We start from the raw sequence: 57,671 nt of genomic DNA, 5'->3' as shown, positions 1-57,671 counted from the left end.
CAGTTGCACTACCACGTCGTAAAAACGCGGCATCAATAACATCATCGTGAACAAGAGAAGCCATATGAATAAGTTCTAACGCAACAGCTACATGCTTAATTGCGTCTAACTTATAATCTCCAAATTTCCCTGCAAGCAACACAAATACAGGACGAATTCGCTTCCCACCAGCTTCAATAAGTTGTAATGCCGCCTCTTCTACTAATGGCTGTTCAGAAGCAACTGTCTTTTTTAATTCTTTTTCTATCACATTAATATCCGATCGTAAAAAAGAGTACATAAGTTGTAACTTCATATTGTTCACCTTAACCTAAAACTTCTTTTTTCTATTTTGATTCTGGTTTCATACCTAAATGCATCGCTGCTACCCCAAAAGTAAATGGCTTCACTTGCACACGTTCAAGTCCAGCTTTTTCGAACATATTAGCCAATTCTTTCATACCTGGGAATGTACTAGCAGATTCTTGCAGCCATGAATATTCTTTATAACTTTTCGCAAATAACTTTCCAAATAACGGCATGATATATTTAAAGTATAAAATATAACCTTGTCGAAAACCAATCATTGTTGGTTGAGATGTTTCTAAACAAATTACTTTTCCACCCGGTTTTACTACACGCGTCATTTCTTTTAATACGTGCATATAATCCGGTACGTTACGTAAACCAAATCCAATCGTTACATAATCAAATGTGTTATCTTCAAATGGAAGTTCCATTGCATTTCCGTGTAGAAGTTCTACTTGTTTTAATTGTAAAGCCTCTACCTTTTGCTTACCAACAGATAACATATTTTCACTGAAGTCTAAACCAACAACCTTGCCCTGTTCACCCACTGCTTCAGCTAGCGCAATTGTCCAGTCCGCTGTCCCGCAGCAAACATCAAGCGCTTTACTACCTGGTTTTACATCCATAATGCGCATCGTCTCTTTACGCCACGCTTTATGCCTTTGAAAACTAATTACAGAATTCATTACATCGTATTTATCAGAGATTTTCTCAAATACATCATGTACTCTTTCTTCTTTTGATTGTTGCATGCTCGTACCTTCTTCCAATGTAAAATTGCTTATGTCTTCGATTTATCTCTTAACACAGAGTTTATTTCGCTTATATCTGTGTGATTTTCTAAAAATTGATTTTCTTTCTTTCCGAGTTCCATCATCCATCCATTCATAACTGTTTCTGCATCCGCTTTATCGTTCAAAATCTCTTGAACCGCTTGAAAAACAGGTGAATGCTGTTTTTCAACATGTAATTCACATTCTTTTTGGAGACGATTTTTCCCTAATACATATGTTATAAACGATTTCCAATGCGATAAATGAAAATGATCACATGTTTTTTGCAAAAGTGCAGACTCAATCGTTACTACACTTTCCAGTATGTCATCCATCGTTTTATGCGCTTTTTGATATAACATTATTTTGTGTTCATTAATTTCTTTAATTCCTTCAGCAAGCGCACGAATTAAAACAATATCACGATTCATAGATAATAAGTAATAATATAACCCGCTATAATAATCACCAGCAAGCACTGTTAACTGGCGGCGCTTATGCGATTCATTCGCTTCTTCCCCTACTTTATTCGATACTCTTTCATGTGTATCAAGCGCAATTTGCACAAGCATAATCGTCACTACATAATGCTCAATTTGTTTTATATGTAAATTTGCACCTTTTAAAGCACCATATAACAATGCTATTTTCTCTTCATCAATAAATGGTTCTTCAATATAGTTTATAAAATAAGGATGGCGTAATTTCACCATCAATTTCTCTCTTATACCCGCATACCCTCCGTAGATGTCACACACAAAAATCACCCTTGTTTTCTAATTCATAAAACTTATTATAACACATACACTCTATTTTCTATAACCAAAACTTGGCTACTCTTTCCAAACTTCTATCGAACTACATAACATCTTCTATTCTTTTAAGTAGCCTTTCTATTCTCACTCTGCCTTGCTAAAACTATATCATTTATTAAAAAAAAAAAAAAAAAGAAAAGCAGTTTCCCACTTTTCTTTACTTCGTTTTAATAAAAGATAAAATTTCACTACGTGCTGCAGCATCATTTTCTAGTACACCACGTACTGCTGTTGTTACTGTTTTTGCACCTGGCTTTTTCACACCACGCATCGTCATACACATATGTTCCGCTTCTACTACTACCATTACACCATGCGGCTCTAGTACTTCCATAATAGAGTTCGCTACTGTTGATGTAATACGTTCTTGCAGTTGTGGACGACGTGCAATTGTATCTACAGTACGAGCTAATTTACTTAACCCTGTCACTTTTCCGCCTTGCGGAATATATGCAACGTGAGCAACTCCATAGAATGGAACTAAATGATGCTCACACATCGAATAAAACGGTATATCTTTTACTAGTACAAGCTCCTCGTGATCTTCTCCGAACACTTTGTGCAAATGTTCTTTCGGATCTTCATGCATACCTGAGAACACTTCTGCGTACATTTTTGCAACACGCTTTGGTGTATCAAGTACTCCCTCACGATTTGGGTCATCTCCGATTGCCTCTAAAATAAGACGTACTGCATGTTCAATTTGTTCTAAATTAACTTTTGCCATCCGCTAGCCCTCCCGAAAACCTAAAAGTGATACGAACACATTCTAGCATATTTATGTTTTTAAAAGCAAAAAGAAGAGTTTCCTAAAAGGAAACTCTTCTTCCCTGTTAATATGTAAGGATTATTTAACCGCATCTTTTAACGCTTTACCAGGTTTGAATGCAGGTACTTTACTTGCAGCGATTTCAATCTCCTCACCTGTTTGTGGGTTACGACCTTTACGAGCCGCACGCTCACGAACTTCGAAGTTACCGAATCCGATCAGTTGTACTTTATCACCTTGTTTTAAAGCTTCTAAGATAGAATCAAAAACAGCGTCTACTGCTTTTGTTGCGTCCTTTTTAGAAAGGGAACTTGCTTCTGCAACAGCATTGATTAAATCTGTCTTGTTCATGCCATTCACCTCCTCCCAAAGATAAGACTGTATAATGATCATAAAATGAGTCTTACTTTCATTTGTAGGCAATTTTTACAAATTCTATACTACAAAGATGTAGATAAATCATTATCAACGCCTATATTATACGATTCTCCTTTATAATTCAATATTTTTAAGGAAATTGTTACTCTTAAAATGTGAAAATCTGATGAAACTTGACAATTTACAACAATATATTAGATAATGGCTGTTTATTTTCCTATTTTGTATGCGAAAATTTAAAAAATCCCTCTACGATGAGAGGGATTTTTTCTTATAATATAATCGCGATTAATCCGCCAGATCCTTCATTAATAATTCTTTCTAGCGTTTCTTTTAATTTATATCTCGCATTTTCTGGCATTAAAGATAGTTTCGCTTGAATACCTTCCCGAACAATCGAGCTCAGCGAACGTCCAAATATATCAGAATTCCAAATTGATAATGGATCATCTTCAAAATCTTGCATTAAGTAACGAACTAGTTCTTCACTTTGTTTTTCAGTACCAATAATTGGCTCAAACGTGGACTCCACATCAACTTTAATCATGTGAATAGATGGTGCTACCGCTTTTAATTTCACACCAAACCTTGAACCGTGACGAATAATTTCTGGCTCATCTAAGCTCATATCAGCTAACGCAGGCGCCGCTACACCATATCCTGTTTGTTTTACCATACGCAGGGCATCCGCCACTTGATCATATTCTATTTTCGCATGAGATAAATCGAGCATAAGCTTCAATAAATGATCTTTCCCTCGAATTTCTACCCCTACTACTTCTTTTAAAATTTGATCATATAATTCATCTGGTGCATATAGATCAATCTCTGCTACGCCTTGCCCCATATCAATGCCAGCTAGGCTCGCTCGATCAATAAATTCATACTGACTAAACTGCCATACGACACGGTCTACATCACGAAGACGTTTTATATCCTTCACAGTCTCTTGAACGGCTTCTTGATAACTTTGGCGTAACCAATGCCCTTCATTTAGCACCATTACCCAGCTCGGAAGGTTCACATTCACTTCTAAAACAGGGAACTCAAATAACGCCTCTCGAAGTACATTGTATACATCTGTTTCTCTTAAACTTTCAACACTCATCGCAATGACTGGGATATCATATTCTTCAGATAAGCTTTGGCGCAATTGCTCTGTATCTGGATGATACGGCTGTACAGTGTTAATGATCATAATGAAAGGTTTTCCGACTTCTTTTAGCTCATTTACGACGCGTTCTTCTGCCTCTATATAATCTCTTCTTGGAATTTCACCAATCGTTCCATCTGTTGTAATTACAACACCAATTGTTGAATGTTCTTGAATTACTTTCCGTGTTCCGATTTCTGCAGCTTCATGGAATGGAATAGGTTCTTCATACCAAGGAGTATTAATCATGCGCGGGCCATTCTCATCTTCATAGCCTTTTGCTCCTGGAACTGTATATCCGACGCAATCTACTAATCGAATATTCACTTCAAGACCTTCATCTACTTCGATAGAAACCGCTTGGTTTGGAACAAACTTCGGTTCCGTCGTCATGATTGTACGGCCAGCAGCACTTTGAGGTAGTTCATCCTGCGCTCTTTGACGGTCAGACTCATTTTCAATATTAGGAATAACTACAAGTTCCATAAATTTTTTGATGAATGTTGATTTTCCTGTTCGAACAGCTCCTACAACTCCAAAATAAATATCACCGCCTGTGCGTTCCGCAATATCTTTAAAAATATCTACCTTTTCCAAGTGATTCCCTCCCTCAATATTTTTGGGAATAATTCCACGTTTATAGTCAACTAATACCTTCTCTAACGTTGCCTATAATATCTGATATAATATAATGGTATTCTAGAAGTTCGGACAATATATCATATAATTTTGTCCAATTTCATATGACTATTAAAAAAATACCTTTTGTTTGCATCGCAAGTTGTGTAACATAAAAAACCTTTCTTCTAGAACTTATTCACTAAAAGAAAGGTTCATGACTTATGATTTTAAAAAAATTGGTTCTCCATTCTTTACCGTATACGGTAAAGAATACGCAGGTACAAATGGAGAATCTTTCGAAAGTATATTCCGAATATCTTCCCCCTCCTTAAATTGTCCTTCGTTTTTTTTCAGCGCTTCATATAAGTCGATTCTATAATCAACATAAATTTCTCCCTTTTCGTTAATTACAAACGGAAGTCCTTTACCAGAATACGGACTTGTCACTTGCGGTACATCTTTATATCCAAGTTTTTTGAAATCTAATTCATACACACCATCTGAAATTACCTTTTTAAAAGGTGGATATTGATGTTCATCTCGATACATCCTAAGCTTTAATGATAATTGCTGAATTTGTTCAGCCATCCTCACATCAATTAACTTTACTGTCGGGTTTGTTTCAACGTCTATTAATACGTATTGATATACTCCCCCGCTTTCATAGGCATTCCCTGGCGCTTCTTGTATGTAACGCGGAGAAATCTTTTGAAAATCGATTGGATATTTTTGATAAATAGGCGTATTCATATCCCGCGTCTTAATTGGCAATATCCCGTCATTTTGCTCCTTAAATGTCGCAACAGCTTTTTGAACGACCTGCAGCTGATCTTCATAAGGCACAGCATTTTGTTTCATATTTTCTTTTGGATACAGACATCCTGTTAAAATGCTCATACAACAAAATATTAAAATAATATGGACTTTTTTCACTAGCAATCACCTTTTCATACTAATATAACTCGCTCCGTACCATTCCCTTTACTGCTGTACAGGTCCACTAAATACAACAAGAAAAATAACAATTCCTGATACAATCATAAGGGTGTACGCTACCAACGCTGTAATCCCTTTCAAAAATTTATTCTTTATTTTATATCTGCTTAGCAAAATAAAACTTACTGCAAAAAACATAAATCCAATTGCCCCTAAAGCAAACCACATTTTTATTAGCCCTTCCGACATATACACACCCCTTTTTATCAATCTATTTTTATACTATTTTAACAAATTAAAATCTTTAAACAAATACAAAAAAGAACATTTTACTACAAATCGAGAATATGTAGTTTTAATCAATAGGTTTTTCAGCATTTTCCACCAGTCTAGATAAAAATAAAACCGAAGCGAGTGTATCACTCGCTTCGGTTGACCAAATATGCCCAAAACAGCTCTATTCCCATACTTTCATGGCTATCATATGCAATCTACAAACTCTTTGTTTCTCATATTTTATTTTTTAAACATTTTGCTTAACGAGCCAAAATCTGTCGGCATATTATTGTTAATAATCGCTTTTACAATTTGATCCTCTTGTTCTTTCGGCACTTCACGTCCTGCCATAAGAGCCACTTGATGAATCAATTGACGAAGTACAGTCTCATCACGTAAATTCGCATTTTGTACAGATGATGCTAATTTAAAAATATCTTCTTTATTCACTTTCGCTTCTTTTTCAATGTTATTAAAAATGTTGTTATCCATTCTTTTCACCCTCTCCTCAAGTTACTCTTCATCCTATGCAAAAATAAAAAAATGGTGAAAAGACCCAAAAAAATAAAAAGCGACAGAAGTACAATTGTACTTCTGTCGCTTTTCTTTAAAGTAAGTCAGGTATAGCTTCCACTTCATGTTTTCGAACACGCCCCATTAATGAGCCTACTGCATCTTTTACATTATTCCCATTGAATAAGACGTCATATAAAGCAGCTGTAATCGGCATTTCCACTTCCATTTTCTCTGCCAATTCATGCGCAGCTTTCGTTGTTCTTACACCTTCCACAACCATACCCATGCTTTCTAACACTTCTTCTAAAGAGTGTCCTTTTCCAAGCAAATTCCCAGCACGCCAATTTCGGCTATGGACACTTGTACAAGTTACAATTAAGTCCCCCATACCAGTTAGACCAGCAAACGTTAACGGATTTCCACCCATTTTTCTTCCTAAACGAGCAATCTCCGTTAAACCACGCGTCATTAATGCCGCTTTCGCATTATCACCTAATCCAAGACCATCAGTTATCCCAGCAGCTAATGCGATAATATTTTTTAACGCACCACCAAGTTCAACTCCAACGATATCTGGATTTGTGTATACACGGAAATAACTATTCATAAACAAATCTTGTACTTCCTCAGCCGCTTCCATACGCTTTGCTGCAGACGTAACAGTTGTCGCCTGACGTAACCCAACTTCTTCAGCATGACTCGGTCCAGATAGTACAACAACATCTTTAATTAAGTCCTCTGGAATTTCTTCCTCAATCACTTCCGAAATACGTTTTGACGTACCAGGTTCAATTCCTTTACTTGCATGAATCCAAGTAGTCGGACCCGCTACATATTTCTTCATATCTTGTAGTACTTCTCTATACGCTTTCGTTGGTACTACAAGCAGTACTACATTTACATCTACTAATGCTTCTTCTAAAGAAGAGTAGGCTACGATTGTGCTTGGCAATGTAATTCCCGGAAGATATCGACTATTCTCATGTTTTGTATTAATCTCATCCATAAGTTCAGAACGATTTCCCCAAATACGTACATCATGCCCATTGTCAGCTAATACCATCGCTAACGCTGTTCCCCAGCTACCTGCTCCAACTACTGTGATTTTTGTCATAAAATCACATCCTCTCCATTAGTCTCTTGCTCTAGCGATAATGTGAATCGGCGTTCCCACAAAGCCAAATGATTCACGTAAACGATTCTTTAAGAAACGCTCATATGAGAAATGCAATAGTTCTGGATCGTTTACAAACACAACAAATGTTGGTGGTTTTACCGCAACTTGTGTTGCATAGAAAATCTTCAGACGACTACCGTTATGCGTTGGCGTTGGATTCATCGCTACCGCATCCATAATTACATCATTTAATACATTCGTTTGAATACGGATACTATGACTTTCATTTACCTCATCGATAACCGGTATTAGCGTTTGTGTACGTTTTCTCGTTTTCGCAGATAAGAACACAATCGGTGCGTAATCTAAAAATTGGAAATGAGCACGGATGTTTTCTTCAAATGCTTTCATTGTTTTCTCGTCTTTTTTCACTGCGTCCCATTTGTTTACAACGATAACGACAGCTCGCCCTGAATCATGAGCGTATCCAGCGATTTTTTTATCTTGTTCAATAATTCCTTCTTCACCGTCTAAAACGACTAAAACAACGTCAGAACGTTCAATCGCTCTTAGTGCACGAAGTACACTATACTTTTCTGTACTTTCATACACTTTCCCTTTTTTACGCATACCAGCTGTATCGATAATTACATAATCTTTCCCATCTTTACTATATGGTGTATCGACCGCATCACGAGTTGTTCCTGCTACATTACTAACAATTACACGCTCTTGACCAAGAAGAGCATTTACAAGTGATGATTTCCCTACGTTTGGACGGCCAATTAAAGAGAAACGAATTGTATCTTCATCATATCCGTCTTCTTCAATCTTTGGAAAATGCTGTGCAGCTTCGTCTAATAAGTCACCTAATCCTAATCCATGTGTACCTGAAATTGGGAATGGTTCACCAAATCCTAATGCATAGAAATCATAAATATCACTGCGCATTTCCGGATTGTCCACTTTATTTACTGCAAGTACAACCGGTTTATTTGAACGATATAATATTTTCGCAACTTCTTCATCAGCTGCTGTTACACCGTCACGACCATTTGTCATAAAAATGATAACATCCGCTTCATCAATTGCTACTTCAGCTTGTTGACGAATTTGTGTCAAAAATGGCTCGTCTCCAATATCAATTCCACCTGTATCAATAATGTTAAATTCATGATTTAACCATTCTCCAGCGCTATAAATACGATCGCGCGTTACACCTGGAATATCTTCTACGATTGAAACTCTCTCTCCAACAATTCTATTGAAAATAGTAGATTTCCCTACGTTCGGGCGGCCTACTATTGCTATTACTGGTTTCGGCATATACTTTCATCCTTTCAACTTGCTTCTGTTTATTATGTAAAAAACCCTTCTTTGTGCAAGAAGGGATTTGCATTCCAGAATATTTCTCAACGTATCAAAACACCTCACATTATAACACACGTTGCTAATGTTTCACAATAATATATACATTCTCTTGTAAGCGATGCGCAATGCCATCTAGAATTGCCTCTAAATTATTTGCAACAAATTCTAATTCCTCTTTAGATTCACAAGTAAACAGAGGAGCACCACCAGCAAATTTCTCCGGGGTCGTTGTAATAACTGCAAGAATTACACTTTCTAACATCATCTCTTATCTCCCCTTCCTTTCGGAGCTTCCGATGACATATGAACAGCACTTTCTAACGTCGGCACGTTCCCTATAACACCTATTGCTTTCTCCGCATCTTGATCTTGTGGCAAGACAAAGATTCCAACCCTGCCATCCTCTAAATCACGCTTTGCTAACGGTACAAGTGCCGGCGTACCAGAATCTCTATAAATTCCTAAAGCAACAGAAACATCATGTAAAATAGCTTGTCGTTGTCCTAAGTTAGAGATTGTCACCATCGCATCAATTGATTTCGGTCTTAAAATAAAACCCATTCCATACTTCATAATTTCCTCTTGTCTTGCTGGCAATCCAATATTCATAATGTAAATATTATCAATATACAGCCCCGCTCCTTCAAAACGAAGTGGAACATGCTCGATATCAACAAGATCATGCAGCCTCTTACCAGACATTAATTTTTTCGCGATAAAAAATGCGATGATAGCCATAACTACTCCAGCAATCCATGAACGGAACCCTATATAAGCAAACGTCGTTACAAACGACGTTAACATCGCCAAATAGTTGCGACTTTCAAAAACTAATGCAATTCCTTCAATATATGTATTCCCACGCGGTACAAGCTCATAACCATCTAATTGTTGCAATGTATTTCTTTCCATATTACGCACATCACGAAACTGTGTTGCTGCTAACGTAAGAAACGTAATGGCAGAAAAATCTTTTTTCAATATAGACGGAATCGCAATCGCTCCTAAAGCTGCCGCAATTAACCCCATCGCAATATGAATAATTTTCCCGTGGAGCCTCGTCGGATATTGCCGCGTATCTGTCCGGAGCATAAGCACTCTCGTTACTGTCCCTGCTATTACGCCGCATAAAATGGCCGGTGTATATTCAATCATGTATTACCCTCGCCTTTCTTTTACGTGTTTTCCTCTTAAACTGTTCCATGTGTACGGAGACCTTCGCAATCCAAAATAAAATTGCTATGAATAATGTAGAAACAGCAACGATATCAAAAAACGCTAAACTACCGTAATCGTAAGGAAAATGCAGTTTCCGAAAAATAATTGTCACAAACAATTCTCCCTGCAACATTCCTATATAAAGAGAACATAGTCGTAATATGCGATCCTCATGTAATAAAACGGATGCATATACAAGAGCACTACTTAACAAAAACAACCTGTCCACCACAATCCAAATTGGATCATATACTTCTAACAAATGAAAACTTGTATATAACATTGCAATAATAAGTGCCGAAAGTAAGCTATATAATTTTTTCCAAATAGAATAGAGCGTGAGCCCTATAAAAGCTATACCAGAAAGTAAAAGTGCATTTACTGATACCGTGAATGAAGCAATCGTTACATGTAACGGAGAACAAATAATAAAAATCAATATACAGGCGCTTATCTTCCACCGAATAGAGTCCTTTTTCATAAAAAACGTTACGACAATCCACCCTATCCAAGCTACAAAATAAAAAGTACTCCCTTCCATCATTTCACCTCCTATGTTTTCCATTATGGGAACTTTTTATGAAAGTTAATCCACTTTCTTCGCGCATAGTTTTTTCATATAACAGCAACACTTTTAATAAGGAGGTGCTATTCATTATGGGTAAAGATCGTCAAGAACGAAAACTAAGAGAATCACGCCGCGTTGAATCTGACCGTGACCAATCACTACAATATCCGGGTGCAACTGGACTTGATACACCTGAGCAAGCTCGAAAACAGAATCAGCACTAATGAATACAAAAAGACGGTTTCGATATTGTACGAAACCGTCTTTTACATATTTCTTCATAATTTCTATTCATATTGAAATAACATTTCACATACAAATCTTTCTAAACTTTATTTTTATCCATACCTATTTTTCTTAGCAAAATTAAGCCTTCTGCAATAATTCAATGGCACATTATCTACATTTTTCAGTCGCAAATTTTACAAGATACTGTTTATATATAGGAATTATTTCATTTTTCTAGAATATCAATTCTATCCCTCACTTTATATTACTAAAATGAATAGAAAACAAAAAAATCAACCAAACGGTTGATTTTTTATCTCCTACTATAATGCGTCGTATCAATTCCACGCTGCGTTAACCAATGATACGTTTCGCCCTTTACAACAAGAGGTACAGATTGTAACTCTTCTATCGTCTTCGCACCGAGAGCTGTCATAATAAATTTCAAATCTGTATGTAGAAGATCAATTTCATCCACTAACTTCTCGATGCCATCTTGCATTAAAATGCGTAAAAAGTATCCAGCAAAAGCAGTTGTATTCGCCCCTAATGCGATTGCTTTCGCTACGTCAAGCGCTGTTTGTATACCCCCAGATGCAATAAAAGAGAGGTTATTATTTGTAGAGGTTGCTTCAACAATCGAGGTTGCTGTTTGTATGCCCCAGTTATTAAAATAAGAAAGCATTCGCTGTCTTCTTTCATTTTCAACAGCAGCAAAATTCGTACCACCTTGTCCGCCAATATCAATTGCCGTTACACCTATGCTCGCTAACTGTTGCATTGTTTCCTTGCTCATCCCAAATCCAACTTCTTTCACAATGACAGGAACTTTACTATTTAAAACAATTTTCTCAATGCGCCGAAGTACACCAGTAAAGTCACGGTCTCCTTCTGGCATCGTTAACTCTTGTATGACATTTAAATGAATTTGCAATGCATTCGCTTCAATCATATCAACAGCACGCTCTGCCTGTTCGATAGTTGCCTCACTACCTAAATTAGCAAAGAAAATACCATTTGGATTTACCTTTCTGATAATCTTATAAGAAGCTGCCTCACTTTCATCTTTTAACGCCGCCATTTGCGAACCTACAGCCATAGCAAGGTTATGATGTTTCGCTACATATGCTAATTGCTCATTAATATGTAACGTTTTCTCTCCTCCACCACCAGTCATCGCATTGATAAAAATCGGCGAACTTAGTGAAAGTTCGCCGATTTTTGTTTCACATGTTATTGTGTCATAATTTGAATTTGGCAAGCTTTGATGCACAAAATCAATATCATGAAAGCCATGCGTACGAGACTGACCAGTAGAAAGAGCGTATTCAATATGATCTAATTTACGTTTTGCCCTTACCACTTGTACCCCTCTTTATTTCTTTAATTTTTTCAGTTGTTCACCAATAATGTCACTTAATTGGAAAGTAGCAGAATCAGCATTCGGTTCATACTGACTATAATCTTCAGTTACATTATTTTCCTCAAGCGCTTCTTTTATACTTAAAGAAATACGTTTCTCTGCTACATGAACTTCAAGTACTTTCACTTTTACTTCTTGTCCCATTTCCAATACTTCATTTGGATTTTTTACGTGACGATTTGCAATTTGAGATACATGCACAAGACCTTCGACGCCAGGTAAAATTTCAACGAATGCACCAAATGTAACAAGACGTTTTACTATTCCCTCACGAATATCTCCAGCTTTTACTTCACCAGCAATATTTTCCCAAGGTCCTGGTTGAGCTGCTTTAATTGATAAAGAAATACGTTGTGTATCAGCATCCACAGATAACACCTTCACCTTTACCTTTTGACCTTGCTCTAATACTTCAGAAGGTTGCTCTACACGTTCGTGTGAAATTTGTGAAATATGAACTAAACCGTCCACACCTCCAACATTAACGAAAGCACCAAAATCCGTTAGTCGTTGTACTGTTCCTTCCACAACGTCTCCTTCTTTTAATGAAGAAATTGCTTCTTTCTTCTTAGAATCTAGTTCTAATTCTACTACCGCTTTATGCGAAAGAATCACGCGATTTTTTTCACGGTCCAATTCAACAATTTTCACGGCTAATGTTTTCCCTTTATAGTCAGTAAAATCTTCTACATAATGTACTTCTACAAGTGAAGCTGGGATAAAACCACGAACACCAAGGTCCACAACTAATCCACCATTCACGATATCTTTTACGGTAACATCAAATACGTGACCAGAAGTAAATTTCTCTTGTAATTCTACCCATGCTTTTTCTGCATCAACAGCACGTTTAGATAAGACAAGATCATTTTCTTCTAATTTAATAATCTTTAATTCTAGTATTTGATCTAATTCTACAACATCGCTTGCTTTTTCAATATGAACGTTAGCTAATTCACTAATTGGAATTACGCCATCTGTTTTGTATCCAACATTTACAAGCACTTGTTTCTCTTCAACTTTCGTTACAGAACCTGTAACAACGTCACCAACTTGTAATTCTTTTGAATCCATAACTTCTTCATTCATTTTCTCTACCATGGAAATACCTCCCTACAGAATTGACAAAGCATTTTTTATGTATATACGAAATGAAAACAATTGTTTTCATTTGCATGTTTAAGAATTTATCATCACATACGTAAGCTTCATACATTTCACTAGAAAATATATTAAACCTATATAAATAGTATACAGCAAAATCATCTTGAAGAAAGTATGTTTTGAAATATAATAGCGAATATATTCTGAAAGTTTTATCCTTCTTTTATTAACTTCTTACAAATCTGATTATTTGTCAAGGAAAGAGACTCACAATTCACGTATCCTTTACATTTCATAAATAAAAAAAGAAAGGGGCTATGCCCTTTCTTTATTTCGCAAACACTCCTGAAACAATACTCATAATCTTTTGGACAACTTCTTCAATTGATAAAGAAGTTGTATCTAATTCCAATGCATCATCAGCTTTTTTTAGAGGAGAAACTTCACGTTCTGAATCTAATTTATCACGCTGAGCAATTTCTTCTTTTAACTGCTCTAAATTAGAATCGAAGCCTTTATTCATATTTTCTAAATGTCTTCTCTCTGCTCTTTCTTCAACAGAAGCAAGCATAAAGATCTTCACTTCAGCATCTGGTAACACATGTGTACCAATATCACGGCCATCCATTACAACGCCGCCTTTTTCTGCTAACTCTTGTTGACGACGTACCATTTCTTCACGAACAAGGCGATGTTTTGCCACAATTGATACTCGATTCGTCACCTCAGGTGTACGAATGACTTCCGAAACATCTTGTCCATTTAAAAATACAAGTTGTGTATTTTCTCCTTGTTGAAACTCAATTTTCACATTTTTTACAACTTCCATTAACTGCTCTTCATTTTCAATGTCCACTTTTTGCTCAAGGGCTGCATATGTAATTGTACGATACATTGCGCCTGTATCAATATAAACGTAAGAAAGCTTCTTCGCTACAACTTTTGCAACTGTACTTTTTCCAGCAGCTGCTGGACCATCTATAGCAATTGAAATTCGTTTATCCATTGTAACACCTCATTTTTTCACTTATAAAACAAAACGAAAAGCAGGTATTCTCCTGCTTCTTCTCATTTGCTTCACGTCATTAAATCCTCAATTATTGTAGCATAATCCTTCATAGAAGAAAATGAAAACTACCTATTCACCCGTAAGATTTCTGCTTTGTTTTTTACCATGACACCTTCATAATAAACAATTTTAGATAAATATTTCACTGATGACTTATGTATAAATAACAATTGCACAACAGAAAGACAAATGAATTGTATTATTAATATACGAATAAGCATTCTCTCCATCTTTTTCAACGTAATAGCTCCCTCCTATACTGTATTTGCACATTTCGTTTCGTAATTTTATACATCGTACATATAGCATTTCATTTTATTGTCATTTTCGAGGCATACTTTTATACATTTCCATTGTCGAATTTACTCAAAACATGTTATGTTCTAAATGTATTTTTTTACTTGAAAGGGGTATAAGCATTGAAAAGAATCCTAGTTTTACACACAGGTGGAACAATTGCAATGGAGGAAGATAAAGAAACTGGGGTCGTACAACCAGGTGAAAAAAATCCTCTTTTAAAATTCATTCCGGATTTAGAAGGCGATGTTGATTTAATCGTTGAAGATGTGTTTCATCTACCATCTCCTCATATGACACCGAGCGAAATGTTACAATTACAAGTCATCATTGATGAAAGAGTAAAACAAGACAACATTCATGGCGTAGTCATTACGCATGGTACGGATACATTAGAAGAAACAGCCTATTTCTTAGATTTAACAGTACAAGCAACTATTCCGATCGTTGTAACAGGCGCAATGCGCTCTAGCAATGAATTAGGTGCTGATGGTCTATATAACTTCTTATCAGCTGTAAAAGTCGCTAGCAGTAGTGAAGCTGCCGAAAAAGGCGTTTTAGTCGTATTAAACGACGAAATTCATTGTGCTACAAACGTAACGAAAACACATACAAGTAATGTAGCAACATTCCAAAGTCCACAGTATGGACCAATTGGTATGGTAACAAAACGTGGTGTTGTATTCCACCATGCTTTAGTACATCACGAAACATATTCAGTAAATAAGGTTTCTAAAAATGTAGTCGTTCTAAAAGCGTACGCTGGTATGGACGATACATTGTTAGCAGCAATTGAAAATCTTCCGGTAGACGGGATTGTTATTGAAGCGCTTGGACAAGGTAATTTACCTCCAAGAACACTTCCTAGTCTAGAGCGACTAATAAATAAAGGAATTCCTGTCGTATTAGTTTCTCGCTGTTTCAATGGCATCGTTCAAGATGTATATTCATATGAAGGTGGCGGCAAACAATTAAAAGATATGGGTATTGTATTCACATACGGTTTAAACGCTCAAAAAGCACGTATTAAATTATTAGTTGCATTAGAGAATACAACTTCTCATGAAGCAATCCAAAACATGTTTATGCACGATTAAAAAAGAAGCTGTCGAAGTTTATTTCGACAGCTTCTTTTTATATTTCTCTTGTTGCAATGGTTTGCGCAATCGCATCCCCATGAAATCGACCGTTCTCAATAAATATTTCATTTGCATTATTTCCAGCAGCAATTACACCTGCAATGAAAATATTTTCAGCGTTCGTTTCCATCGTATCCTGTGCATAAATTGGACGTCCTGTCTCTTCATCAATCCGAACACCCATCTTTGTTAAGAAACTATGATCAGGATGGTAACCAGTCATCGCAAATACAAAATCATTTTGGATTGTATATGCTTCGCCATCAACTGTATACGTTAATGTATGTTCAGTAATTTCTTTCACATGAGCTCCGAAATGCATGTCAATTGTACCATTTCGGACTAACGCCTCAAACTCTGGCAAAATCCACGGCTTTATACTTGGTGAATACTCACTTCCGCGATATAAAACCGTTACACGCGCACCAGCTTTCACAAGCTCTAAAGCGGCATCTACACTCGAGTTTTTCCCACCTATAACGACTACATCTCGATCAAAATAAGGATGTCCTTCTTTAAAATAGTGAGCTACCTTCTTCAATTCCTCACCAGGAACATTCATATAATTTGGATTGTCATAATATCCAGTTGCTACTACAATATATTTCGCTATATATACTTCTTTACTTCCGTCACGCTTTGTCGTCTCAACCTGAAAAGCTTCTCCATCTTTTTGAACGTTCTCCACTCGTTCAAAAGCATTTACACGTACAGATTTACGTTTTACTACTTCGCGATAATACGCAAGCGCTTGATTTCGAACAGGCTTACGATTTTCTGTAATAAAAGCTACATCACCAATTTCTAATTTTTCACTAGAGGAGAAAAATGTTTGATGAGTTGGATAATTATAAATTGCATTTACAATGTTTCCTTTTTCAATTACTAACGGATTTATCCCTACCTTTTGCAACGAAATTGCTGCTGCTAATCCGCACGGACCGCCTCCAATTATAATAGCTGTTTCTTTCTGCATACTCGGTTCACTCCTAGTCTTCTACCAATACACTATTTATAAAAACAAGAAAAAACCTACTTACAGCAGTAGGCACCTATCTTTATTGTATTCATTTTTCATATATTTGTCATCTAAACGAAACGTACATCCGATAGACATCTGCTAAAAACTGCTGAAATTTAATACCTTGTTTCCCTAATACATTTTCAGGATCAATCTTTCTAGCTGGGTCAAGTGTTTTATGTGATACGATATCTTTTTTCGGATTCAAGCCGAAGTTTTGACATAAATACGCATGATACCACGTAAAACGGGTATATGCTTCCCAAAAGTTAACATCACCGCCATAACAAAGCTCCACTCCAATGGCAGCCTTATTGGCATCATATCCATATAAGTCATTATCTGTCGGCACACCATATCGAACATGGTAGGCAACTTCATTTATAGGAATAATTTCTAATATCGTTTTGTCATCTATAAATGTATGTGCCGAAGCTTTCGGCTGTATTTCATTAAAATAATCCCGATTCCCAATCGCATTGCTACCAGGATTCCCCGTATCATGACTTACAATAAACCTTACTTTAGAAAGAGGAATACCCGGTCGTGAACTTCCATATCCAATATAGTTACGCTCTATAGGAAACATCGCCATTACTACCAACTCCCGCTTCAGAAGATTACCTTACTTCTTTATATATGTATTCGGTAGCAATGTCCTTATAGCATATTTCTTACGCAAAGAGAAAATCGAAAATATTTGATGTGAACACCATAAATAATAAAATACTTACAGCAACTCCATAAAAACCGTAAAACCAAACACAATCTTCTTTCGTATCTAAACCGAAAAATTTATTTACTGATTGTAATAATGTGCCGCGCTTACTTTGTTTGTTTCTTAATACTTCCACTCGTTCTACAACATCTGCTGGCATCATAAATCTTTGGTCTACTGTCATTTTCATCATTTATCTCTCCTTAAAATCATTTCCGTTTTGTTTATCTAAGGAGAGTATAGCACGTTTGTTCGTGTAGAACAAGCGTTCTTTTTGTTTTTATTTTATTTTTCAACAAACCAATTAATAATTACCAATATAAAAGCGATAATCGGCCCTACTACAACCGCACCAAATATTAAAAATAATAATCCTTCTCCGAACACCCGAGCGGTACTTGCTTTTCGATCTTGCTTCGTTTTTACGAGTTCTCCCTCTAACCTCTTAACCTTTTCTTCTAATTGTTCTACTCGTTCCATCATTTCATCTCCCATTTACAACACCTCACTCTAATACTTCAACAAAAAAAACGTGATTCCCTCGAAAGGAATCACGTTTTCTCACAATATAATATTATACCCAACCTCTGAAGCGACTTGCTTCAGCCATTTTACGAACACCGACCATATACGCTGCTAAGCGCATGTTCACTTTACGAACTTGTGCTGTTTCATAAATAGAATCAAATGATCTTACCATTACTTTTTCTAAACGTTGTTCTACTTCTTCTTCAGTCCAGTAGTAACCTTGGTTATTTTGTACCCACTCAAAGTAAGATACTGTTACCCCACCAGCACTCGCTAATACGTCTGGAACAAGTAAAATTCCGCGATCTGTTAAAATTTTAGTTGCTTCTAATGTTGTTGGACCATTTGCAGCTTCAACAACAATTTTCGCTTTAATATCATTAGCATTTTCTTCTGTAATTTGATTCTCAATTGCAGCTGGAACTAAAATGTCACAATCAAGTTCTAACAATTCTTTGTTTGAAATTGTATTATTAAATAGTTTTGTTACTGTACCGAAGCTATCACGACGGTCTAATAAATAATCAATATCTAATCCATTTGGATCATGCAATGCGCCGTAAGCATCTGAGATTGCAATAACTTTTGCACCTGCATCATGCATAAATTTAGCTAAGAAGCTACCAGCATTACCGAATCCTTGAACAACAACGCGCGCACCTTTAATATCAATGTCGCGTTTTTTTGCAGCTTCGCGAATACAAATTGTAACACCTTTCGCTGTTGCTGTTTCACGTCCATGTGATCCACCTAATACAAGTGGCTTACCTGTAATAAATCCTGGCGAGTTAAATTCATCAATACGGCTATACTCATCCATCATCCATGCCATAATTTGAGAGTTTGTGAATACATCTGGAGCTGGAATATCTTTCGTCGGCCCTACGATTTGACTAATTGCTCGTACATAACCGCGGCTTAATCTTTCTAACTCACGGAATGACATTTCACGTGGGTCACAGATAATTCCACCTTTACCTCCGCCATATGGTAAGTCGACAATACCACATTTTAAACTCATCCAAATTGAAAGTGCTTTCACTTCGTTTTCTGTTACATTCGGATGGAAGCGAATTCCACCTTTCGTTGGACCAACAGCATCATTATGTTGTGCACGATATCCTGTAAATATTTTAACAGTCCCGTCATCCATACGAACTGGTATTTTCACTGTCATCATACGAACTGGTTCTTTTAATAATTCATATACTTCGTTTGGATAACCCAATTTTTCTAACGCTTCACTGATAACAATTTGTGTTGAATTCAATAGTTCAAAATGTTGTTCCCTTTGTTGTTGTGTTTTTGTTTGAGTTCCCTTTTCGGCTACCATAGTAAGTAAACCCCCTGTAATTTCACTTGTTTAGTAAACCTTCATTGCCTAGTATACACCGTTAAATTTGGAATGCAATAGAAAACGCTAACAAATATATACAAAGTATTTTCTGTTGCAAGCGTTTTCACTATCATTATAGTCCTTTTATTACTTTTAGAAAAGTAAAATACTTAAATATTTAAATATTTTTTATTTTATTCATGTACAGCACTTTGAAAAGATACATTTAAGTACAATAAAAAAAAAACCTTAGGTTATATTAGCTAAGGTTTTGTTTTTTCACAAAGTAATTGTGTATTTGTTCAATTGCTTGAGAAGCCATTAATTCTTTACCATACTCCATTAGACGATAAATAGTTGCTGTAGACGGATTACCATATTCCGCTAAAATAGCTATAAAATCTGCCTTCAGTAATTGAATTTGCTCCTCTTCTTCCATCCAAAGATAGAAACGCCCATCCCACGTATATAATTTTCCGCCAGTTACATCAAGGTTATATAAACGATTCGACAGGTTAATTACGTCATCTAGTGTAGCAAATTCATAAAGGATATGCTCGCTTTCATCTAGAGTCACTTGCATTTCAATAAACTCGTCACGGAACTCATCATCTGTATCCGCTTCTTGATGTTCTTTCGTTACAATTACGACCATTCCTTGCGCTTGTAGAGAAAATACTTCAACTGCAATCGGACCATCCGCTTCAAATCCTAATTCTTTATTTGCTTCTTGCATCATATCACGAAATAATTGCTGTACTTTCGGTGCATTTCTCCACAAATCTTCTTTCGTTAATCCTCTTTCAGATAAATCATCAAATGTTAAGAAAATTTTTATCTTATTGTAATTTAATCGTTCCAGCCTCATATCATACCCTCCCTACGCAACCAATGAATATAATTTTTATTATATGAAATAGAAAATAGATGGTTCTTTTCGAACAACTATTCTAACATGTTTAACCAATTATCCCATTCTTCTTTCGTATCACCAATTAGGCTTGTTTGAATGTTCAACTGATCTCGAGCACCTATTTCTCCTATAATCCCAACAGAAAGGTTCTCATTTTTTTCTTGCAAAAAATCCACATAGCTCATTACGTTCTTCCGTTCTCGTCCGTCATCAAAAGAGATTACTACATATTTAGGTCTTATTTGCTCAACAGCTAACGAAATACTATCTTCCGCTACGCTTGCCCGAATATATATCACATCATATCCTTTTAATCGTAAATACGTTGAGAAAACAAACCCTTTCAACATATTACTTTCTAACACGACAACTTTGTGTATAGAAGAAAACGATGATGCATTATGATATACCATCCCTAGACGCGTTTGTAAAAATGATACGACATATTGGAATTGCACCATTGTAACTTCATTGTTATTTTTTAACGTTAACAATTTATTTGACACTTGAAGAACAATACTTGCTATAACTTTTTCTGTTGCATAAATACTAAAAGCCTCGTTTAACAATGCAGAAGTTGTAATTTCATCAAATTTTAACAAAGCTTGTAGTATATCGTCCACTAAAACAACTTCTCTATCGTAATGTATTTCATTTTGAACATTATTCTGCAAACGATTCCCTTCTAATAATTGAACTGCTTGTCCAATCATCATGCCGGAAGAAACCTTGTCCATTAACCATTTTAAAATTTGAATATGCTCTTCTGTATATAATCGATGCCCCGCATGATTCCGCTTTGGGGCAATCATTTGATATCGTCTTTCCCATGCACGAAGCGTACTTGGTTGAATTCCAATTATATTCGAAACAGCTTTTATATTATATTTTCCGTTTAGAGTTGGCATCATTTCCCTCCGCATAACGTAATAATATGTGTTTGAGCAGGTGCTCGGAAGCGAAGTGGAACCAACGTTGTTCCATACCCATTACTAACAAAAAGAGTCATATTTGAATGCTTATATACGCCACCTTTTAAATATTTTTTAGATGGGAATAATCGAATCTGTCCTCCATGTGTATGTCCACTTAACACAAGTGAAATTTGTTCTTTTCCAGACATTTTATTTATTATATCAGGGTTGTGGCTAATTAATATGCGAAAACCATCTTCCTTACAATCAGCCAACGCTAAATCTAAACGATCACGTTTCAAACCAACATCATCTACACCGAGCAAACAAATTTTCTCTCCTAATTCAGACTCAAATACAACTCTTGTATTATCTAAAACTTTCACATTATTTTCTAATAATAAAGCATCCAATTCATGATATTCAATCTCATAATCATTATTTCCCCATACAAAATATACAGGAGCTATCGCTCTTAACTTTTGTATATTTGCAGAGATTTTCGATAAAGGGACACCTTTTTCCGCTAAATCACCACCAATAATTACAAGATCTACTTTTCCTTTTACTTGTTCAATTAACGAATTCGAAATGCCCCTTCTATGAATATCTGATATAAAGAATATATTTACTTTTTGAAAACTTTTCGGAAATTCTTCAAATATTAAAGTATGTTCTAGCACCGTATTACGCGTTGCTTCCGTATACATTACAAGAAGAAATATAATACCAATACAAACGAGAGTACTTAATAAGATAATCCATATCATATATTTTTTACTCCCTTCCTCATAAAGATAATCCCCAGTTTTTATAGTAAGTATTTTACTAACTCTCTCGCTTTGTGGACTTATCTTTTATCGGAATTTTTAATTCTTGACCTACATTCACTTCATCTTTTTGTAAATCATTATACTTTTTAATCACTTCGATCCCAGTTTCATCTGAAAAATATTGCTTCGCTATACTTTCTAAGGTTTCTCCCTCTTTCACCGTATGTGTGACAACTTTCTCAGATGATGCCTCGGACTGAGATTTAGCTGAATCAAAGAAAATGACCTCAAATGCACTTTTTCCAGCGTTATTACCATCACTTTTCACCTGAATATATTTATCCGTATACCATAAAATACTAATTGGTAGTAATATGAATAGAAATGTTAAAACTCGGACGAAAATATGATTCATTTTAAACTTTTGTTTTTTCTCTTTATTTCTATGAATTTCACTACGCGGCGGTAAACCTTCTTTTTCTTCCACTCGCTCAACTTCTAATTCCTCTTCAAAATCAGGAATTCGTCTTCTCATGTTGTTCACCACCACCTTCCATTTATTTTCTTAATTGGAGCCCCATTATAAAATCAACAAGAAAGTGTGCAAAGATTGTTATAAACAAATTTCCTGTCCATTCAAATACATAGCCAAAAACAAAACTAATGAAACAGACGAAACAAAACAAAAATGGCTTTTTTATATACCGAATATGTAATACTGCAAATACGAAACTCGCTATTACAATTCCAAAGTGCGTCTGCACTACACCTCTAAATAAAAATTCTTCTGCAAAGCCGATAATGAATGTAATAACAAGTAGATGCATAACTGACATCCCTTGAAACATCCTATCATTAATACCACCATCATCAAACCAAGACTCTGGAAATACTCGCATTGCAACATAATCTAATAACACAATACCAATCGCTAACAAGCCACCTATTATAAGTATAGACACCGGTTCCCATTTCCACAGACTATACACCGACTTTATATCTCGGAATAGTATATATGCTAGTAAACAACCGATACCGATAATAATGAACTGTGTGATATACAGATTCAACCTTATTTCTTTCGGACTCATATTTTCAATATTATGCCTTTGAATGTTCATCATTCCCCCATCTTTTCTAGACCGAAAAGCTTTTGTAACTCTGTTTCCCAATTATAGTCGAAATCCGATTGTTGCGCTTGTCTTTTTTTATAATCTGTTTTTGTAATATGACAATAGTCGCAGCAATTCTTTAACTCGCCCTCTTTTCTGTAACCGAACTGTCGCAGCAAATATTCACGTCTACATTCTTTCACTTGTATCCATGATTTCATGTTTTCTAGCTCACTATATTTATTACGTAGCCTGATTTCTACTTCAGCTATTAATCTTGTCATAATTTCATCTGACAAGCTCTCTAATATTAATTTTCTCTGTTGTATGATTCCAAGCTTTTCAAGATGATAGCGGATGAAACGCCAATATTGTTCATTAAATCTTGCTGCATTATAACAAATTTCTTCTACCTCTTCTATTGGTAATTCTTTCGTTTGAAACATTCTTTCCTGCAGTAAAGAAAATAAAAATTGTATTTGTGACTGGCTTGGCAATTCATCTTCAATGATTGAAATTGGTAAATCGTGATCTAACGGACTGCATAGTAAAATAGCTATACTAGGTTCACCATCTCTTCCAGCTCTTCCGATTTCTTGTAAATAAGAAGCTATATTAGTCGGATAGTGGAAATGAATAATATATCTCGTATTTGATTTATTTACTCCCATACCAAAAGCACTTGTACATATTACAAGCTGCAACTGGTCATTCATAAACTGCTGTTGAATTAACATGCGCTCTTCATGTTCCATACCACCATGATAGAAAGCGACACCAGTAACGCCTTTTCCTCTTAAATATTCCGTTAAACGTTCTGTCCATGCTCTGCTTGAACAATATACAATCCCCGGCCCTTGTAAATACATCACCTGTTCCAAAAGCGCCTCTTTCTTCTCTTCTATCGTCTCCACAAATTGTACTTCCATTGCTATATTTGGACGGTCAATAGAATACACATGCTGCGTCACATTCTCCAAATTCAAACTCTCTGCTATATCTCGGAGTACATCTTTCGTCGCTGTTGCAGTTAATGCTAGTACCGTAGGAGACCCGATATTTTCAATAACTACATTTAGTTTTTTATAATCTGGTCTAAAATCATAACCCCATTGCGAAATACAATGAGCTTCATCCACAACAAATAATGAAATATGAACTTTCTTCAATTCTCTTATTAACAATTCCGACTGCAACATCTCAGGTGAAACAAAAATAAATTTATAGGAAGCTAACCTTTTCATTGCTTCTCTTTTTTCATGTAATGTCCGAAAACTATTAAATGCTATCACTCGGTTTTTCACAACATATTTTAATTGTGTAACCTGATCTTCCATCAAAGATAATAATGGTGATACAACAAGTACTGTCCCTTCTTGCATGAGCCCTGGAAGTTGATAGCACATAGACTTCCCTCTTCCGGTCGGAAGCATCGCTATAACATCTTTTCCTTCCAATAAATCTGTAATTACCCCTTTTTGACCTGGACGAAATTCAGAATATCCAAACCACCTATATAAATATTCCTCAAGTTTCATTTATACCCTCCATCCGCGCCAATACAAGACGAACTTCAAAATAAGAGATACCCTCTCCAACAGCTTGTTTCAACTCACGCAACTTACGTGTTTGTAATGCATCAATTACTTCTGTTACTTTATCTATTTTGTCTTTTCCCATAAACATCTCGATAGAAAAATCTCTTTCACGCAAAGCAATTTCAACAAAATGATCTTCTATCGTTGCAACCTTTAGATTTCTAATTGTCGCTATTTCTTCTAATGAGCGCCCTTGTCTCCAAAAATTATATGTTTTTTTCGTTGATAAACTAAATAATTCAGCTCTCTCATTTGGATAAGAGATAATCTCAGCTAATAACGGAAATTCATTTTCTTTATCGCGAACTTCTTGTATAAGGAAATGAATTGTACCCCAAAATAAGAAATATACCCTGAAAATATCTCGTTTCGTAATTTCCGCTAACTGCTGCAATGTACAACCGATACGTTCATATCCTGTTAATCTATATGTTACAATCGTCGCTTCTATCACATCACATTTCCCTAAAAGATTATGTATTTCTTTCCATAATCTTTTCGCCAATTCACTTCGCCTATACGGCATACCTGTTAAAAATCGCTTCACCCACACCATTATTTCTGTATCTTGTTGAATAGGAATAAACTTCGTATTATTCTGTTGTAAATTAGATACAGTTTGAATAATTAAAGATAATCTTTTCCAAAACGTTTCACCTAATTCACCATAGTGCAAACCATGCAAATGGGCTGGAAAAGCATACCCTTCCTCCCATGTATGTAACTGCATTTTACCTTTAGGTGTTAACAAATATGTATTTTCATGTATTTCTTGAATCAAATCTGCTTGCAACAACTTTGCAACTTCACGATCATATTCATTTCTATTTAACGATTTATATATTCCAAACAAAAAAGAAATTCGGAACATATTTCCATCTTGTAACGTTTGCGAAGAACGTTTTCCCTTTAATAAATAATAAATAGAAGAAACGGTTCTTTCACCATTCAATTGTTTTAAACAATACAATACAGTATATTGTAGTTGCATTACCGCTTCCACCTTTCAATCTAACTTAATTACTTTTGATATGATTGCGCCATCTACCGTTACTCATTAAACTTATCATATGGGCAATATATACTTGTATATATTATATTGTACCAAACGAAATAACATTTACGTATTTTGAAAATCTTATGACATAATGCAAAAATTAGTTGACACTCTAATTGATAAGGATTATCATTATAATTTTATGTTGAAAAGTTTTAAAAACCGTTTTACAATAAGGTTATAATTTTTATGGCGAGCTTTTCACATACATATTATCAGGAGGGAAAAAAGATGGCAAAATATACAATCGTTGATAAAGATACTTGTATTGCATGTGGTGCTTGTGGCGCTGCTGCACCAGACATTTATGACTATGATGATGAAGGTATTGCATTCGTAACATTAGACGATAACCAAGGTATCGTTGAAATTCCAGATGTATTACTTGAAGATATGATGGATGCATTCGAAGGTTGTCCAACTGACTCAATTAAAGTTGCTGACGAATCATTCGACGGCGATGCTTTAAAATTCGAATAGTCTTTTATTAACTTCAAAAAATACCCCTCATTCATTTGAGGGGTATTTTTTGTTTTCTATTTTCAGTCTCCTTAATAAAAAACCATTAGTAGTTGTATACTACTAATGGTTTTATTTTATATTTATGCATTTTTCATTTTTGCAAATACCCATACTTTCAGGCGTGAGAATAACGCTACAAATACAATTGTTACAACAATTCCTTTAATCAAATTAAATGGTAAGATTGCCGTTACAACCGTTGTTTTTATCGCTTCGCTAGACATAGCTGGTGAATTTAAAAACCAAGTGTAAGCTGGGAATATGATGATGTAATTTAATACACTCATAATGAGCGCCATTGTAATTGTCCCTAGCATTAATCCTGTCGTTAAACTCTTAACAGTACGATACTTCCTAAATAAGAAAGTTGCTGGTCCAATAAATAAACATCCTGCAATAAAGTTAGCAATTTCTCCAACTGGTACTCCCGTTAAACTCCCTTGAATCCCGTAATGTAAAATATTCTTTATCGCTTCTACAATTACCCCTGCAACTGGCCCAAAAATAATCGCAGCGATTAGAGCTGGCACATCACTAAAATCAATTTTTAAAAATGGCGGAAGCCCTGGGAATGGGAAATCCAACATCATCAGTAAATATGCAATACTACTTAGCATTGCTACACTCACCATCTGCACTACACTGTTTTTTTGTTTCATCTTTCTCTCTCCTTTTCCATCGATCATCTCATGGAAAGTGGAAAGGTTCTGCTATGCCTACTTTTTCATAGAACGAAAAAACCCTTTGTGTTTTACACAAAGGGAGAATTTAAGGCACATCAAACAGACGTTCAAATACCTATCTTTTTTGAACGCTTGAACCTCCATCTTCTCCCATCCAGACTGTACTGTCGGCTTTGGAATCACACCAAATCCTGCCTTAACGGCTCGCGGGCTTAGAACAAAATCACATATAGTTCATCACCGCCGGTCGGGATTTTCACCCTGCCCCGAAGATAGACCGATATTCTATTTTCTACTTCATTATACAACAACATGATCGTATTGTGAACAAAAAAATCAATAACTTATTAAAAATAAGTTATTGATTTTACATAATCAAAATCATTCATTATATTTTACAATACACTCCATATTTTTTAGTATTCGGCATTTCTCCTATGAATCCCCTAGTCATATATAATTAAAAGTGATAAGATGTTGAATTGTTAAGATAAGAACATTTTCTGGATTATGGAGGAAATGTCATGAAGAAAGAAAAGAGACACTCTATTCGAGAAACAATGAAAAAAAACTTAAGGAAAGAATACTTTTACTTAAAAAAAGAATTACTTTTCTACTGTCCAATTGATTTAGGCACATTCTCAAGCGAGACATACTATGCTGCTTTCGATGAAGATGGCATCAGTATTTATCAGTATGATAAAAATTCAGAAAGTAAATTAAAATTATGTGAGCGTCATCCATGGAAGAGTTGGAATAAAGTAAAGGTTGATCATTATTTGACAACTTCACAATTTATTTTTCAAGGTGAGCGAAACTGGATATTATCCCTTTTCCAAAAAGGAAAAGAAGCTCAAAAAATAATAGAAGAGCATACACCTTTACAAATTGAAGTTGTTTCCCGCTCTTTCTTAAAAAAGCTTCCTGGTTTCCGTTCTAATGCACCGTTGAATAAATACATCGGCAGCATTTGCTATACTGCACTCATTGCATTTTTATTAAAATGGATGATTCCATTTCAAGGACCACAAATCGCCCTGTACTCTATTTCAATCGGTTGTATGCTTCTTGGTTTACTTTGTTTGACAATTGGTTTAATTGAACCGACTATTGTACTATTTCGAACAAACGAAAAAACAAGAGCGAAAGTATTTTACTTATATAGCTACTTAGCTATTTCTGGATTTATATGTGTCTTTATTTTTTGGTAAAAAAGAGCTAGCTTTAACTAGCTCTTTTTTTACTTTACATATAATTGTTGATTTGGATAAATCAGCTCTTGTTGCAACCCATTTTTTTCTTGAATTTCCTTAACTGACATTCTAAATTTCCGCGCAATGCTAACTAGAGTGTCGCCTTTTTGGACGACGTATAACGATGAAGAAACTGCTTCATTTCTTTGTTCATGTAAAACAAGCAATGGATTCATCGCATTCTTTTTTGCCATCGTCCATCTTCCTTGATGAACTTCTAAATGTAAGTGTGCACCTCGGGATTCTCCTGTATTTCCTACTTCTCCAATTATTTCTCCTTTTGAAATATAATCCCCTTGAACTACATATCTCTTATTTAAATGTGCATACACAGCCTCATATTCTCCATGTTTAATAAAAACAACGTTTCCATAACTACTTGAATAATAAGACTTTGTTACCTTACCTTCTTGAATAGCTGACACAGGCGCGCCGATCGGTGCCGCTATATCTATACCGTAGTGTTTTCCGTGCCTTGTTCCAAAATAATCACTTATCTGTCCTTCAACAGGCCATGCCCATTGATTTCCCTCTGCGTACACATGTAATTGAGATAAAAATAGTACTGTCAATAACATGACGCCATATTTTAAAGCTTTCATATACATCCTCCGTTTTCTAATTACGACCATACCTTCTCTATTTTGGTATATTACAGAAAAAACTATACAAAAAAAGAAAGTGAATCACTCCACTTCCTTCTCTTTCTTATCACGAAAAACGATTGCACTGCGATTATACTCTACATCTTTTACTTGTAATCGAGCGTTTATTACTCTAGCTACTGCAAATAAATAATCAGATAATCTATTTACATACTTTAGAACAACTTCATTTATTTCTCCTTCTTTTTGCAGGGACACGATACATCGTTCTGCTCGCCTTACAACTGTACGTGCAATATGAATAGCAGCTGCCGATTCGCTTCCACCTGGTAAAATAAACCGTTCTAGCGGCGGTGCTTCTTCTATATACGAATCGATCCTACTTTCTAAGTTTTCGACCATTTCAATTTTTACTTTATAAGGAATTTTCTCGCCTACTATCGCCAAGTCTCCCCCGCAATCAAATAGTTCATGTTGAATATTTTCAAGTTCATTATAAATATCTCCGAAAGACCTGCCTTGTAGTTTAGTCATCGCATATCCAATATGAGAATTCGCCTCATCTATTGTGCCATATGCTTCAACTCGGATATTATCTTTATCCACTCTGCCGCCTATTACACTTGTTGTCCCTTTATCTCCTGTTTTTGTATATAATTTCATCGCTTTACGACACCCCTCTCATCATTCTTCATTCGACTAAGTTAGAAAAAAAGTTCTACTATTATTTATTTAATTGATTTTACAAAAAAATAAACAACAGTAGAACTTTATTCATTATCAACTTTTAAAACGTATATTTAAATTATACGATTCGGTAAATATACAGAGAATGTAGTTCCCTCTCCAACAACACTTGAAACAGCAATTTTCCCATCATGGCCTTGCACAATATTTTTTGCAATCGCAAGCCCGAGTCCTGTTCCACCTTTTTTTCCACGTGTTCTTGCTTTATCAGCTTTATAGAAACGATCAAATAAAAATGGAATATCTTCTTCTGGAATACCAGCGCCCGAATCTTGTACTTCAAAAATAAGACCATTATTTTTCGTATCAATTACAAGCGTTACATGTCCACCTGCGTTCGTATGACGTATTGCGTTATCAATTAAATTCGTCAATACTTGTTCCATACGATCTGCATCAAACGGGTATTGCTCAATTGGATTTTTGAAATCAACCGTTAACGCGACTTCTTTATCCTTTGCAATTCCTTGGAATTTACGACCTATTTTTTCAACGAAAGGATGAATATCAACTTCACCTATATGTAACTCTACATTACCACTTTCCATACGCGCTAAATCTAACAATTCATTTACAAGTTTCCCTAAACGAACGGATTCATCATAAATGATTTGAACAAACTCGTTAATTTCTTCTTTTGTTTGCACAATATCATCTAAAATTGCTTCACTATACCCTTGGAGCATGACCATCGGTGTACGAAGTTCATGTGATACGTTCGCAATAAAGTCTTGGCGCATTTTCTCAAGACGGCGTTCTTCCGTCATATCACGCAATACAGCTACAGCCCCACGAATTTTCGTTTGATTGTAAAGCGGCGTCATAAGAACTACATAGTTACCTTTTTGTAAATTAATTTCAACCACTTGTTGTTGTTCGCTTTCTACAACGAGATGGAATAGTTCAACAAGTTCAGAAGGTAGTTTTTTACTGAGCTCTATCTCTTTTTCTTCTTGCCAAACTTGTAAGAAATGTTCAGCGGGCGGATTGATTACAACGACTTCACCCTCTTGATTTAATGTAATAACCCCATCTGCCATACTACTTAAAATACTAGCTAACTGTTCTTTCTCTTGCTGCAGGGCATTCATATTAAACTTCAACTGTTTCCCCATTTGATTTAAGGCTGTTGCAAGCTCACCAATCTCATCTTGGGATACCATAGGAGCTTTTGCATCAAACTTCCCACGCGATACCTCAAAAGCAACCTCACGCATTTTACGAAGCGGTGCTGTAATTCGAGTAGATAAGAAGAATGCAAAGAAAGTTGTTAATATAATCGCAATCCCTGCTGATAAGAATATAAAATCAGTCGTTCTTTCCATACCTTGTATCGGCACTTGTAAAGATTCGTATACAAACACTGCACTTTGATTTTTTGACTGTACTGGTTTTCCGACAATCATAATATCATTTTCAGTATTTTTATTCTTTCTACTATTAGAGGCTTTTCTAATGTTATTCTTAATTTCTTTTTTATCTGTAAACACAGCCGCTAATTCTTTATCTTCTTTTAAGTCATCCATTGTAAGAGTGACTAATCCTTCTTGTTTCGGTGAAGAAGATATTTCTTTACCATCTTCTACAATAATGATCCTTGAAAGTGGATCAGAGAATTTGTACGCGATATTCTCAATCGTTTTTACATCGGCACCTTCCTCAATTAACTCTGAAACACTTGTTGCAACTTTTTGAAGCCTAGCTTCACTCATATCAACATAATATGTTCTAAAAAACTGTGAAAGTAAAATCGCAACAAATCCAAGCACGAACGAAACGAGAAGTAATATGGTCATCCATAACTTCCCTACTACACTTCTCCAAAGCATCAGTCGTTCACAACCTCAAACTTGTAACCTACTCCCCAAACGGTAACAATCATCTTCGCAGCATCGGGTGATTTTTTACTTAACTTCTCACGTAAACGCTTTACATGCGTATCAACTGTACGTAAATCTCCGAAGAATTCATATTGCCATACTTCTTTTAGCAATTGCTCACGATCGAATACTTTATCAGGCGCTTTCGCTAAGAATAATAGTAATTCGTATTCTTTCGGTGTTAAGTTCACCTCATTACCATCTGCTGTAACACGGTGTGCATCATTATCAATTGTTAAATGAGGGAATACAGTAACATCTTTTGTCGTTGTATCTTGTGTAAAGAATGTTGTTGGTACAGAACGGCGTAAGACCGCTTTCACTCGAAGCACTACTTCACGTGGGCTAAATGGTTTCACAATATAATCATCAGTTCCTACCTCAAACCCTTGTACTCGATTTACTTCTTCACCTTTTGCTGTCAACATAATAATTGGCGTCGCTTTCTTCTCACGAACCCCTTTACATACTTCGATACCATCTTTACCCGGCATCATAAGATCTAATAAAATTAAATCATAATCATTTTGCAGCGCCATTTCTAAAGCTGTATCACCATTGTCTGCTTCTTCAATTGTGTATTGTTCTCTCTCTAAATACATTTTCAACAAACGACGAATACGATCCTCATCGTCTACAATTAAAATTCTTGATTCATTTTCCATTTCTACCCGTTGCGTACTTTTACCACAACGGTTCACACCTACCCTTCTATACTATTATGTTGCGCTATTCTCGTTTATTTAAGCAATCTTCTAAATGTTTCACTTCCCATATTATGCTTCACAAGAATAATAAAGTTTGTTCAATTTTTTTCCAAAACTATGTATTTTTTTTGAACAGTCTATAATGTCCTCGACATCATTTTACAAAATCAACCGCTACTTTGTCATGTTTTTCTCAAAAAAGAAGAAAAGTTGACAAAAATAAAATAGGAAAGTGACATACACTCTCCTATTTTATTTCTCTATGCGTATGAATGTAAACCCGCGATAATTAAGTTTACTACAATAAAGTTAAACATAATGATTGCAAAACCAATTACCGCTAACCATGCTGACTTCTCTCCGTGCCACCCTTTTGATAAACGTAAATGTAATACCGCCGCATAAAAGAGCCAAGTTATAAGTGCCCAAACCTCTTTCGGATCCCAGCCCCAAAAACGTGTCCACGCTATTTGAGCCCAAATCATGGCGAAAATTAATGCACCTAATGTGAAAACTGGGAATCCAATTGCAATAGAACGATATCCTATTTCATCTAACAAATCGCTATTCGTATTTTTCACTAACGGCTGAAGTGCCGCTGATACTCGTTTACGTAAAATTAGCCTTAATACGATATAGAGTAACGTTCCGACTAACACTGACCAAATAACAGTATTTAATTTTTTCGCATTTACAATCGCCGGAACTTCAACTGTCGGCTCTAATTTATTTTCTGTCAGTAACTTCCCTTCATGCGGCCCCACTAAAGCCGGAAGATTGTATTTCATTTCCACTTGTTGTTCATTTTTATCAATCCATTGAAACTTCGCTTCATATTTCATACTAGAATATACCGTTGTTACTCCAATAAACCCAACTGTACAAACAAGTGTGAATACTACCGTCTCTAGCCAAAATGTACGTTTACTTTTCACTGATTGATCTACATTTTTCAATAAATACATAACGCCCGTAATAAAACTAATTGCTAAAATTGCTTGTCCTGCAGCCGCAGTCGTCACGTGAATATGTAACCAATTACTTTTTAAAGATGGAATAAGCGGTGATATTTCCCTCGGAAACATACTTGCATAAGCAATTAATAAAAGCGCAACTGGTAATGCAAATAGTCCGATTATACTTACGCGGTACATAAAGTACATGACAATAAATGCTCCGACAAGCATCATGCCGAAAAACGTACCAAATTCAAAAAAGTTACTAACTGGCGCATGACCTGATGCGATCCACCTTGTTACAAAATAAACTGTTTGTGCAATAAACCCTAAAATTGTAATCGTTATTCCTACGTTTGCCCATTTATGACCCTTTTCTTTAATTGCTCCCCCAAAAAATAGAGTGGCAATTAAATATAAAATAAATGCGGTAAAGAGAAAGTTACTACTTATTTGCACCATATCGTTTCCCCACCTTAACTAATTTTTTTATCGACTACTTTATCATTTGGTTGCGGAATTGCTGTACCTTCTAGTACTCTTTCAATATCTTTCTTTAAACCGAACCAGTTTTTATTCGTATGTCCTGCAATCCACCATTCATCATTAACGCGTTGTATCCAAATACGGCGATGATTCCAATACATTCCTTGAATGACACCAACCATAAATATAAATCCTCCAATACCGAGAATCCAAAGCGTTAAATCTTTCCTTACAGTAAGTGCTGTTGCATTTTGCATTTCCACGCCTGCAAACGACATTTTATATTTGTTATTCCCATCAGGTTCTATATTTTGCTGAATACCAACAAAACTCACTTCACCATCTGGTGTTTCAGGCGTAAACATTTTAAATACAAATGCAGGGTTGTTTGGTAATTTTGTTTTTGTATTTGGCCTTCCATTCTCATCAAAATAAAAATCAGGGAAATAGCTTAATAGTTCTAAAGAATAACCATTTCCTAAATCATATTTTTCTGCAGGGTCTGTTAAATCAACTTTAATCGGTCCCCACTTTTGATTATTTTCTTTATTTTGCAAACGGAAGGACATACTTTTAAATTCATTTTCTCTATAACTCAATTGATAAACAGCAAATTGATCAAATTTCAGCGGTTCATTTACTCGAATTTCAACTTCTTTTACTTTTTCCAATTTTGGTTTTTGTCCAGCTATCTTTTCACCTACCGCTTTATATAATACGGCATTCGTTTGGAAGTTTTTCGCAATCATTTTATCACCTACACGGTCAATTGCTTCATCAAAAACTTCCTTGTCCTTACTTTTATCATAAACTTCCTTTATAAACTTCTCACTTTTTAAATAATATTGGCCATCCGTCCCTGGTATTTCTTTCGTTTCACCATCACGTAACCAAAGCGTTTCATCTACATACATACTCGGTAAAAAACGAAGCATCGCACCGAATAAAAAGATAATAAGACCGATATGATTTACATATGGACCCCAACGCGAGAAACGTCCCTTTTCTGCTAAAACGTTTCCGTCTTCCACTTTCACATTATAGTTCGTTTTCTTTAAGTTCTTTTGAACTTTTTCAAAATCTCCCTCTTGCGGTGTACCAGTGCCATATAATCTTTGTCTCTTTAAAAAGCTAGGGTGTCTTTTTACCCCTTGCTTCTTTAAAGCTTTATAAAGTGGAATGACACGGTCTAAGCTACATATCACAAGAGAAATACCAATTGAAGCAATTAACATCATATACCACCATGAACCGTATAAATTATTAAAGCCTAATTGATAGTATAATTGCCCTAAAAATCCGTATTCTTGCTTATAATATTCAGCTGGTGCAATTCCTGGAGTTATGTACATTTCTTGCGGAAAAATAGTCCCTATCGCCGATGCAGCTAAAGTGATTACAATGAGCCATACACCTACTTTTACAGAAGAGAAAAAGCTCCAAATTTTATCAATAATCGTTTTTGTTTGCGTGAGAGATCTCCGAGCACTCCCCTCATAGCGCATATCCAATAGTTTTATATTTTCATTGCTTTCAAATGGTTTCCCACAAGCTTCACAAAAAACAGTTCCTATCGGGTTCACATGTCCACATTCACATTTAATTTCTTTCAACACTCTCACCGCCCCTGTATCTATATGTACTATTGTATATTCTAACCTCAAGTTACCGCAATACTCAGAATTTTTAAACCGAAGGCACTATAGGTAAGCGCCTTGTATGTAAAGGTTTTCTTTATTACGGAGTGATTTTCTTTAAATACTCCTCCAATTGTTCCTTCGTTTGTTCACCTTTAATCTCTTGAATCACCTTACCATCTTTATCAATCAAGAAGCTTGTTGGTAATGGTATTACTCCATACGTTTTTATAATTTCTCCACCTTTATCGATTGCAACGGGGAACTTAAGATCGTATTGTTTCACAAAATTCTTAACAGCAATATCCGTTTCATCTGCATCTAACGCAATGATTTCAACGCCTTTTTCTTTATACTTTGGATATAGTTCATTCATATAAGGCATTTCTTTCTCACAAGGTTTACACCACGTACCCCAAAAGTTTAAAAATACACCTTTTCCCTTAAAATCTTTTAGCTCAATTTTCTTTCCTTCTAAATCTGCCACAACAAAGTTAGGTGCTTCTTTTCCAATTTCCATTTTCTCTTCTTTAGAGAAATATCCTTGATAAAGTGTAAATCCTACAGCACCGCTTAAAATGAGCAGAATAATAACGCGAAATAATAAGCGATTTTTTTTCATATTGTTTCCCCTCTCTTCGACGAGTGATGAATATATGTATTTTTAATAAATCACCAGCGGAGCATTCCACTGGTGAAAGTTTCACAATATCGATTAGCGAGGCTTTGTAGAAGCCAATGCACGTAATTGTTTCACCTCATGCGGTGTCAATTCTCTTGCATCACCAGGTCGCAAGCTACCCACTTCTAAAAAGGCGTAGCGTTCACGCTTTAGTTTCACTACTTTACAGTCTAAAGCTTCAAACATACGACGTACTTGACGGTTACGACCTTCATGAATTGTTAATTGTACAATCGCCATTTCTTTACGCTTGTCCCAAGAAATGATTTTCACACGCGCTGGTGCTGTTTTTCCGTCTTCTAACATAACACCGCGTTCTAACATGCGAATTTTCTCACCTGTTAGAGGACCTTTTATTTTTGCAACATATGTTTTTTCAACTTTATATCTAGGGTGCATTAATACATTTGCGAAGTCCCCATCGTTTGTCATTAATAATACGCCAGACGTATCATAATCTAAACGTCCAATTGGGAATAAACGTTGTGTAATTTCCGGGAAAAAGTCTGTTACAACACTTCTTCCTTTATCATCTGATACACTTGAAATTACGCCAGTTGGTTTATATAGTAAAAAATAAACAGGTTCTTCTTTTTCAAGAGGAATGTTATTTACTTCTACTTTATCTTGATGAGTTACTTTCGTTCCTAACTCCTTCACTATTTTTCCGTTAACTTTCACTTTTCCTTGCTGAATTAATTCCTCAGCCTTTCTTCTCGATGCAATACCTGCTTGCGCAATCACTTTTTGTAATCGTTCCATTTCTTTTTTTCACCTCGAATTTATCTTACCTTACATTAGAAAGACTTGGCAACCGCATACACTTAACGGCTTTTCGCTTCCTCTTACTTAAACAACATAGCGATGATAATAAACATATAAAGGTCAAATCATGATTTTACCTTTTATTATTGTCCATATTTTTCATATTGCTCACAATAAAAGTTCATTATTTTGTCAAAAATACCGCATAAAAAAACCACTATTAAGCAACACCTTAATAGTGGTCGTATACGTATTATAAGCGAAATAGCATAAAAAATGAATAGTATTACTTAAACATTAAAGAAACAAACACAATCGAACAAATAATTCCGATTAAATCAGCAAAAAGTCCTACTTTTAATGCATCTCCCATTTTTCTAATTCCAACAGCTCCGAAGTATACTGTTAAAATATAAAAAGTCGTATCTGTACTCCCTTGCATCGTAGAAGCCAATCGCCCAATGAACGAGTCTGGCCCATATGTGGCAATTAAATCGGTCGTAATACTTAAACCAGCAGAGCCCGAAATAGGGCGTATAAGTGCCAGTGGAACAATTTCTGCTGGGACATGAATTAAATCTAACATCGGCTTCATTACTGATATCATTGCATCCAATGCACCTGAAGCTCGAAATATAGAAATAGATACGAGCATTCCAACCATAAACGGTAAAATAGAGATTGCAATTTGAATTCCTTCTTTTCCCCCCTCAACGAACGATTCATACGTCGGCACTTTCTTTATCGTTCCATATAAAAGAATAAAACCAATTACACAAGGGATTACCCATAATGATATCGTATTAACAATACTCATTTTTTCCGCCCCTTCCTACTCCTTCTTCGGTAAAAATAGCGATCAATCCAAATCGCTCCGATCATAGAGAGTACTTGTGCAATGAATGTTACCCCAACAATTTCAGTTGGATTCGCTGATTCATACGTCATTCGAATCGAAATGACAGTAGTAGGAATTAAAGTAATCGCTGATGTATTTAACGCAAGAAACGTCACCATAGAACGGCTCGCCGAATCCTTTCCCCCATTTAACTCTTTCAATTGTTCCATCGCTTTTATACCAAGAGGGGTCGCAGCATTACCTAACCCAAAAAAGTTAGCCATCATATTCGATAAAATAAATCCCATTGACGGATGGTCCTTTGGTATTTCTGGAAACAATCTTTTTACTATCGGCATAAAAAGTGACACTAACTTTTTTAACAACCCTGCTTCCTCTGCAACTTTCATTAAACCGAGCCAAAATACTAAAACACTAATGAGTCCTATACAAATTGTTACTGCGTCTTTTGCTCCATCAAATACTGCTTTATTGATTGCTTCCATCGTTCCATTTATCATGGCATATACAATCCCTATGACTGCCATCGCTACCCATACGAGATTAACCATCGCTTCCAACACCTATCATATGAGAAAAAATTTCTTTCACATTATTCCAATACACTCCCGTTGTAGCTACTAACTTTCGTTTACTATAAAATAAATTTCGTTCTCCAACTTTCTCATTGCCAACATAAATTTCTGTCTTTCCAACCTTTACTCCATCCTTAAGTTTCGCACTTTTATCGAGTTCAACTTTTAATACGACATTCTTTCTTTCCTGCTCAGTTAAAGGTACCGCAAAACTATTTTTCGTATAAACATGATTGGCATATTTCTTTTCAGTTATTTCAGCAAGAGCTCCTTGTCCTACAACGTTTGTTTGTTTGAAACGTTCAAAACCTTTATCAAATAAATTCATATGATCATCCCAATCGCTAGAAGCGCTCAAAGTTACGACAATTAAATCTAGTCCATCTTTTGATGCTGTTGTAACAAGCGTCCGTCCTGCTTTCTTCGTAAAACCCGTTTTTCCTCCTGTTGCAAATTCATAATAAGACGTCACAAGTTTATGTTTGTTTTTCCACGGATAATCCCACGAATCTGATTTATACGTTTTTGTCCCAAAAATCTTCTTAAAGGTTTCGTTCCCCATTGCATACCTTGTTAAAAGTGCCATGTCATAGGCCGACGAATAATGGGATCCATCTCCATCCAAACCATGTGGGTTTGAAAAGTGAGTATCTTTCATTCCAATTTGTTTCGCCTTTTCATTCATTAAATATACAAACCCTTCTATACTCCCTCCTACATTTTCAGCAATTACTTGTGCTGCATCATTACCAGATCTAAGCATGAGTCCGTATACTAAATCCTCTAATTTTACTTTCTGTCCAGGCTTTAAATAAATTGCTGAGCCTTCTACTCTCACTGCTTCATTACTAACCGAGACCATTTCTTTCATTTTTCCTGACTCAGCAGCTAACAAGGCAGTCATAATTTTTGTTATACTAGCAATCTTTTGCGGCTCATGTTCTGCTTTTCTGTATAATACGCGACCTGACTGTTGCTCCATTAATACAGCATTTCGAGCACTAACATTGCTGGTCATCTTTGCATATGCAGGAATTGGTATAACGCTTGCGTACATAATAAGAAGCGTAATGATTACACAAATTCGTCTCATATTTCCCCCCACGTCCTTTTGGCACTTTTTGTACAAGTGTATGCTTGGCCTTTTAAAATATGAACGAAATCTCCCTCTCCTACCAATAAAAAAGACGCAGAGAATCTGCGTCTAATAAGGTGTCCATTCTATTTGTTTTGCACTTTCAAATCTTTTTTCTACATCCGGCCAATTTACAACATTCCACCAATTTTTAATATATTCATCTTTTCGATTTTGGTATTGTAAATAATACGCATGTTCCCACACGTCTAGTACAAGGAGCGGTATCGTATCCCATTGTGTAAATAATTGATGAAGTGTACTCTGTAAAATTTCTAATCTTCCCGATCGCGGAACCCAAACGAGAATTGCCCATCCTGAACCTTCCACTTTAGAGGCTGCTTCTGTAAAATGTTTTTGAAAACGCAAGAAACTTCCAAAATCTTGTTCAATCCGGTGTGAAAGAGCCCCTCTTGGACTTCCGCCGCCACCTTTTTTCATGTTATTCCAAAATATTGTGTGCAAGTAATGACCTGATCCATGAAAAGCAGCTTCTCTTTCCCAATGCTTAATTAAATCAAATTGATTTGTTTTTCTCGCTTCTTCCATCATCTTCTCTGCCTTATTTAATCCTTCCACGTAACTACGATGATGTTTATCATGGTGTAACATCATAATTTCTCTAGAAATATACGGTTCTAACGCATTATATGGATATGGTAGTGGCGGGAGTGTATGCCCTCCAATTGGAACAGCTCGTTCACTATCCCCTCTTTCACATAGTTCATATTCCTCTTCTCCCTGCACGAATACTTCCTGCAAATGATGCTGAATATGTTCTACATCATCACTTATTTCATACATAAACTCTGCATCTGTATCATACTCATGCTCTTTCATACGATCTAATAACGTTTGAATTTTATAAGCAAGCATATGGACATCATACACTTCCATTGCACGGCTATCTAATACGTGAAGAACACTTTCACACCAGCTTTCTACTTCATGAAAGTAATCTGTGAATACACCTTGCTGACTCATGTTACACCTCCTTAATGCTATCCCCTTAAATATATTCAAAGGAAATCCCTTATATAACTGTGCAAAAGGAAAAGAAGCTAAGTACCCTTAGCTTCTTTTTCACAATTAATATTTGTGTAACATCTTTGTTTGGTAATCCGTCTCATAATATTCTAGTTCTTCACGCATCAATTGAAATTTACCTTCTAAATTCTTCATTACTTGCTCTATAGATGCAGGTGGCGTTTGTTGAAAAACGATGGAGTTTTTCCCTGTATAAGCAGATCGACTATTTTCATACCAATGATCACTCTTTGGTGAAAAAAACTCTGCAATTACTTGATGATAAATTTTATATAAAATCTTTTCAGCTGCTGTCTTTCGAAATGGCTGGCTATTTAACAAAACAAAACACGCATCATGCCCTTCTTCACAAAAAACGAGAAGACGTCTTATTGACGCTAATAACCCTTTATAATATTGTTCGTTTCCTGCCGGTGTCTCTTCTAATAAAGAAGGCAACGTATGATAATTTACATAATTGGTTATCAAATGAATAACATCTTCTAAAAACATAGAAACTTGTTCTGTTTGATTTTCCACCATTAGATTAGACATTTTTCCCTCTCCTTTGCCAGTTCACGCTATTTCTACTCTTTTATTTTTATGTAATTCAGCCAATATTTCTTGTACTTTCACGACTATTTCCTCATCAAAATATTGTTGGAATTCTTCTATATTATTTAAATACAAACGTTTTTGCATGCGAAGCTCATTCTCTTTCAGTAAACAACAGATCGCTACAATATCCCGCAAATATATGTCTTGATTTTCTACTTTACATACCGGATTTCCTTCAAAAGGAGTAATTTCTTGTAAAACTTCTTCAAAATATCGAACATATAAAACAGAAAAGGTTCTTTCTTTATCATTTAATATATATGTCACTTCAGATCTATTAAAGAAATCTTCTGATGTATTAGGTTTTGCTTTCTCTAGCTCATATCCCGCATAACCTATTATAATCATCTACTTCCCCTCTCTTCCTTCTTTCAATTTATTTTAACTTAATTTTCTGACAAACGAAATACTCTTTTAAATATAATCCCTATAAAAAAATAGCTTCCTCATACAGGAATTTACCTTTTTATTTTTCTTGAAGTTTGTCATAATAATATTATTGTCTCAGTTTTCTTATACAAGGAGAGTTGTATTTATGTCGTTTTCATGGAAACGTTTCTTACAAATCGGGAAAATTATCTTCCCATTTGTTGTATTAACCATTGTATTCTTTCAAGCAAAAAAAGAATTAGCAGGCATTTCTTTTTTAGAAGCAATCAATACAATTAAAAACATTCCAACCGGAGGAGTCTTTTTAGCAATTACACTTGGTGCATTTGCCGTATCAACAATGTTCTTTTACGACTATGTTATGCTTCGTTATTTAAAAGCTGATATACCTGTCCAAAAGATTTTTCGTATCTCATGGATTGCTAATACCTTAAATGGATTTATTGGATTTGGTGGTCTCGTTGGAGCGGGTGTACGTACGATGCTTTATCGTCCATACATAAAAGAAAATGGCAAGCTGATTAAAAGTACCGCCTGGATGACAACTGCTTTTATTAACGGACTCGCTATTCTTTCATTCCTCGGCCTTATTGGAATATTAGACACAAGTTTTATTTTGCATGAAAAACCGTGGCTATGGCCTGTTTTGATCTTCTTCGCCCTTTTCGTCCCTATATACATCGGCTTTTCTAAACTAAAAAATAGAAAACCAAAGCAAACCGAAGGACAAGATGAACGAGAAGAAGAGAAAAATCCAACTGTTTTATACTCATTAGTTTCATTAGTTGAGTGGGTATCTGCTGGCATTGTTATGTACGTCATACTAATATTATTTGGCATTGATATCGAATTTCAAAAGTTTTTAGGTGTGTATGTCATTGCTGCTTTAGCTGGTGTTGTTAGTCTTGTACCTGGTGGACTTGGTTCATTTGACCTTGTCTTTTTAACTGGGCTCGGACAATATGGCATTGATACAGGCGTATTACTACCTGCTATGTTATTATATCGCCTCGTCTATTACATTTTACCATTCTGCCTCGGTCTTATTTTTGCAGCTTTTGAAATGACAGGCGTGGCCATTAAAAAGTTTGAAGACAAACCTTTTATTGCGCCTGCATTAGAAACAACTGGTGTTATATGGACTTTGCAGCGTGATTTTCTAGGAAAACTAGGTTCATGGGCCTCTGCTGCTTTAACAGTATTTGCTGGATTAATGGTTATTTTATCGACCATTCTACCGACAAGTATAAACAGAGCACACGCCTTACATATTCTAGCTCCAAAACATCTTATTCAATTTTCTTTTAGCTTATCACTAACATTCGGTATTCTCCTCCTAATCCTTTCACGAGGCATATATTATGGAACAAAGCGTTCTTACTATATGACGATTGTTTCTTTAATCGGAGCAGCTATCTTTAATACGCTAAAAGGGATTGATATTGAAGAAACGTTTATTTTATTAATTGTACTCGCTGTATTATATATGCTTCGTAAAAGATTTGTACGCGAGAAAATGGAAGTCTCACTTTCTGATATCGTAAAAGTTTTTATATTCTTACTTATAACTTTATATTTATATAAAAACTTAGGGATTTTATTTGCAGGTGCAAAAGAAGCTTTTAAACCTGATTTTGTCGTTCGTAATATTACGCAAGTAAAACGAAGTGCATTAGCAGCTGCCTTTTTCGTTCCTACATTTTTACTGATTGGCTCACTCATTGCTAATCGTTATCGAAATGAATTTCCCGGGCAACCAGCTAATGATAAAAGATTGCAAAACTTTTTAGATGAACATGGTGGAAATGTACTTAGTCATTTAGGTTTTTTAGGTGATAAACAATTCTTCTTTAGTAGTGATGGGAAAGCGCTCCTTCTCTTCTCTATAACTGGAAAACGTCTTGTTGTGCTAGGTGATCCAATTGGAGATCCTTCCTCCTACCGTACTGTGTTACAAGAGTTTTTAGCTGAAGCTGACCGATTTGGATACATTTGTGTATTCTACCAAATCGAAAGTAAATGGATGAGTTTATATCATGATTTTGGTTACAACTTCTTTAAGCTTGGTGAAGAGGCTGTCGTTGACTTGAACACATTTACAATAACAGGAAAAAAACGTGCCGGTATGCGAGCAACTTTCAACCGTTTTGAACGAGAAGGCTATACATTCTCTATTCACCAGCCGCCGTTCTCAGATGAACTATTCGAAGAATTAAGAAAAGTTTCAGATGCGTGGCTCGGTGGAAAAAAAGAGAAAAGTTTCTCACTCGGATACTTTGATCGTGAATATATTAGCCGTGCTCCTATCGCTACATTATCTGATGCAGATGGAAAAATCATTGCATTCACGACATTTATGCCCGTATATCAAGACGGATCATTGTCTGTTGATTTAATGCGCTATTATCCAGATGCGCCTAGCGGCATTATGGATGCAATTTTCATCCACCTATTCCAGTGGGCAAAAGAAAATGAATACCACTCCTTTAATATTGGTATGGCACCACTTTCAAATGTAGGTTTATCGACACAATCTTTCTGGTCTGAACGGGTTGCTGCTGCCATCTTTAATAATGTTCGTTACACATATAGTTTCAGCGGGTTACGACATTTTAAAGAAAAATATAAACCAGCATGGAGCGGTAAATATTTAGCATTTAGAAAGAATCATTCTTTACCAATTACGATGCTCTCTGTAACAAAATTAATAGGAAAAAGAAAAAACAGCTAAATAGTTAGCTGTTTTTTCTTTTTTGAACTTGTACAATAAATTCTTTTTCATATTTCTTACCATTTATATAGAAATCTCCCCATATTTTGTACGTTCCTTCAGCAGGAAATGTAATACGGTATTGTAATTGTCCATCTGTATCAACAGGGATTGCATATAAAAAATTTTCTCTCGTTTCGTCCACAATATAGAGCGCCTCCACTTCTCCTCTCTCTGAATGTAATTTCAATTTTTCACCCTTTTTCGCTTGAAATTGAAATGTTAACGTCACTGGCTCATTCGGATGCAGTGCACCGAATAAAAGAGAAACTTCATACTCCCCTATTTTTTTTGTAAGTACACTATCGATTGGAAATTTTACTTTTTTCTTATTTTTCTCCTCTATTTCCTTCCCAAAATCTTTCTTCGCAAATGATTGCACAGACTTATTTTTGTCTTCATATAAAAATATTGTATATCCTTCATCTTTCGCTATTTTAGAAGATACCTTATATGATCCATTTCCTGCGAATGTAGGTTTCATTTGTTGTACATGTTTTAATTGTCCGTCTACAATAACTGCCCGAATTTGATCATTCACACCACGCACTTCGCTACTTTTATTATTTAATAATTGAAACACAATATCTGCTTTCTCATTTCCTTTTCCATTTGACACATCCCATTTTACTTCCTGAACATCACCTACAGTCTCTGTAGTTTCTTGATACTTTTTTATGTAAAATCCGCCTACTACAACAAATAGCAAAGCAACGAGTCCAATGACAAGATTTTTCAAAACATCACCTACCATTTTTATAGTCTCTATTCATACAAAACTTCTTACATATATATTCTAGATGACAATTTATGAAATCCTTCTGTTTTGCACATATTACAAATAGTCAACTACCCCCACTGAGATAAAACATTTCAGTGGGGGCTTGAGTTAGAACACTAGGTCTTTTCATCTATCGCTAGACGGTTGACGCTCTAGCATCCATGCTACCTTATGGTAACACCCCAAGTATGTTTTTGGTTGGTACTGGCAACGAACGATCGTTTTCCCACTTGCACCACCCTTTCGAAAAAGAGCAGTTCTTCCTTATGAAAGAAGCCACCACTCAGATGAATCTGGCGTGTACTACAAGCCCCGACAAGTCGGGTACACATGGATGGTTGACACACCCACTAAGCTATGCGCGAAGCAACAGCCTTCCGTTTTTGCACTTCTAATAGAATCGGCGTTTTTACTTTGAGATTGCCATCCAATTCTACAACTTGTGATTTTTGCAATGTATTCAGCGCACCATTAATATCCGCATGAATACATGTTCCTGCTTTACTTTGATACAGACCACGAGTAATTCGTTTGCCGCTAAAGCGATACTGCGTCCTATCATCCTTAGACCAAACTGGAACCGGATCTTTGTCTAGGAAACTGGCTTTTGAAGTATAGCTTTCTTCTTGTTTGAAAAATCGGATACCTTCTTTTATACATTTATTCTCAATTGCTGCAATCAGTTTATGGAACGGGATTTGAACAAACTTTTGATTATTCTTTTTCCCCATATGAGAGTTTTGTTTCCAACCAGCGTTATACCCTACAACAATCGTATCTATATCGAATTCTTTCACTTTTTTGAACAACAAACCTACCGTTTGTGCAATGTAACCATGTATTTGTCGTTCTCGTTTATGCCAAAGTGCAGCGATTTTGTTCGTTACAATTCGTTTTGAAAGTCCATTTTCCACATTTTTTTGTTGTAGATTACGTATCGTTTTGTTGAAGTACTGGTTAATGGATTTTAGTTTTTTTCCATCAATTAAGAAGGCATCACCTGTATTGGTCACGCAACTTACTAATCTGTCTACACCTAAATCGCAACCTAAAGCGTTACTCGTAGTCATGGGTTGTTTCTTCATTTGAGAAACGTGCATTTCATATGTGTAATGCACTTCAAAGAACCGACCTTTTTGCTTCGGTACAATCTCAATGTAGGAGATGTTTTTATTTCTTAAGTTTTTAGGCATACGTATTTTAATGGAACCGAATTTTTTTCTGAATGCAACACTCATCGGAATCATCCAAAACCCGTTCTCATCCACTTTTGGAACTTGATAGATTTCAATAATTCGTTTGTCGGTGGAATGAGAATAATTTGGAAACTTCGGACGACCTGTGAACTTCTCAGGATTTTCCTTCCACTGTTCCAATGCTTTAAAAAAGCTCTTCACTTCTGTAAACAAGGCTCTACGAATCGCTTGAACAGAGTTTGATTGAATACCCCAGTAGTTCATATCGGCTTGCATGGCAGTGTCCACTTCTTTTACAGTAGCCATTTTATTGTGGTTCAAATAACTTTGTTTCATCGTGTACAACCCAACATTTCGCAATGCCTTTGAACTGTGTGACATGCGCTGAAGTAAACGAAATTCTTGTGCAGTCAGGCAAGCTCGTCCGATATTTTGCTTTTGCGTGAAACGTCGCAGCGTTTCTCTTTTCTTTTGTTTCCATAATACTTTCACTGCTTTCTTTTTAGCCATTGTTTTCACCACCTTTCTTAAAGAATTAACTTATTCATTCCTTTTGGTGTAAGTAACAAAACGATTATAATTATCCAATTTCGTTATCTTAAGATATATTCCCTCCTTATTTCCGACATATTGTAAGACAAAAAGAAACAAACATTCCCCCTGGGAAAATTGTTATAAGCGAAACAAAAGAGTTCAGCCTTATTGACTGACGGCAATTCATCTCCACCTGAATTGTTGGGTTTCACCCGTAACACAAATCAGATGGAGTCTTCTTGCCGAAAAGGATAAAAAGATTTTAATTAAAAGGATTCGTAGTGTATAATGCAAATGATATTGATTTCTATCAATACATTATAAGGAGGACTTTTCATGAGTGTACATATTGAAGCAAAACAAGGCGAAATTGCTGAATCTATTCTATTACCTGGTGATCCATTGCGTGCAAAATATATTGCTGAAACATTTCTAGAGGACGTTACTTGCTATAATAACGTGCGTGGTATGTTAGGTTTCACTGGAACTTATAAAGGAAAACGTGTATCTGTGCAAGGTACAGGTATGGGTGTTCCTTCTATTTCTATTTATGTAAACGAATTAATCCAAAGCTACGGAGTTAAAAATTTAATTCGCGTTGGAACTTGCGGTGCCATTCAAAAAGACGTAAAAGTACGTGACGTTATTATTGCAATGACAGCTTGTACGGATTCTAATATGAACCGTTTAACATTCCCAGGATTTGATTTTGCACCAGCTGCAAACTTCGATCTTCTAAAGAAAGCTTACGATGCTGGAACTGAAAAAGGCCTACACGTTCGTGTTGGTAACGTTTTAACAGCAGATGTATTTTACCGCGAAAGCATGGACATGGTTAAAAAGCTTGGAGATTACGGTGTACTAGCAGTAGAAATGGAAACAACTGCGCTTTACACATTAGCAGCGAAATACGGTGTAAATGCATTATCTGTCTTAACAGTAAGCGATCACATCTTCACTGGTGAAGAAACAACATCTGAAGAGCGTCAAACTACATTTAACGAAATGATTGAAATCGCTTTAGATGCAGCAATTCAACAATAATACATTAAAGAACTCGTCATACGTCTGTCGAGTTCTTTTTATGTGACTTTTTATTAAAAACTACTTCCAGAAGAGACAGATTTTCTCCTCTACTTTTTTGTAACGTTTGTTATAATAAAGAAACCATTTACAGTATTTCTCACAAGAGGTGACGCAGTGAAAAACAGAAGTATCGTCTTTAAACTATTTCTATTAACATCAACATTATTTACAATCATATTCCTCCTATTTTTCCTAGGACAATCTCTATTTTTAGAGAAATTTTATATTAATAAAAAAGTAAAAACAGTTCAAACTGCTTTTGAAAAGTTCGTAGATACGTACGAAAAAAGTGGGAAAACTTATGAAGAAATTCGAAAACTAAAACAAGAATTTCATGATAAAACAAATGCTGACATGCAATTTTTAAATACGAATGGCATTATTAAAAGCGACAACAATTACTATATTGATGTATTTAATCCTAAAAATAATGAGACATATTCTATTCCTCTCAATAATCTTTTAACACCCGAAGAATATAAGAAATTCGAAAACTTAGGATTGAAAAAAGACGATGTGATAAACGTCGTCGGTTTGCTACAAAACAAAACAATAACACCAATAAAATTGACAACAAATTATAATCGATGGCAAAACGAATATACCAATTCAGATTTTTCATCTATTAATGGTAACCCTTCTAAAAATAGACTTACAAACCGATACAAAACTGTTACTCAAATTGAGTTTACTGGTACGATCTCTAAATTACAGCTTCCATCGAAAGCGGAGGTTCGTCTTGCAAATGATATTGAAACATTGCAAGCCGTTCAATATTTTGCAGAGCTTATTAGAAATGGCACTGCTAACTCGCAGCAATTAAACACTTATATAATAGATAGCGGGGAGAATATAAAGAATAGTATCTTTGTAAAACCTATTATAGAAAATGGAGAGATTACAGAATATGCTTTTGCGATAGCATCTTTGCAACCTGTTAATGAAGCGATGCTCGTTTTGAAAGATTATTATGTCTATGCCTTAATCATCGTATTTCTCGTAATTATTTTGTTATCCTTCTACTACTCAAAAATCATTGTGAAACCATTAATTAAAATGAATCGCGTTACAAAGAAAATGGCCAATTTTGATTTTAGCGAAAAATTACCTGTAACAGCAGACGATGAAATTGGAGGGCTTTCCGGTAGTATTAATACGTTATCTGTAAATTTAAAAGACCGAATCGATCGATTAAATGTTGCCAATACAAAATTACAACAAGATATTGAACGTGAACGTCAATTAGAAAAAACGCGAAAAGAATTCATTTCTGGTGTATCACACGAATTAAAAACACCGCTCAGTGTAATTAGAAGTTTCGCTGAGGGAATTAAAGATGGCGTTAGTAAAGATACGACGTATTACACAGATGTTATTTTAGAAGAAACTGAAAATATGAACAGACTTATTGTTGAAATGTTAGAATTAGCAAAATTAGAATCAGGTACGTACAAATTAGATATGACGACGTTCTCAATCGGTGAATTAATTCAACAAGTCTATACAAAGTTATTATTTAGCATGGAGGAAAAGCATTTACAAGTGAATATAGATGTAGACCCTTCTATATTTGTGAAAGCGAATCGTAGTCGTATTGAACAAGTAGTTGTGAATTTACTTAGCAATGCAATTCGCTATACACCAGATGGAGAAAAAATACAAGTCTCCGTTATGGAAATGGAAGATACAGTAAAAGTTGAAATCGAAAACACAGGAAACCCTATTCCAGAAGAAAGTCTTGAAAAAATTTGGGATCGTTTCTATCGTTTAGATGCATCGCGTAGCCGTCATACTGGTGGTACTGGTCTTGGATTATCTATTGTTAAAAATATTTTAGACCTCCACCATGCCGAGTACGGTGTATATAATACGACTAATAGTGTTGTATTCTACTTTAATTTACAAAAAGTAAAAGAAGTCAAATAATTTGTCTTAATTTCACTAGGAGTTCACATGAAATTCACACTCTCCCTTTATAGTAAGAAACAAGTTAATCCTTTCCTTTACACATATAAAAGAGGAGAGTGCGTGAAATGAAACAAGCAGGACAACCTATTCAAAACGAAAAACAATTAGAAACTATCAAAAATATACTTTTACAATCTTCGAAACGTGATGGCTTATTATTCGTATTAGCTGTAAATTCTGGCTTAAAAGTAAGCGAAATCTTACAATTAAAAGTTAGTGATGTAATCGATGAAAATGAAAATGTTCGCCATTCCATTTTATTTTACAATGAAAAAGTAAAGAAACATAAATGGTTCGCTGTAAATGAAGACTTACAGCACGCGATCGAAGACTATATGAAAGAACGTAAAACTTGGAAACGTAATGAACCATTGTTAAAGTCTCAAAAAGGAACAAAATCTATTACGAGACAACATGCGTGGTACATTTTAAACAAAGCTGCAAAAGAAGTTGGATTAGAAGGGATTAGCTCACATACACTTCGAAAAACTTGGGGATATTGTGCATACAAATCAGGTGTTGATATCGCATTTTTACAACACTTCTTTGATCATAGTACTCCATCAAAAACTTTAAAGTATATCGGTATTGCTTAATAACTCTTATACATAAAAAAGGTTACCATTTATAAATGGTAACCTTTTTTATGTTTCACATTCTCTTTTCTTGTCTCTCCTATATTGTAGTGGTACTCTAATAGTAAGGGGGAGAAATTATGAACACTTTAACAATTGAATTACCGAAAGAAACGGCTGAAAAACTTGATTTATTAAAACAAGCTTATGAAAAGAAAACAGGTGCTTCTATTTCTGAGAGTACTCTTGTTCAAACACTTATCTCAAAAGAATTTATCCAAGCGATAACTCCTTTTGATTTACAACAATTCATCACTAGCAAAGAACAGCATTAATTGCTGTTCTTTTTTTATACTTTATCAGGGGTTTGCCGGAAATCTATCTCGAAACAATTCCTTACTTTAGCCAAACTTCTATTAGGGATCTCCCTATCATTACTACCTCATAAAAATTTTTTTATTTATTTTCAGGAAAACCATTGACAATGATAATGATAACCATTATCATTTATTACGAAGCCAACAATTGATGAATCAACCAAACGCTCAGTAACATTGTTACCCCTCTTTTTCATATAGAAAGGCACTGTACATTCCCCCTGTTTGTACAGTGCCTTTCTTGTTTATTATCACTCAAACAAATTTAATTGCTCAGGCTTTGGCTCACCATATGTAATGTTCATCATTTTCATAAGCTGTTTCGCATTATCAGCCGCATCTCCACCTGAATTATTGTTAAATAGTACGTATATGTCCTTTGTCTTCTTTTTTAATTGTTCTAATCTTTCTACCCATTCTTCTAATTCTTTATTATTGTAGCGATATAAGCAACGAACCGCTCTCCAATTTTCCCCTTTATCAAGCCAGCCATGAACATTTCGGCCATGAAAACGTATTAACACCATCTCTGCATTCGTTACTTCTAATACGAGTGGTACCGAACCCATCCCTGCCTGTGGCTCATCACAAATTGTATGAATCCATTTCTCTTGCTCTAGAAACTTTAACGTCTTATCTCTCATTTCTGGATAAAACCATGTTTGATTTCGAAATTCTATTGCACACGGAAAACCTTCCATTTTTTCTTTCGTATATCGGAGAAAATCTACATTTTTCTTTTTACAATCAAACCATGGTGGATATTGAAATAAAATCGTTTTTAATTTACCAGCTTCAATTAAAGGAAAAATAGATTGTTTATATACATCAAACATCTCATCGAACGTAGAAAAAGGAATTTCACCTTTCATATGTCCTGTCATTCCTTGATATGCTTTGACGATAAAAGAAAAATCTTTCGGTGTTTCCATTGCCCATTTCGTATAGTTTCGTGCAGGTTGCATCGCATAAAATGAACTATCCACTTCTACTATAGGGAAATGCTCACTATATGTTCGTAATTTATTTCTATTTTCATAGGGGTCTATATATAAAGAATCATGATCTCCCCACCCTGTTACTCCAATGAAAAGCAAATATATTCCTCCCTTTTTAACTTCACCTACTATCTATTCTACTCACTTCCTGAACACTTCGACCAATCAATTTCATTAAGTAGTCCCTTCTTTAAGAGTATCCGTATAAAAATATGATATACTAGATGGAAGAATTTTTAAATTGAGGGGTTATTTATTTATGCTTCCAAAAGATGATATTGTGTGTCATGAAAAACGAATAGAAGAATTAGAAAATAAAGTACGTTTTTATGAAGAACTTGTGAATCAATTACCACATCATTTCACATATAAAAATCCACAGATTGGTTTACAAATAAAGAAAACGAGATCAACTCATTCTATTCAAAACATACAAAAAGAGAATAAAGAGGCTGATTTTCAGCTTACTTGCGATTCATTATTTTTATTTAAACAACTTGAAACATACTTTGTTCATATTTTTGATGCTTTTTCACATCATGTAACCTTTGTTGATAATAAAGGAAATATAACTTTATGTAATCAGGCTGCGGCAGATGATTTTGGTGTAGTACGAAATGATATAATCGGAAAACCAATTCAACAATTACTAAAATTACCTGAAGAAAAAATTAAAGCTCTTGAAACATTAAGAACAGGCACAGAAATATATAATGAAGAAGTTTTAGACAAAAACTATGGCATTTTAAATAACCGGATTATTCGTGATTATAACGGAGAAATTTTTAGAGTTATTAGTGTCTTTCATTATTTAAACACAGAACGTGATGCAGAAAAATTTTCGTTAGCAGGGCGAATTGCAGCTGGTATTGCACATGAAGTACGTAACCCTCTTACAACCGTACGAGGTTATTTACAATTTTTACAAGAAACTGTTTCTCCATCTAATAAAGAACTATTTAAAAACTTACTTATTCCTGAATTAGATCGCGCAAATAGTATCATTACAAAATTTTTATCTATTTCAAAAACACGTGAATTTACAAGAGAACCCTTTCCAATTAATACATTTTTACGTGATTATATTCAACAGTTACTAGCTAGCGAAGTCTTTTTACATAACATTTCAATTGATTATAATTTTTCTACCGAATTAGATGATATTTTAGTTCATATTGATCGTCATGAACTTGTGCAAGTTTTTTTAAACTTATTCCAGAACGCTGTCGATGCTCAAGGAGAAAAAAAACTTTCTATCCAAATTACTAGTTACCGCCTAGATAATTTTGTTCGTATTACTTTTACTGATAATGGAACTGGTATTCCATCAGCGATTCAAGAATATATATTTGATCCATTCTTCTCAACAAAAGATTCCGGTACAGGACTCGGCTTGGCAGTAACGAAAAAAATTATTCAAAATCATAACGGTACATTAAAAATGACTAGTAATGAAGATGGTACTACTTTTACTATTTCAATTCCAATCTTACCTAAAACAGCCCTTGAAAGATTAAATCAAGACAAATAAAATCCAATCCACGAACTGCATGTCAATTGTTAAATCCCTTAACAATCGACATGCAGTTTTTTATGTTGAACTTTTCTTCTTTACATTATATGAAACCTTCTCTATATCTTACTTATTTGTTTGCCAAGCGGGCCAATTTCTTATTTTTTTAGAAATGGTAGTTTGTCCATCACGGATTTAGTATAAATTTCATTTTAATATATAGTAATGACTATTGATTCTATGAAAGAAAGGAATGAAAAGATGAACAATAAAAATAAAGGAAAAGTATTTTATGGTAATGACTGTTGCGAAGTCAGAGCTTGTAGTCATATTAACATCTCTAAGTCCGAACTTACAGAATTCGTTAGACTTCTTCAAGCTCTTGGCCAAGCTATTCAAGCTGTCTTTCAAAACCCTTCTCAAAATAATATCGATAACTTAATCGCTGCCCTAAATAACTTACAAAAATTTCTCAATTGCTTAGATTTATCTCCAGCACAAAAACAAATTGGAAATTCTATCATTGCTAATCTATTAACTATTTTAAGAACAACACCTTTCTCATGCGGAGCGTTGTACGTTGAACTACAAAGCCTGCTTAATTATTTATTGTATATCGCTAAGTTATTCAAAGTAGATTGTTGTACGACCGACAAACTAGTTAAACTCATAACAGAGATCCAAGCTATCCTAGTTCAATACGGGTCAGGATGCCTTGGAGGAGGAGGAGCAACTGGTGCTACCGGTGCTACTGGCGCAACAGGTGCTACTGGACCTCAAGGACCGGCGGGTGCTCAAGGTGCTACTGGGCCTCAGGGACCGGCAGGCGCTCAAGGCGCTACTGGACCTCAAGGGCCTCAAGGCGCTCAAGGACCAGCAGGTGTTCAAGGACCAGCAGGGGCTACCGGCGCTACCGGGCCTCAAGGACCTCAAGGCGTTCAAGGACCTGCAGGGGCTACCGGCGCTACCGGGCCTCAAGGACCTCAAGGCGTTCAAGGACCGGCGGGCGCTACCGGCGCTACCGGGCCTCAAGGACCTCAAGGACCAGCAGGGGCTACTGGTGCTACCGGGGCTCAAGGACCTCAAGGCGCAACAGGTGCTACGGGTGCAACAGGACCAGCGGGTACGCCAATTCCTGTAACGATCGCGGCAATCGGAAACTCAAATCCACAAACTATATCCCCTGGAACAAACATCCAATTCAACCAAGTGTTTGAATTAACTAATATCGCTTTCAACGATACTTCAGATACTTTAACAATTTTAGAAACAGGCGTATATGATATTAGTTTCTCAGCGTCTACAACTTTCCCAGGATCTTCACCGTTTGGGTTTGGTATTTCGTTCAATGGCCAACCACCTACTCGTAATTTCTCAACTAACGTTATCGGTAGTGCTGTTTCTTTCTCTACAATCGTTACTTTACAAGCTGGTACAACGATTGCTGTACAACCTACAGCAAACACTATTTCTATTCCAAACACAGGCGATACAACTGCAACACTATCTGTATTCCGAATTTACTAATTTTCACTCAATAAGTATATTTATAATAGTATGTATTGTTTAACCGTGCATTAAATCTCTCTTTATATAGAAAGGAGCACTTATTTGGGAGGATAGGTGCTCCTTCTTTACGTTTCTTTACTTCAAATTTACTCTATCTTAATCCTCATTTTGTATGATAAATAGTGAAGTCAAAGATATGAAAGAGGGATGAAAATGAGAGTTATGTCACTAATACGCATTTGGCTTGCACTTATGGTATGCATTATTTTATGTGTAGGATTTTTTTTAACTCTAAAATATTCCACTATATCAAAAGCAGAGAGAAAAACTGCTCCATACAAACTTCTATATACGAAACAAAGCAACATCCCTTATTCCAATGCCACAAAGAATGAAAAAAAAGTTATAAAAGGGATGCTTATTACGAAAGCTTCTAGTTCCGAGGCGTTACTCCAAATTGCTGAAACGATTAAAGATCAGTATACAAATAAAAAAGTCGATGAAATTACACTTTCTATCCACAATGAAAATAGCGGTAATTACGAAGAAGAATTACCTTACGAACCTATTAGTAAAGGCCAAATAATCGTCACATACGATTCCGAATCCTTTGGCAGTACGAATATTATACTTCACGAGTAATATCATGTATCTCAATAGATATGGATTAATAGCTAATGAAGATAGACAAAACTCTCTATCGATTAAAATTTTATGTTGTTTTTATACAAAAAAAGAGGCGAATTTCGTTATTCGCCTCTTTCTTTTACCAAAATGAAGGAATCCATTCTTTCACTTTATCAAGCCACTCTTGTTGCTCTTGTTTTCGTTGTTGTTCCTCTTCTTTCCTTCTCTTCTCTTCTTCTTTTCTTCGTTTTTCCTCTTCTATTGTAGTCAATTGTTTTTTATAATCAGCCTCAGATATGAGCGATAACTGAAATGCTTTTTGAGCTGGATTTGCGTTCGCTTTTTTCATAATATCCCGGAACATTGTCGTCGTAATTTGACTACCACCCGGAACATAATGATCGCTATCGGTTTTATCATATCCTACCCAAATCGCACCTACCAAATCTGGTGTGTATCCAACAAACCATGAATCCTTTGCACCGGTGCTCGGGCCATTTACAATTTGAGTAGTTCCTGTCTTACCTGCCGTATCAACATTATTAACTTTCGCCTTTTCGCCCGTTCCCTTTTCGACAACACCTTTTAATAAATATGTCATTTTTTGAGAAACTTTCTCGCTCGTCACTCGTGTCTCTTTCTTATACCACTTTCCAAGCGTTTCACCTTCAGCATTTTGTATCTCCCTAATTGCATGAGCTTCCACTTGGACTCCGTCATTTGCAAATGTACTGTATGCTTGAGCCATTACAAATGGAGAAGTCCCCACATGCATACCGCCTAAAGCAATCGGATACGTACGATCTTCTGGCACTAATGGAATACCAAATCGCTCTAAAGATTTCAATCCTTTATCTAATCCAATTTGTTCTAATAGCCACACAGCTGAAACATTATACGACTTTGCTACGGCTTCATACATTGTTACATCACCGTGAAAAGTATGATCGCTATTTTGTGGTTTATATTCTTTAATGTTAAATGGTTCATCTTTTAATATATCGTATACTTCATATCCTTGTTCTAACGCTGGTACATATACAGCCAAAGGTTTTAACGTTGAGCCAGGTTGTCTTTTTAATTGGGTTGCATGGTTAAACTGTAAAAACTGATACGGCCCTCTGCCTCCAACTAAAGCTGGTACACCACCTGTTTTGGGATTCATAAGAACTACACCCGTTTGCATGAGTTGGTCTGAGCCACTATCTTTGAAATAACTATCATTATTCACAACGTCTTCTACGGCCTGTTGTTTTTTCGGGTCAAGCTCTGTATAAATACGATAACCACCTGCTAAAATTTCATTTTGTGTTAATTCGTACTTGTCCATCGCCTCTCTAACAATATAGTCTACATATTGAGAGTATTTTCCCTTGTATTTATCATCAACGCCACGTTTTAACACAAGTCCACTCTCTTTTTCTTTATTATACTGTTCGTCCGAAATATACCCTTGCTCTTTCATTAAACTTAATACGACATTACGTCTTTCAATTGACTTGTTAAAGTTTTTATAAGGTGAATACGCAGATGGTGCTTTAATCAAGCCCGCAATCGTTGCTGCTTCTGAAATTGTTAAATCTTTTACATCTTTATCAAAATAAGATTTAGCTGCCCTTTTTATACCCCAAGCACCTTCACCAAAATAAATTTGGTTCATATACATTTCAATAATTTCATCTTTCGTATACGTACGCTCTATTTTTTTTGTTAAAAAATATTCCTTAATTTTTCGAGAGTATGTGCGATCCTGTGTCAGAAATACATTTTTCGCAAGTTGTTGTGTAATTGTACTTCCCCCTGCTACAACTTCTCCTGCTGTAATATTTTTAAAAACTGCACTTATAATTCCACTATAGTAAATCCCGTGATGGTTAAAAAATTCCTTATCTTCTACTGCAACAATGGCCTGAACCATAATATCAGGAATATCTTTCTTTTTTACGCCTTCTGTTTTAGAAGAAGCTAATTTAGTCGCAACTTCATTATTTGCATCATAAATTAAGGTCGGCTGCGGAACAGCCTGCTTTAATTCAGATATGTCTTGAATAGAAATTATTATATTTATAGCAATAAATAGAGTAGCGAGCAAACTTCCTAATACAATTAATGAATTACGAAGCTTCTTCCTCTTGTTGAACCACTCCTGCATTTTTTTTAAGTGAGTGTTCTTCAATTTCAT

61 protein-coding genes and 1 riboswitch (1 of these 62 only partly in view) are annotated in these 57,671 nt (G+C 35.4%); of the genes, 12 read left to right on the top strand and 49 right to left on the bottom strand.

The genetic code is table 11. The features are described 5' to 3' along the window. From hepT to PDQ68_RS07475, 14 genes are all read right to left on the bottom strand, one after another. Nucleotides 1-295, bottom strand: partial view of a heptaprenyl diphosphate synthase component II gene (gene hepT / locus PDQ68_RS07540; RefSeq protein WP_000776070.1) — the 5' end (the start) only. The gene continues 668 nt to the left of window position 1, outside the view; the window shows 295 of its 963 coding nt (coding positions 1-295); its start codon is at nt 293-295; the stop codon falls past the left edge of the window. 31 nt (nt 296-326) lie between these two features. Further along, complete coding sequence (gene menG, locus PDQ68_RS07535; RefSeq protein WP_001187662.1) at nt 327-1,040, bottom strand: 2-heptaprenyl-1,4-naphthoquinone methyltransferase; 714 nt, start codon at nt 1,038-1,040, stop codon at nt 327-329. 29 nt (nt 1,041-1,069) lie between these two features. Then, complete coding sequence (locus PDQ68_RS07530) at nt 1,070-1,819, bottom strand: heptaprenyl diphosphate synthase component 1 (RefSeq protein ID WP_016717014.1); 750 nt, start codon at nt 1,817-1,819, stop codon at nt 1,070-1,072. A 214-nt stretch (nt 1,820-2,033) separates the two neighbouring features. Next, complete coding sequence (folE, locus tag PDQ68_RS07525) at nt 2,034-2,603, bottom strand: GTP cyclohydrolase I FolE (protein WP_001151482.1); 570 nt, start codon at nt 2,601-2,603, stop codon at nt 2,034-2,036. A 120-nt stretch (nt 2,604-2,723) separates the two neighbouring features. Further along, nucleotides 2,724-2,996, bottom strand: coding sequence for an HU family DNA-binding protein (locus tag PDQ68_RS07520; protein ID WP_001043860.1), 273 nt, complete (start codon nt 2,994-2,996; stop codon nt 2,724-2,726). Nucleotides 2,997-3,294: 298 nt separating this feature from the next. Then, nucleotides 3,295-4,773 carry a stage IV sporulation protein A gene (gene spoIVA / locus PDQ68_RS07515; protein WP_000416519.1) on the bottom strand — a complete coding sequence of 493 codons (1,479 nt, stop codon included), beginning with the start codon at nt 4,771-4,773 and terminating at the stop codon, nt 3,295-3,297. A gap of 243 nt (nt 4,774-5,016) precedes the next feature. Then, on the bottom strand, nt 5,017-5,730 hold the full coding sequence (locus tag PDQ68_RS07510; protein WP_049113550.1) for a hypothetical protein: 714 nt from the start codon (nt 5,728-5,730) through the stop codon (nt 5,017-5,019). Nucleotides 5,731-5,778: 48 nt separating this feature from the next. Further along, nucleotides 5,779-5,982 (bottom strand): DUF2768 domain-containing protein, encoded by a 204-nt coding sequence (locus PDQ68_RS07505; RefSeq protein WP_001288995.1) that lies wholly within the window; start codon nt 5,980-5,982, stop codon nt 5,779-5,781. 267 nt (nt 5,983-6,249) lie between these two features. Next, nucleotides 6,250-6,501: a stage VI sporulation protein F gene (locus PDQ68_RS07500; RefSeq protein ID WP_000369754.1), complete on the bottom strand. Its 252-nt coding sequence runs from the start codon at nt 6,499-6,501 to the stop codon at nt 6,250-6,252. Between the two features lie 115 nt (nt 6,502-6,616). Continuing rightward, nucleotides 6,617-7,639, bottom strand: a complete 1,023-nt coding sequence (locus tag PDQ68_RS07495) for an NAD(P)H-dependent glycerol-3-phosphate dehydrogenase (protein ID WP_000161775.1) — start codon at nt 7,637-7,639, stop codon at nt 6,617-6,619. Between the two features lie 18 nt (nt 7,640-7,657). After that, on the bottom strand, nt 7,658-8,968 hold the full coding sequence (der, locus tag PDQ68_RS07490; protein WP_001125892.1) for a ribosome biogenesis GTPase Der: 1,311 nt from the start codon (nt 8,966-8,968) through the stop codon (nt 7,658-7,660). A gap of 124 nt (nt 8,969-9,092) precedes the next feature. Continuing rightward, entirely contained in the window at nt 9,093-9,278 is a 186-nt protein-coding gene (locus PDQ68_RS07485; RefSeq protein WP_000979051.1) for a capping complex subunit for YIEGIA, read from the bottom strand. Then, nucleotides 9,275-10,168, bottom strand: a complete 894-nt coding sequence (locus PDQ68_RS07480) for a YIEGIA family protein (protein ID WP_000575281.1) — start codon at nt 10,166-10,168, stop codon at nt 9,275-9,277. Before PDQ68_RS07480 ends, PDQ68_RS07485 begins: the two co-directional genes overlap by 4 nt. After that, the gene (locus tag PDQ68_RS07475) at nt 10,161-10,772 is read right to left on the bottom strand and encodes a YphA family membrane protein (protein ID WP_061184008.1); all 612 of its coding nucleotides are present in this window, start codon (nt 10,770-10,772) and stop codon (nt 10,161-10,163) included. The genes PDQ68_RS07480 and PDQ68_RS07475 overlap by 8 nt, the downstream gene beginning before the upstream one ends. Nucleotides 10,773-10,888: 116 nt before the next feature. Here PDQ68_RS07475 and PDQ68_RS07470 point away from each other — a divergent pair, with 116 nt between their 5' ends. After that, complete coding sequence (locus tag PDQ68_RS07470; RefSeq protein ID WP_000513900.1) at nt 10,889-11,023, top strand: YpzI family protein; 135 nt, start codon at nt 10,889-10,891, stop codon at nt 11,021-11,023. Between the two features lie 317 nt (nt 11,024-11,340). On the opposite strand, the gene PDQ68_RS07465 is transcribed toward PDQ68_RS07470, so the two are convergent. From PDQ68_RS07465 to PDQ68_RS07450, 4 genes are all read right to left on the bottom strand, one after another. After that, nucleotides 11,341-12,390: a type 2 isopentenyl-diphosphate Delta-isomerase gene (locus tag PDQ68_RS07465; protein ID WP_000251031.1), complete on the bottom strand. Its 1,050-nt coding sequence runs from the start codon at nt 12,388-12,390 to the stop codon at nt 11,341-11,343. A 12-nt stretch (nt 12,391-12,402) separates the two neighbouring features. Beyond that, on the bottom strand, nt 12,403-13,551 hold the full coding sequence (rpsA, locus tag PDQ68_RS07460; RefSeq protein WP_000229551.1) for a 30S ribosomal protein S1: 1,149 nt from the start codon (nt 13,549-13,551) through the stop codon (nt 12,403-12,405). A 331-nt stretch (nt 13,552-13,882) separates the two neighbouring features. Continuing rightward, entirely contained in the window at nt 13,883-14,560 is a 678-nt protein-coding gene (gene cmk, locus PDQ68_RS07455; protein ID WP_000361265.1) for a (d)CMP kinase, read from the bottom strand. A gap of 128 nt (nt 14,561-14,688) precedes the next feature. Beyond that, a complete protein-coding gene (locus PDQ68_RS07450) occupies nt 14,689-14,862 on the bottom strand; it encodes a YpfB family protein (protein ID WP_014893178.1) in 174 nt (57 codons plus the stop codon). Between the two features lie 180 nt (nt 14,863-15,042). Here PDQ68_RS07450 and ansA point away from each other — a divergent pair, with 180 nt between their 5' ends. Then, nucleotides 15,043-16,017: an asparaginase gene (gene ansA, locus PDQ68_RS07445; protein ID WP_000822020.1), complete on the top strand. Its 975-nt coding sequence runs from the start codon at nt 15,043-15,045 to the stop codon at nt 16,015-16,017. 37 nt (nt 16,018-16,054) lie between these two features. On the opposite strand, the gene PDQ68_RS07440 is transcribed toward ansA, so the two are convergent. The 12 genes from PDQ68_RS07440 to PDQ68_RS07385 form a co-directional block, all read right to left on the bottom strand. Then, nucleotides 16,055-17,035 carry a YpdA family putative bacillithiol disulfide reductase gene (locus tag PDQ68_RS07440; protein WP_016717012.1) on the bottom strand — a complete coding sequence of 327 codons (981 nt, stop codon included), beginning with the start codon at nt 17,033-17,035 and terminating at the stop codon, nt 16,055-16,057. Between the two features lie 109 nt (nt 17,036-17,144). Continuing rightward, nucleotides 17,145-17,675, bottom strand: a complete 531-nt coding sequence (locus PDQ68_RS07435; RefSeq protein ID WP_001240643.1) for a peptidoglycan recognition protein family protein — start codon at nt 17,673-17,675, stop codon at nt 17,145-17,147. 79 nt (nt 17,676-17,754) lie between these two features. Next, nucleotides 17,755-17,991 (bottom strand): DUF3961 domain-containing protein, encoded by a 237-nt coding sequence (locus PDQ68_RS07430; RefSeq protein WP_001983018.1) that lies wholly within the window; start codon nt 17,989-17,991, stop codon nt 17,755-17,757. Between the two features lie 92 nt (nt 17,992-18,083). Further along, the gene (locus tag PDQ68_RS07425) at nt 18,084-18,293 is read right to left on the bottom strand and encodes a hypothetical protein (protein WP_014893180.1); all 210 of its coding nucleotides are present in this window, start codon (nt 18,291-18,293) and stop codon (nt 18,084-18,086) included. Nucleotides 18,294-18,372: 79 nt separating this feature from the next. After that, nucleotides 18,373-19,659 carry an NAD-specific glutamate dehydrogenase gene (gudB, locus tag PDQ68_RS07420; protein WP_000225176.1) on the bottom strand — a complete coding sequence of 429 codons (1,287 nt, stop codon included), beginning with the start codon at nt 19,657-19,659 and terminating at the stop codon, nt 18,373-18,375. Nucleotides 19,660-19,921: 262 nt separating this feature from the next. Then, nucleotides 19,922-20,530, bottom strand: coding sequence for a genetic competence negative regulator (locus PDQ68_RS07415; RefSeq protein WP_001235392.1), 609 nt, complete (start codon nt 20,528-20,530; stop codon nt 19,922-19,924). Nucleotides 20,531-20,607: 77 nt separating this feature from the next. After that, nucleotides 20,608-21,483 (bottom strand): MerR family transcriptional regulator, encoded by an 876-nt coding sequence (locus PDQ68_RS07410; RefSeq protein ID WP_061184007.1) that lies wholly within the window; start codon nt 21,481-21,483, stop codon nt 20,608-20,610. Continuing rightward, nucleotides 21,483-22,259 carry a metallophosphoesterase gene (locus PDQ68_RS07405; protein WP_016717009.1) on the bottom strand — a complete coding sequence of 259 codons (777 nt, stop codon included), beginning with the start codon at nt 22,257-22,259 and terminating at the stop codon, nt 21,483-21,485. Before PDQ68_RS07405 ends, PDQ68_RS07410 begins: the two co-directional genes overlap by 1 nt. 58 nt (nt 22,260-22,317) lie before the next feature. Further along, on the bottom strand, nt 22,318-22,797 hold the full coding sequence (locus tag PDQ68_RS07400) for a LysM peptidoglycan-binding domain-containing protein (RefSeq protein WP_001254344.1): 480 nt from the start codon (nt 22,795-22,797) through the stop codon (nt 22,318-22,320). A 22-nt stretch (nt 22,798-22,819) separates the two neighbouring features. Next, nucleotides 22,820-23,383, bottom strand: coding sequence for a CPBP family intramembrane glutamic endopeptidase (locus PDQ68_RS07395; protein ID WP_001025772.1), 564 nt, complete (start codon nt 23,381-23,383; stop codon nt 22,820-22,822). Further along, entirely contained in the window at nt 23,383-24,912 is a 1,530-nt protein-coding gene (locus PDQ68_RS07390) for a RecQ family ATP-dependent DNA helicase (RefSeq protein ID WP_016717008.1), read from the bottom strand. The genes PDQ68_RS07395 and PDQ68_RS07390 overlap by 1 nt, the downstream gene beginning before the upstream one ends. After that, the gene (locus tag PDQ68_RS07385) at nt 24,902-25,963 is read right to left on the bottom strand and encodes a YpbB family protein (protein WP_061184006.1); all 1,062 of its coding nucleotides are present in this window, start codon (nt 25,961-25,963) and stop codon (nt 24,902-24,904) included. Before PDQ68_RS07385 ends, PDQ68_RS07390 begins: the two co-directional genes overlap by 11 nt. 297 nt (nt 25,964-26,260) lie before the next feature. Between PDQ68_RS07385 and PDQ68_RS07380 the strand changes: the two genes are divergently transcribed. Next, nucleotides 26,261-26,509, top strand: coding sequence for a ferredoxin (locus PDQ68_RS07380; RefSeq protein ID WP_001151996.1), 249 nt, complete (start codon nt 26,261-26,263; stop codon nt 26,507-26,509). 122 nt (nt 26,510-26,631) lie between these two features. Here the strand turns inward: PDQ68_RS07380 and PDQ68_RS07375 are convergent, their stop codons facing one another. Then, nucleotides 26,632-27,210 (bottom strand): ECF transporter S component, encoded by a 579-nt coding sequence (locus tag PDQ68_RS07375; protein ID WP_000810858.1) that lies wholly within the window; start codon nt 27,208-27,210, stop codon nt 26,632-26,634. Nucleotides 27,211-27,372: 162 nt separating this feature from the next. Then, nucleotides 27,373-27,512: riboswitch (FMN riboswitch) on the bottom strand. A 246-nt stretch (nt 27,513-27,758) separates the two neighbouring features. Between PDQ68_RS07375 and PDQ68_RS07370 the strand changes: the two genes are divergently transcribed. Then, on the top strand, nt 27,759-28,445 hold the full coding sequence (locus tag PDQ68_RS07370) for a hypothetical protein (RefSeq protein WP_016717006.1): 687 nt from the start codon (nt 27,759-27,761) through the stop codon (nt 28,443-28,445). A gap of 29 nt (nt 28,446-28,474) precedes the next feature. Here the strand turns inward: PDQ68_RS07370 and PDQ68_RS07365 are convergent, their stop codons facing one another. The 14 genes from PDQ68_RS07365 to PDQ68_RS07300 all read right to left on the bottom strand — a co-directional run bounded on the left by PDQ68_RS07365 (nt 28,475) and on the right by PDQ68_RS07300 (nt 41,513). Beyond that, complete coding sequence (locus tag PDQ68_RS07365) at nt 28,475-29,089, bottom strand: peptidoglycan DD-metalloendopeptidase family protein (RefSeq protein WP_000645699.1); 615 nt, start codon at nt 29,087-29,089, stop codon at nt 28,475-28,477. Between the two features lie 84 nt (nt 29,090-29,173). Further along, nucleotides 29,174-29,755 carry a cob(I)yrinic acid a,c-diamide adenosyltransferase gene (locus PDQ68_RS07360; protein WP_016717005.1) on the bottom strand — a complete coding sequence of 194 codons (582 nt, stop codon included), beginning with the start codon at nt 29,753-29,755 and terminating at the stop codon, nt 29,174-29,176. Nucleotides 29,756-29,892: 137 nt separating this feature from the next. Continuing rightward, on the bottom strand, nt 29,893-31,668 hold the full coding sequence (gene resE, locus PDQ68_RS07355) for a sensor histidine kinase ResE (RefSeq protein ID WP_000964682.1): 1,776 nt from the start codon (nt 31,666-31,668) through the stop codon (nt 29,893-29,895). Further along, entirely contained in the window at nt 31,668-32,384 is a 717-nt protein-coding gene (gene resD, locus PDQ68_RS07350) for a DNA-binding response regulator ResD (protein ID WP_000426862.1), read from the bottom strand. Before resD ends, resE begins: the two co-directional genes overlap by 1 nt. Before the next feature lie 302 nt (nt 32,385-32,686). Beyond that, on the bottom strand, nt 32,687-33,844 hold the full coding sequence (resC, locus tag PDQ68_RS07345) for a cytochrome c biogenesis protein ResC (RefSeq protein WP_000250096.1): 1,158 nt from the start codon (nt 33,842-33,844) through the stop codon (nt 32,687-32,689). A gap of 14 nt (nt 33,845-33,858) precedes the next feature. After that, nucleotides 33,859-35,484 (bottom strand): cytochrome c biogenesis protein ResB, encoded by a 1,626-nt coding sequence (gene resB, locus PDQ68_RS07340; protein WP_061184005.1) that lies wholly within the window; start codon nt 35,482-35,484, stop codon nt 33,859-33,861. A 121-nt stretch (nt 35,485-35,605) separates the two neighbouring features. Then, entirely contained in the window at nt 35,606-36,127 is a 522-nt protein-coding gene (gene resA / locus PDQ68_RS07335) for a thiol-disulfide oxidoreductase ResA (RefSeq protein WP_061184004.1), read from the bottom strand. Nucleotides 36,128-36,220: 93 nt separating this feature from the next. Continuing rightward, entirely contained in the window at nt 36,221-36,949 is a 729-nt protein-coding gene (gene rluB, locus PDQ68_RS07330) for a 23S rRNA pseudouridine(2605) synthase RluB (protein ID WP_270786646.1), read from the bottom strand. Nucleotides 36,950-37,238: 289 nt separating this feature from the next. Continuing rightward, complete coding sequence (spmB, locus tag PDQ68_RS07325; protein ID WP_000029511.1) at nt 37,239-37,769, bottom strand: spore maturation protein SpmB; 531 nt, start codon at nt 37,767-37,769, stop codon at nt 37,239-37,241. Then, nucleotides 37,766-38,362, bottom strand: coding sequence for a spore maturation protein SpmA (gene spmA / locus PDQ68_RS07320; RefSeq protein ID WP_000247807.1), 597 nt, complete (start codon nt 38,360-38,362; stop codon nt 37,766-37,768). Before spmA ends, spmB begins: the two co-directional genes overlap by 4 nt. Continuing rightward, on the bottom strand, nt 38,355-39,479 hold the full coding sequence (locus PDQ68_RS07315; RefSeq protein WP_061184003.1) for a D-alanyl-D-alanine carboxypeptidase family protein: 1,125 nt from the start codon (nt 39,477-39,479) through the stop codon (nt 38,355-38,357). Before PDQ68_RS07315 ends, spmA begins: the two co-directional genes overlap by 8 nt. 111 nt (nt 39,480-39,590) lie before the next feature. Further along, complete coding sequence (locus PDQ68_RS07310; RefSeq protein ID WP_000082669.1) at nt 39,591-40,505, bottom strand: superoxide dismutase; 915 nt, start codon at nt 40,503-40,505, stop codon at nt 39,591-39,593. 105 nt (nt 40,506-40,610) lie between these two features. Next, nucleotides 40,611-41,102, bottom strand: a complete 492-nt coding sequence (locus PDQ68_RS07305) for a YpuI family protein (protein ID WP_000067566.1) — start codon at nt 41,100-41,102, stop codon at nt 40,611-40,613. 21 nt (nt 41,103-41,123) lie between these two features. Next, nucleotides 41,124-41,513, bottom strand: a complete 390-nt coding sequence (locus PDQ68_RS07300) for a hypothetical protein (protein ID WP_000583785.1) — start codon at nt 41,511-41,513, stop codon at nt 41,124-41,126. A gap of 187 nt (nt 41,514-41,700) precedes the next feature. On the opposite strand from PDQ68_RS07300, the gene mprF reads away from it, so the two are divergent. Further along, nucleotides 41,701-44,286: a bifunctional lysylphosphatidylglycerol flippase/synthetase MprF gene (mprF, locus tag PDQ68_RS07295; protein ID WP_061184002.1), complete on the top strand. Its 2,586-nt coding sequence runs from the start codon at nt 41,701-41,703 to the stop codon at nt 44,284-44,286. 4 nt (nt 44,287-44,290) lie between these two features. Here mprF and PDQ68_RS07290 read toward each other — a convergent pair whose 3' ends face one another. After that, nucleotides 44,291-45,079: a hypothetical protein gene (locus tag PDQ68_RS07290; RefSeq protein WP_041184453.1), complete on the bottom strand. Its 789-nt coding sequence runs from the start codon at nt 45,077-45,079 to the stop codon at nt 44,291-44,293. A 377-nt stretch (nt 45,080-45,456) separates the two neighbouring features. Continuing rightward, nucleotides 45,457-46,812 (bottom strand): RNA-guided endonuclease TnpB family protein, encoded by a 1,356-nt coding sequence (locus tag PDQ68_RS07285; RefSeq protein ID WP_016717002.1) that lies wholly within the window; start codon nt 46,810-46,812, stop codon nt 45,457-45,459. Between the two features lie 360 nt (nt 46,813-47,172). On the opposite strand from PDQ68_RS07285, the gene deoD reads away from it, so the two are divergent. The 4 genes from deoD to PDQ68_RS07265 all read left to right on the top strand — a co-directional run bounded on the left by deoD (nt 47,173) and on the right by PDQ68_RS07265 (nt 50,800). Next, on the top strand, nt 47,173-47,880 hold the full coding sequence (deoD, locus tag PDQ68_RS07280; protein ID WP_000110707.1) for a purine-nucleoside phosphorylase: 708 nt from the start codon (nt 47,173-47,175) through the stop codon (nt 47,878-47,880). Nucleotides 47,881-48,036: 156 nt separating this feature from the next. Beyond that, nucleotides 48,037-49,848 (top strand): sensor histidine kinase, encoded by a 1,812-nt coding sequence (locus PDQ68_RS07275; RefSeq protein WP_000797531.1) that lies wholly within the window; start codon nt 48,037-48,039, stop codon nt 49,846-49,848. Nucleotides 49,849-49,955: 107 nt separating this feature from the next. Then, nucleotides 49,956-50,486 (top strand): tyrosine-type recombinase/integrase, encoded by a 531-nt coding sequence (locus PDQ68_RS07270; RefSeq protein ID WP_000806236.1) that lies wholly within the window; start codon nt 49,956-49,958, stop codon nt 50,484-50,486. A 119-nt stretch (nt 50,487-50,605) separates the two neighbouring features. Beyond that, complete coding sequence (locus PDQ68_RS07265) at nt 50,606-50,800, top strand: DUF3924 family protein (RefSeq protein ID WP_001094859.1); 195 nt, start codon at nt 50,606-50,608, stop codon at nt 50,798-50,800. A 293-nt stretch (nt 50,801-51,093) separates the two neighbouring features. Here PDQ68_RS07265 and PDQ68_RS07260 read toward each other — a convergent pair whose 3' ends face one another. After that, nucleotides 51,094-51,939 carry a DUF72 domain-containing protein gene (locus tag PDQ68_RS07260; RefSeq protein WP_016717000.1) on the bottom strand — a complete coding sequence of 282 codons (846 nt, stop codon included), beginning with the start codon at nt 51,937-51,939 and terminating at the stop codon, nt 51,094-51,096. A gap of 160 nt (nt 51,940-52,099) precedes the next feature. On the opposite strand from PDQ68_RS07260, the gene PDQ68_RS07255 reads away from it, so the two are divergent. The 3 genes from PDQ68_RS07255 (at nt 52,100) to PDQ68_RS07245 (ending at nt 55,504) form a co-directional block, all read left to right on the top strand. Then, nucleotides 52,100-53,371 (top strand): ATP-binding protein, encoded by a 1,272-nt coding sequence (locus tag PDQ68_RS07255; RefSeq protein WP_016716999.1) that lies wholly within the window; start codon nt 52,100-52,102, stop codon nt 53,369-53,371. A gap of 243 nt (nt 53,372-53,614) precedes the next feature. After that, a complete protein-coding gene (locus PDQ68_RS07250; protein ID WP_270786644.1) occupies nt 53,615-54,880 on the top strand; it encodes a Gly-Xaa-Xaa repeat protein in 1,266 nt (421 codons plus the stop codon). 195 nt (nt 54,881-55,075) lie between these two features. Further along, the gene (locus PDQ68_RS07245) at nt 55,076-55,504 is read left to right on the top strand and encodes a hypothetical protein (RefSeq protein ID WP_061184000.1); all 429 of its coding nucleotides are present in this window, start codon (nt 55,076-55,078) and stop codon (nt 55,502-55,504) included. A gap of 124 nt (nt 55,505-55,628) precedes the next feature. On the opposite strand, the gene PDQ68_RS07240 is transcribed toward PDQ68_RS07245, so the two are convergent. Beyond that, the gene (locus PDQ68_RS07240) at nt 55,629-57,671 is read right to left on the bottom strand and encodes a transglycosylase domain-containing protein (RefSeq protein WP_000769283.1); all 2,043 of its coding nucleotides are present in this window, start codon (nt 57,669-57,671) and stop codon (nt 55,629-55,631) included.

The sequence above is a fragment of the Bacillus cereus group sp. Bc010 genome, assembly GCF_027716745.1.
In the GTDB taxonomy this organism is placed as follows: Bacteria; Bacillota; Bacilli; order Bacillales; family Bacillaceae_G; genus Bacillus_A; species Bacillus_A pacificus.
The sequence above is the reverse complement of the archived record's forward strand: the minus strand, read 5'-3'. Positions and strand labels throughout refer to the sequence as shown.

Excerpts from the sequence above, each read along its gene's own strand:
- PDQ68_RS07400 (WP_001254344.1), bottom strand. The coding sequence starts at position 22,797 with ATGAGAAGACGAATTCCTGATTTTGAAGAGGAATTAGAAGTTGAGCGA.
- PDQ68_RS07395 (WP_001025772.1), bottom strand. The coding sequence starts at position 23,383 with ATGAACATTCAAAGGCATAATATTGAAAATATGAGTCCGAAAGAAATA.
- PDQ68_RS07290 (WP_041184453.1), bottom strand. The coding sequence starts at position 45,079 with ATGGTAGGTGATGTTTTGAAAAATCTTGTCATTGGACTCGTTGCTTTG.
- PDQ68_RS07250 (WP_270786644.1), top strand. The coding sequence starts at position 53,615 with ATGAACAATAAAAATAAAGGAAAAGTATTTTATGGTAATGACTGTTGC.
- PDQ68_RS07475 (WP_061184008.1), bottom strand. The coding sequence starts at position 10,772 with ATGGAAGGGAGTACTTTTTATTTTGTAGCTTGGATAGGGTGGATTGTC.
- PDQ68_RS07440 (WP_016717012.1), bottom strand. The coding sequence starts at position 17,035 with ATGCAGAAAGAAACAGCTATTATAATTGGAGGCGGTCCGTGCGGATTA.
- PDQ68_RS07245 (WP_061184000.1), top strand. The coding sequence starts at position 55,076 with ATGAGAGTTATGTCACTAATACGCATTTGGCTTGCACTTATGGTATGC.
- PDQ68_RS07305 (WP_000067566.1), bottom strand. The coding sequence starts at position 41,102 with ATGTCTAATCTAATGGTGGAAAATCAAACAGAACAAGTTTCTATGTTT.
- PDQ68_RS07310 (WP_000082669.1), bottom strand. The coding sequence starts at position 40,505 with ATGAGTCAGCAAGGTGTATTCACAGATTACTTTCATGAAGTAGAAAGC.
- PDQ68_RS07255 (WP_016716999.1), top strand. The coding sequence starts at position 52,100 with ATGCTTCCAAAAGATGATATTGTGTGTCATGAAAAACGAATAGAAGAA.
- PDQ68_RS07265 (WP_001094859.1), top strand. The coding sequence starts at position 50,606 with ATGAACACTTTAACAATTGAATTACCGAAAGAAACGGCTGAAAAACTT.
- PDQ68_RS07505 (WP_001288995.1), bottom strand. The coding sequence starts at position 5,982 with ATGTCGGAAGGGCTAATAAAAATGTGGTTTGCTTTAGGGGCAATTGGA.
- PDQ68_RS07430 (WP_001983018.1), bottom strand. The coding sequence starts at position 17,991 with ATGATGAAAATGACAGTAGACCAAAGATTTATGATGCCAGCAGATGTT.
- rpsA (WP_000229551.1), bottom strand. The coding sequence starts at position 13,551 with ATGGTAGAGAAAATGAATGAAGAAGTTATGGATTCAAAAGAATTACAA.
- der (WP_001125892.1), bottom strand. The coding sequence starts at position 8,968 with ATGCCGAAACCAGTAATAGCAATAGTAGGCCGCCCGAACGTAGGGAAA.
- menG (WP_001187662.1), bottom strand. The coding sequence starts at position 1,040 with ATGCAACAATCAAAAGAAGAAAGAGTACATGATGTATTTGAGAAAATC.
- deoD (WP_000110707.1), top strand. The coding sequence starts at position 47,173 with ATGAGTGTACATATTGAAGCAAAACAAGGCGAAATTGCTGAATCTATT.
- spmA (WP_000247807.1), bottom strand. The coding sequence starts at position 38,362 with ATGGTTAATCTCGTATGGGTAGCGATGGCAGTCATAGGGATTGTATAT.
- gudB (WP_000225176.1), bottom strand. The coding sequence starts at position 19,659 with ATGGTAGCCGAAAAGGGAACTCAAACAAAAACACAACAACAAAGGGAA.
- cmk (WP_000361265.1), bottom strand. The coding sequence starts at position 14,560 with ATGGATAAACGAATTTCAATTGCTATAGATGGTCCAGCAGCTGCTGGA.
- PDQ68_RS07300 (WP_000583785.1), bottom strand. The coding sequence starts at position 41,513 with ATGATTATAATAGGTTATGCGGGATATGAGCTAGAGAAAGCAAAACCT.
- PDQ68_RS07410 (WP_061184007.1), bottom strand. The coding sequence starts at position 21,483 with ATGCCAACTCTAAACGGAAAATATAATATAAAAGCTGTTTCGAATATA.
- PDQ68_RS07485 (WP_000979051.1), bottom strand. The coding sequence starts at position 9,278 with ATGATGTTAGAAAGTGTAATTCTTGCAGTTATTACAACGACCCCGGAG.
- folE (WP_001151482.1), bottom strand. The coding sequence starts at position 2,603 with ATGGCAAAAGTTAATTTAGAACAAATTGAACATGCAGTACGTCTTATT.
- PDQ68_RS07415 (WP_001235392.1), bottom strand. The coding sequence starts at position 20,530 with ATGAGGCTGGAACGATTAAATTACAATAAGATAAAAATTTTCTTAACA.
- resA (WP_061184004.1), bottom strand. The coding sequence starts at position 36,127 with ATGAAAAAAAATCGCTTATTATTTCGCGTTATTATTCTGCTCATTTTA.
- PDQ68_RS07435 (WP_001240643.1), bottom strand. The coding sequence starts at position 17,675 with ATGGCGATGTTTCCTATAGAGCGTAACTATATTGGATATGGAAGTTCA.
- resE (WP_000964682.1), bottom strand. The coding sequence starts at position 31,668 with ATGCTTTGGAGAAGTGTAGTAGGGAAGTTATGGATGACCATATTACTT.
- PDQ68_RS07370 (WP_016717006.1), top strand. The coding sequence starts at position 27,759 with ATGAAGAAAGAAAAGAGACACTCTATTCGAGAAACAATGAAAAAAAAC.
- PDQ68_RS07520 (WP_001043860.1), bottom strand. The coding sequence starts at position 2,996 with ATGAACAAGACAGATTTAATCAATGCTGTTGCAGAAGCAAGTTCCCTT.
- PDQ68_RS07285 (WP_016717002.1), bottom strand. The coding sequence starts at position 46,812 with ATGGCTAAAAAGAAAGCAGTGAAAGTATTATGGAAACAAAAGAAAAGA.
- PDQ68_RS07240 (WP_000769283.1), bottom strand. The coding sequence starts at position 57,671 with ATGAAATTGAAGAACACTCACTTAAAAAAAATGCAGGAGTGGTTCAAC.
- PDQ68_RS07315 (WP_061184003.1), bottom strand. The coding sequence starts at position 39,479 with ATGAGACGAATTTGTGTAATCATTACGCTTCTTATTATGTACGCAAGC.
- PDQ68_RS07385 (WP_061184006.1), bottom strand. The coding sequence starts at position 25,963 with ATGCAACTACAATATACTGTATTGTATTGTTTAAAACAATTGAATGGT.
- PDQ68_RS07500 (WP_000369754.1), bottom strand. The coding sequence starts at position 6,501 with ATGGATAACAACATTTTTAATAACATTGAAAAAGAAGCGAAAGTGAAT.
- PDQ68_RS07365 (WP_000645699.1), bottom strand. The coding sequence starts at position 29,089 with ATGAAAGCTTTAAAATATGGCGTCATGTTATTGACAGTACTATTTTTA.
- PDQ68_RS07375 (WP_000810858.1), bottom strand. The coding sequence starts at position 27,210 with ATGAAACAAAAAAACAGTGTAGTGCAGATGGTGAGTGTAGCAATGCTA.
- spmB (WP_000029511.1), bottom strand. The coding sequence starts at position 37,769 with ATGAGTATTGTTAATACGATATCATTATGGGTAATCCCTTGTGTAATT.
- PDQ68_RS07360 (WP_016717005.1), bottom strand. The coding sequence starts at position 29,755 with ATGAAATTATATACAAAAACAGGAGATAAAGGGACAACAAGTGTAATA.
- resC (WP_000250096.1), bottom strand. The coding sequence starts at position 33,844 with ATGGTGCAAATAAGTAGTAACTTTCTCTTTACCGCATTTATTTTATAT.
- PDQ68_RS07470 (WP_000513900.1), top strand. The coding sequence starts at position 10,889 with ATGGGTAAAGATCGTCAAGAACGAAAACTAAGAGAATCACGCCGCGTT.
- PDQ68_RS07480 (WP_000575281.1), bottom strand. The coding sequence starts at position 10,168 with ATGATTGAATATACACCGGCCATTTTATGCGGCGTAATAGCAGGGACA.
- PDQ68_RS07270 (WP_000806236.1), top strand. The coding sequence starts at position 49,956 with ATGAAACAAGCAGGACAACCTATTCAAAACGAAAAACAATTAGAAACT.
- PDQ68_RS07390 (WP_016717008.1), bottom strand. The coding sequence starts at position 24,912 with ATGAAACTTGAGGAATATTTATATAGGTGGTTTGGATATTCTGAATTT.
- resD (WP_000426862.1), bottom strand. The coding sequence starts at position 32,384 with ATGGAAAATGAATCAAGAATTTTAATTGTAGACGATGAGGATCGTATT.
- PDQ68_RS07405 (WP_016717009.1), bottom strand. The coding sequence starts at position 22,259 with ATGATATGGATTATCTTATTAAGTACTCTCGTTTGTATTGGTATTATA.
- PDQ68_RS07425 (WP_014893180.1), bottom strand. The coding sequence starts at position 18,293 with ATGGGAGATGAAATGATGGAACGAGTAGAACAATTAGAAGAAAAGGTT.
- PDQ68_RS07495 (WP_000161775.1), bottom strand. The coding sequence starts at position 7,639 with ATGACAAAAATCACAGTAGTTGGAGCAGGTAGCTGGGGAACAGCGTTA.
- PDQ68_RS07380 (WP_001151996.1), top strand. The coding sequence starts at position 26,261 with ATGGCAAAATATACAATCGTTGATAAAGATACTTGTATTGCATGTGGT.
- rluB (WP_270786646.1), bottom strand. The coding sequence starts at position 36,949 with ATGGAACGATTACAAAAAGTGATTGCGCAAGCAGGTATTGCATCGAGA.
- mprF (WP_061184002.1), top strand. The coding sequence starts at position 41,701 with ATGTCGTTTTCATGGAAACGTTTCTTACAAATCGGGAAAATTATCTTC.